General features: G+C 52.4%; 60 protein-coding genes, 1 pseudogene and 1 other annotated feature (2 of these 62 running past the window's edge). Of the genes and pseudogenes, 47 read left to right on the forward strand and 14 right to left on the reverse strand.

Translation table 11 applies throughout. The features are described 5' to 3' along the window. The 21 genes from AC1MKH_RS11035 to AC1MKH_RS11135 form a co-directional block, all read left to right on the forward strand. Positions 1–996, forward strand: partial view of a phage terminase large subunit family protein gene (locus tag AC1MKH_RS11035; RefSeq protein ID WP_327621943.1) — the 3' portion only. It extends 483 nt beyond the left edge of the window; only the last 996 of its 1,479 coding nucleotides appear in the window; the start codon falls outside the window, past its left edge; its stop codon occupies positions 994–996. Positions 997–1,011: 15 nt separating this feature from the next. Then, positions 1,012–2,364, forward strand: a complete 1,353-nt coding sequence (locus AC1MKH_RS11040) for an anti-CBASS protein Acb1 family protein (protein ID WP_327621942.1) — start codon at positions 1,012–1,014, stop codon at positions 2,362–2,364. After that, positions 2,318–3,247: a phage minor head protein gene (locus tag AC1MKH_RS11045; RefSeq protein WP_276224454.1), complete on the forward strand. Its 930-nt coding sequence runs from the start codon at positions 2,318–2,320 to the stop codon at positions 3,245–3,247. The genes AC1MKH_RS11040 and AC1MKH_RS11045 overlap by 47 nt, the downstream gene beginning before the upstream one ends. A gap of 3 nt (positions 3,248–3,250) precedes the next feature. Then, entirely contained in the window at positions 3,251–4,522 is a 1,272-nt protein-coding gene (locus tag AC1MKH_RS11050; RefSeq protein ID WP_276224418.1) for a hypothetical protein, read from the forward strand. After that, positions 4,522–4,977 carry a gp53 minor capsid family protein gene (locus AC1MKH_RS11055; protein WP_276224420.1) on the forward strand — a complete coding sequence of 152 codons (456 nt, stop codon included), beginning with the start codon at positions 4,522–4,524 and terminating at the stop codon, positions 4,975–4,977. Before AC1MKH_RS11050 ends, AC1MKH_RS11055 begins: the two co-directional genes overlap by 1 nt. Positions 4,978–4,991: 14 nt before the next feature. Beyond that, entirely contained in the window at positions 4,992–6,089 is a 1,098-nt protein-coding gene (locus AC1MKH_RS11060) for a major capsid protein (protein WP_100148700.1), read from the forward strand. A 10-nt stretch (positions 6,090–6,099) separates the two neighbouring features. After that, positions 6,100–6,384: a hypothetical protein gene (locus AC1MKH_RS11065; protein WP_327621941.1), complete on the forward strand. Its 285-nt coding sequence runs from the start codon at positions 6,100–6,102 to the stop codon at positions 6,382–6,384. A gap of 58 nt (positions 6,385–6,442) precedes the next feature. Continuing rightward, positions 6,443–6,649, forward strand: a complete 207-nt coding sequence (locus AC1MKH_RS11070; protein WP_198447781.1) for a hypothetical protein — start codon at positions 6,443–6,445, stop codon at positions 6,647–6,649. Positions 6,650–6,651: 2 nt separating this feature from the next. After that, the gene (locus AC1MKH_RS11075; RefSeq protein ID WP_198447782.1) at positions 6,652–7,050 is read left to right on the forward strand and encodes a DUF7370 family protein; all 399 of its coding nucleotides are present in this window, start codon (positions 6,652–6,654) and stop codon (positions 7,048–7,050) included. Beyond that, entirely contained in the window at positions 7,050–7,229 is a 180-nt protein-coding gene (locus tag AC1MKH_RS11080) for a hypothetical protein (protein WP_063850913.1), read from the forward strand. The genes AC1MKH_RS11075 and AC1MKH_RS11080 overlap by 1 nt, the downstream gene beginning before the upstream one ends. Then, the gene (locus AC1MKH_RS11085; protein WP_246978538.1) at positions 7,222–7,584 is read left to right on the forward strand and encodes a hypothetical protein; all 363 of its coding nucleotides are present in this window, start codon (positions 7,222–7,224) and stop codon (positions 7,582–7,584) included. The genes AC1MKH_RS11080 and AC1MKH_RS11085 overlap by 8 nt, the downstream gene beginning before the upstream one ends. Positions 7,585–7,671: 87 nt before the next feature. After that, the gene (locus tag AC1MKH_RS11090; RefSeq protein ID WP_058679056.1) at positions 7,672–8,109 is read left to right on the forward strand and encodes a hypothetical protein; all 438 of its coding nucleotides are present in this window, start codon (positions 7,672–7,674) and stop codon (positions 8,107–8,109) included. Then, complete coding sequence (locus tag AC1MKH_RS11095) at positions 8,106–8,492, forward strand: phage tail termination protein (RefSeq protein ID WP_042889546.1); 387 nt, start codon at positions 8,106–8,108, stop codon at positions 8,490–8,492. The genes AC1MKH_RS11090 and AC1MKH_RS11095 overlap by 4 nt, the downstream gene beginning before the upstream one ends. Positions 8,493–8,509: 17 nt before the next feature. Next, the gene (locus AC1MKH_RS11100; protein ID WP_022651017.1) at positions 8,510–9,244 is read left to right on the forward strand and encodes a phage tail tube protein; all 735 of its coding nucleotides are present in this window, start codon (positions 8,510–8,512) and stop codon (positions 9,242–9,244) included. Between the two features lie 38 nt (positions 9,245–9,282). Further along, positions 9,283–9,936 carry a DUF6246 family protein gene (locus AC1MKH_RS11105; protein ID WP_049126362.1) on the forward strand — a complete coding sequence of 218 codons (654 nt, stop codon included), beginning with the start codon at positions 9,283–9,285 and terminating at the stop codon, positions 9,934–9,936. Between the two features lie 183 nt (positions 9,937–10,119). Beyond that, positions 10,120–10,632, forward strand: a complete 513-nt coding sequence (locus AC1MKH_RS11110) for a KilA-N domain-containing protein (protein WP_022651118.1) — start codon at positions 10,120–10,122, stop codon at positions 10,630–10,632. Between the two features lie 166 nt (positions 10,633–10,798). Then, positions 10,799–11,074, forward strand: coding sequence for a phage exclusion lipoprotein Cor (gene cor, locus AC1MKH_RS11115; protein ID WP_047359531.1), 276 nt, complete (start codon positions 10,799–10,801; stop codon positions 11,072–11,074). 117 nt (positions 11,075–11,191) lie between these two features. Next, on the forward strand, positions 11,192–11,605 hold the full coding sequence (locus tag AC1MKH_RS11120) for a hypothetical protein (RefSeq protein WP_049126368.1): 414 nt from the start codon (positions 11,192–11,194) through the stop codon (positions 11,603–11,605). A 62-nt stretch (positions 11,606–11,667) separates the two neighbouring features. Further along, positions 11,668–14,850: a tape measure protein gene (locus AC1MKH_RS11125; RefSeq protein ID WP_160859255.1), complete on the forward strand. Its 3,183-nt coding sequence runs from the start codon at positions 11,668–11,670 to the stop codon at positions 14,848–14,850. Further along, positions 14,850–15,197 carry a phage tail protein gene (locus AC1MKH_RS11130; RefSeq protein ID WP_126497182.1) on the forward strand — a complete coding sequence of 116 codons (348 nt, stop codon included), beginning with the start codon at positions 14,850–14,852 and terminating at the stop codon, positions 15,195–15,197. Before AC1MKH_RS11125 ends, AC1MKH_RS11130 begins: the two co-directional genes overlap by 1 nt. Before the next feature lie 21 nt (positions 15,198–15,218). Then, positions 15,219–15,374, forward strand: coding sequence for a hypothetical protein (locus AC1MKH_RS11135; protein ID WP_022651023.1), 156 nt, complete (start codon positions 15,219–15,221; stop codon positions 15,372–15,374). Here AC1MKH_RS11135 and AC1MKH_RS11140 read toward each other — a convergent pair. Further along, the gene (locus tag AC1MKH_RS11140) at positions 15,353–15,550 is read right to left on the reverse strand and encodes a hypothetical protein (RefSeq protein WP_126497183.1); all 198 of its coding nucleotides are present in this window, start codon (positions 15,548–15,550) and stop codon (positions 15,353–15,355) included. The two genes, AC1MKH_RS11135 and AC1MKH_RS11140, sit on opposite strands and share 22 nt — an antisense overlap. A gap of 165 nt (positions 15,551–15,715) precedes the next feature. Here AC1MKH_RS11140 and AC1MKH_RS11145 point away from each other — a divergent pair, with 165 nt between their 5' ends. The 8 genes from AC1MKH_RS11145 (at position 15,716) to AC1MKH_RS11180 (ending at position 23,873) form a co-directional block, all read left to right on the forward strand. Beyond that, positions 15,716–16,420, forward strand: a complete 705-nt coding sequence (locus AC1MKH_RS11145; RefSeq protein WP_031608852.1) for a phage minor tail protein L — start codon at positions 15,716–15,718, stop codon at positions 16,418–16,420. Then, entirely contained in the window at positions 16,420–17,139 is a 720-nt protein-coding gene (locus tag AC1MKH_RS11150) for a C40 family peptidase (RefSeq protein WP_276224456.1), read from the forward strand. The genes AC1MKH_RS11145 and AC1MKH_RS11150 overlap by 1 nt, the downstream gene beginning before the upstream one ends. After that, positions 17,082–17,615 (forward strand): tail assembly protein, encoded by a 534-nt coding sequence (locus AC1MKH_RS11155; RefSeq protein ID WP_017385011.1) that lies wholly within the window; start codon positions 17,082–17,084, stop codon positions 17,613–17,615. Before AC1MKH_RS11150 ends, AC1MKH_RS11155 begins: the two co-directional genes overlap by 58 nt. A gap of 9 nt (positions 17,616–17,624) precedes the next feature. Further along, positions 17,625–21,026: a TipJ family phage tail tip protein gene (locus AC1MKH_RS11160; protein WP_327621940.1), complete on the forward strand. Its 3,402-nt coding sequence runs from the start codon at positions 17,625–17,627 to the stop codon at positions 21,024–21,026. After that, on the forward strand, positions 21,026–21,340 hold the full coding sequence (locus tag AC1MKH_RS11165; protein WP_327621939.1) for a hypothetical protein: 315 nt from the start codon (positions 21,026–21,028) through the stop codon (positions 21,338–21,340). Before AC1MKH_RS11160 ends, AC1MKH_RS11165 begins: the two co-directional genes overlap by 1 nt. Then, entirely contained in the window at positions 21,340–22,011 is a 672-nt protein-coding gene (locus AC1MKH_RS11170) for a hypothetical protein (protein WP_327621938.1), read from the forward strand. Before AC1MKH_RS11165 ends, AC1MKH_RS11170 begins: the two co-directional genes overlap by 1 nt. Before the next feature lie 107 nt (positions 22,012–22,118). After that, a complete protein-coding gene (cor, locus tag AC1MKH_RS11175) occupies positions 22,119–22,364 on the forward strand; it encodes a phage exclusion lipoprotein Cor (RefSeq protein WP_253897089.1) in 246 nt (81 codons plus the stop codon). Between the two features lie 189 nt (positions 22,365–22,553). Beyond that, positions 22,554–23,873, forward strand: a complete 1,320-nt coding sequence (locus tag AC1MKH_RS11180) for a phage tail fiber protein (protein WP_488452116.1) — start codon at positions 22,554–22,556, stop codon at positions 23,871–23,873. Positions 23,874–23,918: 45 nt separating this feature from the next. Here AC1MKH_RS11180 and AC1MKH_RS11185 read toward each other — a convergent pair. The 4 genes and pseudogenes from AC1MKH_RS11185 to AC1MKH_RS11200 all read right to left on the reverse strand — a co-directional run. After that, positions 23,919–24,023, reverse strand: a pseudogene (locus tag AC1MKH_RS11185) (SOS response-associated peptidase); the annotation flags it as partial. A 164-nt stretch (positions 24,024–24,187) separates the two neighbouring features. Continuing rightward, positions 24,188–24,724, reverse strand: a complete 537-nt coding sequence (locus AC1MKH_RS11190; protein WP_015964669.1) for a septation protein A — start codon at positions 24,722–24,724, stop codon at positions 24,188–24,190. A gap of 54 nt (positions 24,725–24,778) precedes the next feature. Then, positions 24,779–25,522 (reverse strand): YciC family protein, encoded by a 744-nt coding sequence (locus tag AC1MKH_RS11195; RefSeq protein ID WP_276224296.1) that lies wholly within the window; start codon positions 25,520–25,522, stop codon positions 24,779–24,781. A 24-nt stretch (positions 25,523–25,546) separates the two neighbouring features. Further along, positions 25,547–25,951, reverse strand: a complete 405-nt coding sequence (locus AC1MKH_RS11200; RefSeq protein WP_276224294.1) for a YkgJ family cysteine cluster protein — start codon at positions 25,949–25,951, stop codon at positions 25,547–25,549. Between the two features lie 276 nt (positions 25,952–26,227). Here AC1MKH_RS11200 and ompW point away from each other — a divergent pair, with 276 nt between their 5' ends. Further along, on the forward strand, positions 26,228–26,863 hold the full coding sequence (ompW, locus tag AC1MKH_RS11205) for an outer membrane protein OmpW (RefSeq protein WP_108475630.1): 636 nt from the start codon (positions 26,228–26,230) through the stop codon (positions 26,861–26,863). An 82-nt stretch (positions 26,864–26,945) separates the two neighbouring features. Here the strand turns inward: ompW and AC1MKH_RS11210 are convergent, their stop codons facing one another. Beyond that, positions 26,946–27,104 (reverse strand): hypothetical protein, encoded by a 159-nt coding sequence (locus AC1MKH_RS11210; protein ID WP_276224290.1) that lies wholly within the window; start codon positions 27,102–27,104, stop codon positions 26,946–26,948. A 239-nt stretch (positions 27,105–27,343) separates the two neighbouring features. Between AC1MKH_RS11210 and AC1MKH_RS11215 the strand changes: the two genes are divergently transcribed. Both AC1MKH_RS11215 and AC1MKH_RS11220 read left to right on the forward strand, forming a co-directional pair. Further along, positions 27,344–28,186: a GGDEF domain-containing protein gene (locus tag AC1MKH_RS11215; RefSeq protein ID WP_276224298.1), complete on the forward strand. Its 843-nt coding sequence runs from the start codon at positions 27,344–27,346 to the stop codon at positions 28,184–28,186. 276 nt (positions 28,187–28,462) lie between these two features. Then, the gene (locus AC1MKH_RS11220) at positions 28,463–29,359 is read left to right on the forward strand and encodes a diguanylate cyclase (protein WP_276224288.1); all 897 of its coding nucleotides are present in this window, start codon (positions 28,463–28,465) and stop codon (positions 29,357–29,359) included. Between the two features lie 268 nt (positions 29,360–29,627). On the opposite strand, the gene trpA is transcribed toward AC1MKH_RS11220, so the two are convergent. From trpA to AC1MKH_RS11245, 5 genes are read right to left on the reverse strand one after another with little or no spacing between them, the layout of a single operon-like run. Then, the gene (gene trpA, locus AC1MKH_RS11225; protein ID WP_276224286.1) at positions 29,628–30,437 is read right to left on the reverse strand and encodes a tryptophan synthase subunit alpha; all 810 of its coding nucleotides are present in this window, start codon (positions 30,435–30,437) and stop codon (positions 29,628–29,630) included. After that, positions 30,437–31,630, reverse strand: a complete 1,194-nt coding sequence (gene trpB, locus AC1MKH_RS11230; protein WP_276224284.1) for a tryptophan synthase subunit beta — start codon at positions 31,628–31,630, stop codon at positions 30,437–30,439. Before trpB ends, trpA begins: the two co-directional genes overlap by 1 nt. Before the next feature lie 18 nt (positions 31,631–31,648). Further along, positions 31,649–33,007: a bifunctional indole-3-glycerol-phosphate synthase TrpC/phosphoribosylanthranilate isomerase TrpF gene (trpCF, locus tag AC1MKH_RS11235; RefSeq protein WP_276224282.1), complete on the reverse strand. Its 1,359-nt coding sequence runs from the start codon at positions 33,005–33,007 to the stop codon at positions 31,649–31,651. A gap of 3 nt (positions 33,008–33,010) precedes the next feature. Continuing rightward, entirely contained in the window at positions 33,011–34,606 is a 1,596-nt protein-coding gene (gene trpD / locus AC1MKH_RS11240; protein ID WP_015964659.1) for a bifunctional anthranilate synthase glutamate amidotransferase component TrpG/anthranilate phosphoribosyltransferase TrpD, read from the reverse strand. Continuing rightward, complete coding sequence (locus AC1MKH_RS11245; RefSeq protein ID WP_276224280.1) at positions 34,606–36,168, reverse strand: anthranilate synthase component 1; 1,563 nt, start codon at positions 36,166–36,168, stop codon at positions 34,606–34,608. The genes trpD and AC1MKH_RS11245 overlap by 1 nt, the downstream gene beginning before the upstream one ends. A gap of 34 nt (positions 36,169–36,202) precedes the next feature. Beyond that, positions 36,203–36,297: a sequence feature (Trp leader region), on the reverse strand. A gap of 184 nt (positions 36,298–36,481) precedes the next feature. On the opposite strand from AC1MKH_RS11245, the gene AC1MKH_RS11250 reads away from it, so the two are divergent. The 5 genes from AC1MKH_RS11250 to AC1MKH_RS11270 all read left to right on the forward strand — a co-directional run bounded on the left by AC1MKH_RS11250 (position 36,482) and on the right by AC1MKH_RS11270 (position 42,414). Further along, positions 36,482–37,372 (forward strand): hypothetical protein, encoded by an 891-nt coding sequence (locus AC1MKH_RS11250; RefSeq protein WP_327621884.1) that lies wholly within the window; start codon positions 36,482–36,484, stop codon positions 37,370–37,372. Positions 37,373–37,430: 58 nt separating this feature from the next. Further along, positions 37,431–38,312: an RNase RNM gene (rnm, locus tag AC1MKH_RS11255; RefSeq protein WP_015964657.1), complete on the forward strand. Its 882-nt coding sequence runs from the start codon at positions 37,431–37,433 to the stop codon at positions 38,310–38,312. Next, positions 38,309–38,929 (forward strand): L-threonylcarbamoyladenylate synthase, encoded by a 621-nt coding sequence (locus AC1MKH_RS11260; protein ID WP_015964656.1) that lies wholly within the window; start codon positions 38,309–38,311, stop codon positions 38,927–38,929. Before rnm ends, AC1MKH_RS11260 begins: the two co-directional genes overlap by 4 nt. A gap of 198 nt (positions 38,930–39,127) precedes the next feature. Beyond that, positions 39,128–40,012: a 23S rRNA pseudouridine(2605) synthase RluB gene (gene rluB / locus AC1MKH_RS11265; RefSeq protein ID WP_015964655.1), complete on the forward strand. Its 885-nt coding sequence runs from the start codon at positions 39,128–39,130 to the stop codon at positions 40,010–40,012. A gap of 209 nt (positions 40,013–40,221) precedes the next feature. Then, positions 40,222–42,414, forward strand: coding sequence for a TonB-dependent siderophore receptor (locus AC1MKH_RS11270; RefSeq protein WP_276224274.1), 2,193 nt, complete (start codon positions 40,222–40,224; stop codon positions 42,412–42,414). A gap of 42 nt (positions 42,415–42,456) precedes the next feature. On the opposite strand, the gene cobO is transcribed toward AC1MKH_RS11270, so the two are convergent. Then, a complete protein-coding gene (gene cobO, locus AC1MKH_RS11275) occupies positions 42,457–43,047 on the reverse strand; it encodes a cob(I)yrinic acid a,c-diamide adenosyltransferase (RefSeq protein ID WP_276224272.1) in 591 nt (196 codons plus the stop codon). After that, positions 43,044–43,802, reverse strand: coding sequence for a YciK family oxidoreductase (locus tag AC1MKH_RS11280; RefSeq protein WP_276224270.1), 759 nt, complete (start codon positions 43,800–43,802; stop codon positions 43,044–43,046). Before AC1MKH_RS11280 ends, cobO begins: the two co-directional genes overlap by 4 nt. Positions 43,803–44,054: 252 nt before the next feature. Here AC1MKH_RS11280 and sohB point away from each other — a divergent pair, with 252 nt between their 5' ends. After that, positions 44,055–45,101, forward strand: a complete 1,047-nt coding sequence (gene sohB, locus AC1MKH_RS11285) for a protease SohB (RefSeq protein WP_276224268.1) — start codon at positions 44,055–44,057, stop codon at positions 45,099–45,101. Positions 45,102–45,161: 60 nt separating this feature from the next. Here sohB and AC1MKH_RS11290 read toward each other — a convergent pair whose 3' ends face one another. Then, positions 45,162–45,413 carry a YciN family protein gene (locus AC1MKH_RS11290; RefSeq protein WP_015964650.1) on the reverse strand — a complete coding sequence of 84 codons (252 nt, stop codon included), beginning with the start codon at positions 45,411–45,413 and terminating at the stop codon, positions 45,162–45,164. A 407-nt stretch (positions 45,414–45,820) separates the two neighbouring features. On the opposite strand from AC1MKH_RS11290, the gene topA reads away from it, so the two are divergent. The 9 genes from topA to AC1MKH_RS11335 all read left to right on the forward strand — a co-directional run. Further along, a complete protein-coding gene (topA, locus tag AC1MKH_RS11295; protein WP_149464605.1) occupies positions 45,821–48,418 on the forward strand; it encodes a type I DNA topoisomerase in 2,598 nt (865 codons plus the stop codon). 177 nt (positions 48,419–48,595) lie between these two features. Then, the gene (gene cysB, locus AC1MKH_RS11300) at positions 48,596–49,570 is read left to right on the forward strand and encodes an HTH-type transcriptional regulator CysB (protein ID WP_015964648.1); all 975 of its coding nucleotides are present in this window, start codon (positions 48,596–48,598) and stop codon (positions 49,568–49,570) included. Between the two features lie 324 nt (positions 49,571–49,894). Then, positions 49,895–50,056, forward strand: coding sequence for a YmiA family putative membrane protein (locus tag AC1MKH_RS11305; protein WP_083867130.1), 162 nt, complete (start codon positions 49,895–49,897; stop codon positions 50,054–50,056). Next, positions 50,056–50,208 (forward strand): hypothetical protein, encoded by a 153-nt coding sequence (locus AC1MKH_RS11310; protein ID WP_276224264.1) that lies wholly within the window; start codon positions 50,056–50,058, stop codon positions 50,206–50,208. The genes AC1MKH_RS11305 and AC1MKH_RS11310 overlap by 1 nt, the downstream gene beginning before the upstream one ends. 120 nt (positions 50,209–50,328) lie before the next feature. Next, a complete protein-coding gene (gene ymiC / locus AC1MKH_RS11315) occupies positions 50,329–50,427 on the forward strand; it encodes a small membrane protein YmiC (RefSeq protein ID WP_229837649.1) in 99 nt (32 codons plus the stop codon). 202 nt (positions 50,428–50,629) lie between these two features. Next, positions 50,630–53,305: an aconitate hydratase AcnA gene (acnA, locus tag AC1MKH_RS11320; protein ID WP_276224261.1), complete on the forward strand. Its 2,676-nt coding sequence runs from the start codon at positions 50,630–50,632 to the stop codon at positions 53,303–53,305. Positions 53,306–53,618: 313 nt separating this feature from the next. Next, on the forward strand, positions 53,619–54,509 hold the full coding sequence (locus AC1MKH_RS11325; RefSeq protein ID WP_276224260.1) for a carbohydrate ABC transporter permease: 891 nt from the start codon (positions 53,619–53,621) through the stop codon (positions 54,507–54,509). Next, positions 54,502–55,404 (forward strand): carbohydrate ABC transporter permease, encoded by a 903-nt coding sequence (locus AC1MKH_RS11330; protein WP_276224259.1) that lies wholly within the window; start codon positions 54,502–54,504, stop codon positions 55,402–55,404. Before AC1MKH_RS11325 ends, AC1MKH_RS11330 begins: the two co-directional genes overlap by 8 nt. A gap of 11 nt (positions 55,405–55,415) precedes the next feature. After that, a protein-coding gene (locus AC1MKH_RS11335; protein WP_276224257.1) for an ABC transporter ATP-binding protein crosses the window boundary here: on the forward strand, positions 55,416–56,192 show its 5' portion. Its footprint extends 351 nt past the window's final position; the window shows 777 of its 1,128 coding nt (coding positions 1–777); the start codon lies at positions 55,416–55,418; its stop codon lies beyond the right edge, outside the window.

A 56,192-nucleotide genomic window follows, 5' to 3' on the forward strand; every position in this document is an offset into this window, starting at 1 on the left:
GGCTGGCAGGGCGCGTTGATTATCGATGACCCGGTTAAACCGGATGATGCTTATTCCGATACTGTGCGAAACGGCGTCAACAATCGTTTCAACGAGACAATCAAATCACGACTGGCGATCGAGACGACGCCGATGATTGTCATCATGCAGCGGATCCACTACCACGACCTCAGCGGATACCTGCTGCGAGGCGGGAGTGGTGAGAAGTGGCATCATCTGAATCTGCCGGTGATTATCGACAATAGTCAGCCATACGCTGCGCAGTATCCTGAAAACACCCACGCCATACCGATTGACCATGGTCTGCCTGATGGCTGGCTGTGGCCGTTTAAGCACAATGAATCGCATCGCGTATCTCTGTTCTCTCACCGACGGACTGCTGAAGCGCAGTACATGCAGAAGCCTCGAAGGTTTAATGCTGAAGGCGCTCTGTGGACAGAAGTGATGATCAGCGCAGCACGCGAGCTGCAAATTCATTACGACAAAGTTCGCACCGTCGTAGCGATCGACCCACAGGCGACCAACAGTGATGAAAGCGATGAAACCGGGATTGTTGTTGCCAGTTCATATGGCGCTGGTGACAAAAAGCAATTTTCTGTGGATGGCGATTACAGTGGCAAATATTCTCCTGCAGGATGGGCCAAGAAAGCCATATCGGCTTATGAGCAACACGAAGCTGACGCGATAGTTATTGAGACTAACCAGGGCGGCGATATGGCGGAGGAGACACTCCGCAACGCCGGGTTCAAAGGTCGCATCATTCGTGTCCATGCCAGCAAAGGGAAGTATGCACGAGCTGAACCGATATCCGCGTTATACGAGCAGGGCCGGGTGGCAAATCACGGAAATCTCTACGTGTTGGAGAACCAGTTGATGGAATACATCCCCGCCACCGCGAAGAAATCACCTGACCGCCTCGACGCGATGGTTTACGCACTGACTGAACTGAATGGATCGCAACCTGTGGGGATGATGATTCCGAAACGCCTTCGCTAACCAAACGGACAAACCATGACTGACAAATTAACTCTCGCCGTCAACCATGCGTTGAACGATGCGCGGATGGCGCGCGCCCGTATGGGGCTGCTTAACCCTTCGATGGGGCTGGACGCCAAGCGTAATTCTGCGTGGTGCGAATATGGATTCCCTGAGCAGGTCACATACGAAAACCTCTACGCCCTGTACCGGCGCGGTGGTATTGCTCACGGTGCCGTTGAGAAGCTGGTGGGCAAGTGCTGGCAGACTAACCCGGAAATCATTGAGGGTGACGATGCCGACGAGAGTGAAAACGAAACCGCCTGGGAGAAAAAGTCCAAACAGGTATTCACCAACCGGTTTTGGCGCTCATTCTCTGAGGCGGACCGTCGCCGTCTTGTCGGTCGTTATGCAGGCATCCTTCTGCACGTCAATGACTCCCTCGCCTGGGATCAGCCTGTAACGAAAGGCAAGATGCTCCAGAAGGTTACTGTCGCATGGGAAGGCTCTCTGACAGTTGGTGATTGGGACACTGGCCTGAACTCGAAAACCTACGGACAGCCGAAGATGTGGCAGTACGCCGAACGCTTGCCGAATGGTTCAAGTCGCCGCGTCAATATCCACCCCGATCGCGTTTTCATCCTTGGTGATTACTCGGAAGATGCCATTGGCTTCCTGGAGCCAGCTTATAACGCATTTGTCAGTCTGGAGAAGGTGGAGGGCGGTTCAGGCGAGTCATTCCTTAAGAATGCCGCGCGCCAGTTGAACATCAATTTCGATAAAGAAGCAAGGCTGGATGAAATAGCCAGGGCTCACGGCGTCGACTACAGCGAACTTAGCGAAATATATGACAAGGTGGCCCGAGAGATGAATATCGGGAATGACACGGTACTCATAACGCAGGGGGCTTCAGTTGCTCCGATTGTGGCCGCCGTGTCCGATCCTGCACCAACATATAACGTCAACCTGCAAACCGCTGCCGCCGGAGTTGATATCCCGACGCGCATTCTGGTTGGCAATCAGCAGGCCGAGCGCTCAAGCACTGAGGACCAGAAATACTTCAATACTCGCTGCCAGTCTCGCCGTGGCGACCTGTCATTCGAGGTTGAGGACTTCTGCGACAAGCTGATCGAATTAAGTATCCTCGATCCGGTCAGTCAGAAGACCGTTATCTGGGACGACCTCAACGCGCAAAGCGACAGTGAAAAACTGGATGCCGCTCAGAAGATGTCGCAAATCAACAGCGCTTCCATCGGCACGGGTGAGCAGGTGTTTACTGGTGAAGAAATTCGCGTGGCCGCCGGGTATGAGGGTTCGCCCGAACCGCTTCCAGAGGTAGATGATGACGAAGAAGAAAGCGAAGTCACCGATACTTCCGGGAAACCTTAAAGACCCGACGGGTGCCGACCGACTTGAGCGCGGGGCGATGAGAGAGTTCGCCAGGCGAATGAAGCGAATTGGCAAGGCGTACAAGGGCATTCTCGACCGCATTCCTGCATCGCCATCAGTAAACCAGCGTTACACCTTCGACCTCGATTCCACCCAGCTATCAATGCTCCTCAGCAATGCCTCATTGCTGGTTGATGAGATTTTAGGTGCAGATAACGAGACAGGATTCTGGTTCTGGGCTGATTACGTCAACCCGGCGTATCAGCGCGGCACGGCGCAGGAGTTTGCCAATCTGGCGCAGCAATCAGCCGTGTACGCTGCCGGACAGGAAAGCGTATCGACAATCCTTCTCAGCGAACCGTACCGACGTAGGCTGATTCTTGTTCGCGCTCGTACCTTCGAGGAAATGAAGAACCTCAGCGCCAGTGTGAAAGCGGATATGGCGCGGATACTGACCGATGGACTTGGGCGCGGACAAAATCCACTGGAGATAGCTAAGCGCCTTACTGAGCAGACGGGGATTGAGTCTCGCCGGGCTAATCGTATTGCCAGGACGGAGATTACCACCGCGCTGCGCCGTGCGCGCCTGGACGAAGACGACGAAGCCAGAGAACGATATGGCATCCGTACAAAGCAGATGCACATATCAGCGCTCAGCCCGACGACCCGAAGCACCCATGCCGCGCGTCACGCCCATCTGTATACCGCAGAAGAGCAGCGGGAGTGGTGGGCTAAGGATGCAAACGGCGTGAACTGCAAATGCTCCACGATCGCGGTTATGGTCGATGAAAGCGGCAAGCCGTTAAGTGACACCATCATCGATAAAGCTCAGAAAACATTTAACACAATGAAAGCCCGTGGCTACCAATGGGCTAAGGGTTAACTCATGCCAATGCAAGTTAATGTCACCTCGAAGGTGAACAGTAAGGCCATCCGGCGCGAACAGCACAACGGACGCGAGCACTGGGTTGTTCCTTCCTACACCCTTCCGGCGAACGTGGTCATGAACGGCGGTCTGTATCCGGCCAGTGAGATTGACCAGCACTACAGTGGCCTGGAGGGGACACTGGCACCGCTTGGACATCCACAGGTCAACGGTCAGTTTGTTTCTGCTTTTAGTCCTGAGGGGCTGAATGTGGGTTATGTAGGGGCATGGAACAAAAACGTCAAGAAGTCCGGCAACCGCGTCTACGTCGAGAAGTGGATCGATACAGAAGTGGCAAAGCGCACGGATGACGGAAAGCGCCTCCTTGAGCGTCTTGAAGCGCTGGATAAAGGCGAGGATGTTCCACCAATCCATACCAGCGTTGCCGTATTCCTGGAGGAGCTTGAAGCGAACGATGAGCAGAAAGCTCAGGGGGCTTCATGGGTTGCGAAAATTCACGCGATGGACCATGACGCCATCCTTCTGGATGAGGTTGGCGCAGCTACGCCAGAACAGGGGGTAGGGATGATGGTAAATGCTGATCTTGCCACTCCACTGAAAGCTAATTCCGGCGCTCTGGTGGGGGAAACCTATCGCGAGCGTGAGCGGAGGCTGGAGAAGGCAGCGAAAGATAAATTCGCTCCTGGCGAGAAAGAATACGCCTGGGTGGCTGACTTCACTGACTCGCAAGCGGTAATCATCCTCAACAATGGCGAGCCGAAGGTTTACGGATACAAGTCTGAAGGCGGAAAGATTGTCTTTGATGATACCGGGACAGAGGTTCAGCGCCAGAGTTCATGGGTTGCTGTCGTCAACAAACTCAAATCTTTTTTCACACCGCAGGAACAGCCTGCACCAAACCACAAAACGGAGGGCGACATGCCTTTAACCACTGAAGAGAAACAAGAGCTGATCAGCGAAATCGGTAAAGGCCTGGCCGCAAACTTCGCCGAAGCCCTGAACCCGATTAAGGATGCGATCACCGGCCTACAGGCCAATCAGGACAAGCTCACTGAAACGCTAACTGCAAACTCCCGCGCTGAAGAGAAAGCAAAGCGTGATGCTGTAGCAAAGGTCCATGGCGATATCGTGGCTAACGCACTGTCAGGCGAAGCGCTGGACGCAATGTTTAAAACCATCGGTGAATCGGCACCGCTGGGTACTAATTCCGCGCAGCAGCAGAATGAATCTGGCGCGCCGGACCCTAAAACCTATTTCGGAGGTGCTGCGTAATGGCTCGCTATCGCCGCGTTAATATCGACGGTCAGTCTCTGTACAAGACCGAAACCCGCGCCACTGCAGCAGACTTGCTGCCAGGTACCGCTGCTGTCATCAACGACGATAACGAGTTTGCGCAGGCAACTGAACTCGCCGGACGTCTCTACATCATCGACGTTGCCTATCATCAGGGTCTGAAAATCACTGAAGCAGTGCCCGCTGGCGACTCCGCCGTGGGTAACTACGTAGAAGAGGGTCGCGAGTTGGCGCTGCTATGCGTGGCGGGAACTTATGCCAAAGACGATCCAATCAAGTTGGGTAGTAATGGGCAATTTACCAAAGCTACTGCAGACACCGATTCGGTGATTGGCTATAGCCAAGACGATGCGACCATTGCAGCCAGCACTACCGATTTCATCAGTGTGCGTATGCGCGTCGGTACCGTAGCCGCTGCAGATGCTGGCGCTTAATCAGGAGAATAAGAATGTATTTTACCGCTGAAACACTGGCTACGAATGGCCGCCTGCGCGGTCACTGGAATGAGCTTTGGGCCAACCGTGACATCTATAACGCCCAGCACGACATGATGGTCAACGCGTATCGCACGCGCATGACACATGAGATGTTGGCGGCGAACGCTATCGGTGGCTTTACTCGCGAGTTCTGGGCCGAAATTGACCGTCAGATTATCCAGATGCGCGATCAGGAAATTGGCATGGAAATCGTCAATGACCTGATGGGTGTGCAGACCATTCTGCCAATCGGCAAAACTGCAAAGCTGTATAACGTCTCCGGCGATATCGCTGATGATGTCTCTATCAGCATTGACGGTCAGGCGCCTTACTCTTTCGACCATACCGAGTTTGGCTCTGATGGCGACCCTGTTCCGGTATTCACTGCTGGTTATGGCGTTAACTGGCGTCATGCTGCAGGGCTCAGCACCGTCGGTATCGATCTGGCTCTGGAATCGCAGTCGGCCAAGATGCGTAAATTCCACAAAAAACGCGTCAACTTCTACCTGAATGGCGATGCCAGCATCGTTGTAGATGGCATGCCGGCTCAGGGCATGAAAAACCACCGCAACACTCAGAAAATCAACCTTGGTAGCGGTGCTGGCGGTGCCAACATCGACCTCACCACTGCAACCCCGGCGCAGTTGCTGGCCTTCTTCGGCCCGACCGGTCCGTTTGGGCTGACGGCTCGCACCAACAAAGTAACTGCTTACGACAAGCTGTGGGTTAGCCCGGAAGTGTGGGCCAACATGGCGAAGCCATACCTGGTAGACATTAACACCGGCACCAATGCGTTACTGAGCGGCACGGTTTTGGATGCGATCAGCAAGTTCATTCCTGCGAAGTCTATCCAGATGACCTACGCGCTTTCCGGTAATGAATTCCTCGCTTATGAGCGTCGTCAGGACGTGATTTCTCCGCTGGTCGGTATGGCTGTCGGCGTTGTCCCTCTGCCGCGCCCAATGCCTCAGTCGAATTATAATTTCCAGATTATGAGCGCTGAGGGTCTGCAAATTAAGAAAGACGGCGAAGGCCTGTCCGGCGTGGTCTACGCCGCCAATCTGGCATAAGGAGATCAGCATGGCTAAATACCAGGTAACCAGAGCATGGCATGGAGTGAACGTCGGTGATGTGGTTGAAATTGAGAAACTGCATCCTGCGCTAAAGCCTCATGTTATGAAACTCTCTGATGCGGCATTAACACCGGCGACGCCAGAGGCTGGCACGGATGTGAAATCCCGAAAAGAGATTATCGCAGCGCGCATGACGGAGCTGGGTATCGAGTTTAAAGGCAATCTCGGGGCTGAAAAGCTCGGTGAATTGTTGCCTGATGGTGAACTCGAAAAACTGTTCCCTGCTGAATAACCGCCGCGAAAGCGGTTTTTTTATGCCCCGCTCCGGCGGGGCTAATAAGGTGCATAACATGATCCCAGAAGATATGAAGCAACCATTGCCGCACACGCAGTTTGCTGAGATTTCATCGTTGAGCGTCACCAATGAGATCAGTTTGGCAATATCCAGTACCACCGAACTGGTTAAAGACTCGTCGAGCGTGGAACGACTGATTCTCCTGAAGCATCTTCGCGCGCTTTGCGATCTGCAACTCAATAAATTATCAGGGCTGGAATAGCTATGGTAACGCTGGAGAAGGCCAAAGAGTATTTGCAGAGCCAGGGAATAAATCTTCCTGACTTCATGCTTCAGTCGTTAGTGGATGATGTTAACAGCATTCAGGAATGCCTTGATTCTCACTATCCGGCATCAAAGGCGTTGGCAATCCAGATGTATTTGCTTGCACTGATGGGTCTGGGGCAAGGCGATAAGTACATCAGCTCCCAGACCGCACCCAATGGTGCATCGCGTTCATTCCGATACCAGTCGTTTTCCGACCGATGGAAAGGGGCGCTGGCACTGTTGCGTGGCGCTGACAAACACGGCTGTGCTAATGACCTCATCCCTCCTGACCCGACCAATACAGCGTTTGCTGGTATCTGGATTGGCCGAGGTGGATGTATGTGTGGGAGTAAGTAATGGCATGGGTATCGGTTAAGCAGCGATTGCCTGAGCCGTTCGTTAAGGTCTGGGTGATGACCGACAGTGGTAAGCGCGTTACCGGCTATGTGAAAAGTAACGGTGACTGGTATCTGCTGTGCCGGAAGGTTGCGTCGGAGAATCCGGAGGTGATCCGGTGGGAGGATAACGGTGTCTGAAACAGCCGCATGGAGTTATACCAATGTTGCCACTGTTTACCCGCGCGTCTACGACGACTGGAACAGCACCTGGACAAACGGAACTCCCTACCTGATTGACTGCACCTGGACAGCAAACAATGAAGTTGCTGTAGATGCCAGCGGGAAAGAGTTCACCACGAACCTGATTTTCTTCACTGAACTGAAGCGTAATGGCATCGATGCGACCATGCCGAAGCGCGACTGGTATATCGCCAGAGGTGACACAACATCTCAGGCCGATCCGCTGAAAGCTGGTGCAAACGTCATCAAGGCGGTGACGGAATGGGATATGTCGCCATTCGGCGAGGAGCCGGATTATAAGGTTATGACGTGAGGTGATTTATGTTCTCGCTTGGATTAGCTTGTTTTGCCCTGGGTTTTTCTTGCTGCGCTGCATTTATTCAAATAATCAGGTGGTGGTATGCCCGTTAAAGGTATCAAGCGTGTTCAGATGAACACCCGCAAGGTGCTGGCAGAAATTGCCGGGCCACGCACAGAAAGAGTGCTGACCGAGGTCATGATTGTAGGATCGTCTCATGCAGCACTACTTACTCCCATTGACACCTCCACGCTCATCAACAGCCAGTACAGAAAGCTTGAACCTATATCTGGAGGGATGCAGGGAAAGGTTGGGTACACGGCTGCATACGCTGCCGCCGTTCATGGCATGTCAGGGAAGCTAAAAGGTCAGCCACGTGAACATTTTGGCAGAACTCGCGCCGGAAAAGAATTCGGTGGTGGAACGGGGAAAGGCAATTATTGGGATCCTGATGCTGAACCGGGGTTCCTGACCAAAGGCTTCGAGCGTGACGGCCTCAACGAGATTAAGGCCATCATCAAGCAAGGATACAAAGTATGACGCGTAGCGAAGTGTATGACGCGCTGAGAGCGTGGTTGCAGTCGCATGGCTTTGATGTTGGTTATCGCGTCCAGAAGCGATTCTGGAATGAGTTGGAGAATACCGAGGGGGAAAGATACCTTGTCATCCAGCAGAACGGTGGCGGCAAGCCAGAAGAAGCGATAACCCGCGATTATTTCCGCATCCTCCTCCTGTCAGGTCAGAACGACAGCGATATTAACCATGTTGAAGACCGCGCCGACGCCATCCGCCAGGCGATGATCGACGACTACAAAACCGAATGCATCATTTCGATGCAGCCAATAGGCGGCATCACCGCCATCCAGACCGAAGAAGGGCGTTACCTCTTCGATATTTCCTTTCAAACCATCATTTCCAGATAACACGGAGATAAATCACTATGGCGTGTGAATCGGGCGCTTTTACCGGGCGCGACGTCGTCGTTTATTACGCGATTGGATGCCCTGAAGTACAACCCACCGCCAGCGCTTACCGCCGACTCGGCATGATGCGCGGCAAAACAGTAAATGCAGAGTGGGAAACCGCAGATGCGACCGGCGACATGAGCGCTGCATTTACTCAGGAGAGCCTCGTTACCTACAAGAACATTTCGTTCTCAGGTGACGGTGTGACCCGCAAAGAGGATGTTTATGCGCAGAACGCGCTTAAGCGTCACGTCTACAACCCGCCAGCAGAGACCAGCAACCAGCCGTATGTGTGGTTCAAAATCATCTCTCCGAACGATATCACCGAAGGGCCGTTCATGGTGACATCATGGGGCGATGAGGCGCCGCACGACGACGTTGCCACCTGGTCTGTCGAAGCGTCCAGTGCCGGTCAGGTTGACGTGCGTGATGTTGGCGCGGTAATCACCATTACCACTCAGCCGCAAAACCGCACACTGACCGTAGGTGACGCGCTGAACCTGTCAGTTGCCGCGACGGTTTCTGATGGTTCTACGCTGGCTTACCAGTGGCAGAAAAACGGCAGTGATATCTCAGGTGCAACATCCGCAACGTACACCAAAGCGAGTGTGATTGCTGGTGATGCTGGCTCATACACCTGCCAGGTGTCATCCACCACGGCGGGTACCGTCACATCCGGTACTGCGACGGTTGTTGTCAACGCAGCCTGACACCAGGGGCTTCGGCCCCATTTTTTTTGAGAGGTTTCATGAAAGCAATAACCGATATCGGCCAGGCCATTGTCCGCTCTGGGGGCAAAGAGATATTCCTCAACCCGTCATTCCTCGCCATGTCTCGTATTGGGTCGCCGGAACAGATTGTTGATGCTTTCGTGAAGGTTCATGCCGGGCATTACCCGAAACACCGAATCTCCGATACTCAAATCCTGAAGGCGGCCAATGCCCGATGCTTTGCTGAAATGGCAGCATCTGCGGCAAACGTAGTACGGAATTGCTCTGAGGGTGATATTGCAGAGGTGATTGGTTCGTACTCGGTGAACGCAGAAGGACGGCTGCTGTTCAAGCCTGGGGTTATCCCAATCGAGGATGTTATCCAGCTTGCCCGCCACCTGATTCTGCATGGCGTAATGGGCGATCAGCCGCCGGAGGATTTCGAAGGAAAAAAAGGCGAATACAGTGACAAATTCGATGTACGGTCATTCGTCTACACCGCTGTTGCTCACCTCGGCATGAGCGAGTCTGATGCCTGGAACATGACAATGACCAGCTTCCGCGCCGCCATGAATGCCAAGTTCCCGCAGAAAGAGAAAGCCAGAGTGCCGACTCAGGAGAAATACGACGAGGTTATGGACTGGGCCGAGCAAATGCTGGCTATCGACGCGCAACGGAACGGCCCGCATTAATCTCCTTCGAAGCAACACAACCAGCCTCGCAATAGCGGGGCTTTTTTGTATCCGCAATAAAACCAACGCGCTTCACACGCGCACGTTATAATCCTAGAGCCTACAGAAAGCGAGCCTGAGAGTTAGTTGTACTCTGGGGCGGCTATCTCTGTGTGACAGGCTCACTTTCTATAGGTAAACCTCATGCACTATCCTACCGTATCTGTAAACGGCGTATCCGTTCGTGTCGACAATGAAGGGCGCTACAACCTCAATGACCTCCATGCAGCGGCTGTGGCTGAAGGTAAAGCCACTGAATCACAGCGACCAGGTGAGTTTCTCAAAACCAAGCAAGTAAGGCGGTTCGTGCAAGCCCTGAGCGATGCGAAGAAAATCGCATCGGTTATGACCATTAAGGGTGGCCCACTTCAGGGTTCCTGGGGGCTTGAGCTTATCGCTATACGCTATGCAGCCTGGCTCAATCCACTTTTTGAAATCAAAGTCTATGAGACATTTCAAATGCTGATGCGTCGCGGGTTCGATGCCATGTCCCGTCTCAACAAAATCGACCACGTTATTAACACCGAAACCAAAGCGATCAGTCAGTGCGCCAGCCAGATGGCCCGGTGGGGAGTTGGCGGACGCAAAAAGCTACTCCATGCAGCGCGTGATCGCGTTGCTGATGAGGTGCAAATGTATTTGCCGGGTATTTACTGAGAAAAAGAAGCCGCCAGAAAACTGACGGCCATCAGAGATCCGCAATGGCGCGGAAAATCGGTGATAGAGCATTTGAAAACCACAAAGATTGAGGGGGTGGTTGTCGTTTACTCATTTAGTCTATGGCTATAGGATAATGCCTAAAATGGCGTAGAGGGATAAAGGAATGAAAAAACTACCAATTATTGCGATCTGCGTTGCACTCCTCGCTGGTTGCGCAGGAATCATGGAGAAACAGGAACCGATCTGTGAGGCTGTGGCAATGCTCGGCGGGCAAGATACCACCGTGCAGATTTACGGAGTTCGCAAAGTAGCCAACCAGACCCAGTATCGCGCCGGCTATCCGTTCAACTGGCAGTGGGTATCAAAGAACAATTTCTCCAGCACTACCTGCGACAAGAAGCCAGAGATTCGTAACGACCTTCCAACCAAATCTGCCTGATTGAAGCGCACATCCGAACCCGCTTAACTGCGGGTTTTGTCGTTGCGCCGATCCCTGCTGATTATTCCGTCAACTGGTGGTAGGATTTGACCATCTTTTACTGATGGGGATAGGGATATGAGTTTCGCCAGTCAATCTACACAGCAGATATTTCCATTTCCGGCTGATATTGCTTACGAAAAACTGATTGAGGCAATTCCAGAGGTCGGGATGTCTATAAAGCAAAAAGACGACATTTTGCGTAGAGTTTCCGTTAGTGCGGGCATCTCACTTTTTTCATGGGGTGAAAATGTCTCTATCGTGGTTAATGCCGATGGAGATAAGTCGTGTACTGTTGGTATCGACTCTTCACTTAAGCTTGGAGTAAACGTGACTGGAGCGCATAGGCATCAGAAGAATTTTGATAAAATCATCTACGCGCTTAGCAACAAGCTGAAGGAATGGCAAAGACAGCAACCATTGGATCTCGGCCCAGAAAAAACTGATGAAGAATACTTGGAAGAGGCAAGAAGAAAAGCCGGCCTACTCTAAGGTAAAAATTAACTAACAAGACCTCGCTCCGGCGGGGTTTTTTATTGCCTGGAGAAAAGAGAATGACCCAGAACGTCGGCGATATTGAATATGTGATTAAGGCCGATACGGCACAGTTGCTGCGTGCTGATAAACAGGTTCGTGACGTAACCGACGGCATGGAAGGTGGTTTCAAGCGGGCTGATAAGGCCGCTTCATCGCTAACATCATCCTTTGGTAGCCTGAGTCGTGTAGCCACTTCTCTGATGGCTATCCTGTCGGTTCAACAGGTATCTCAATACGCCGACGCATGGACTACGCTCAACAACAAACTGGCTAACGCTATTCGTCCGAACGAGCAATTGCTGGATGTGACGGAGAGGGTATTCAATATTACGCAGCAAACAAGATCCAGCCTTGATGCTACGGCAACTTTGTATGCAAGACTTGAGCGAGGAACCAGGCAATATAATACCTCAGCAGAGGATTTGGCTAAGCTAACAACTATTATCAACCAGGGCTTTGTTGTATCTGGCGCTACAGCTCAAGAGGCTGAGAACGCAATCATTCAGCTATCGCAAGGTATCGCCTCGGGAGTTTTGAGAGGGGAGGAGTTTAACTCTGTTGCTGAACAGGGTTCCAGGTTGATGGTTGCCCTTGCTGACTCTATGGGCGTTGGTATTGGAGAGTTACGCCAGATGGCCGCCGCCGGGAAGTTGACTACTGATGTTGTGGTTAACGGATTACTTTCACAAGGGGTGACGATCGGCAATGAGTTTGCCAACACCACGACAATTATCAGTCAGGCATTGCAGGTTGCCGGGAACAACATCACCAAGTTCTTTGGTGAAAACTCCACAGTAAAAACCGGTACAGCAATTTTCAACGATGCCGTGATCAGCGTCAGTGAGAACATCGGCGCTCTAAGTGCCATCCTTACCGCCACTGCCGCTGTTATGGGTAGCCGTTATGTTGGCGCACTGACAATGGCTACTGCTGCGAAGGTAAAGGCCGCAGTTGCTGCAAGAAATCAGTCGGCAGCAGAGATGCAGGCGGCGCAAGCCGTTGCAAATAAAACCGCCGCAGATCTCCGCGCAGCTGCTATCGCAAAAGAACGGGCGCTGGACGAGATCCGCCTTGCGGAGATGATGAAGCAGACAGCGGTTAGCGCGGCGAATGCTGCTGCTGCCGAGCAACGCTTATCTGCCGCGCGCGTAGCCGCAACTGGTGCTGTTGATAATTACAATCGCGCTCTGGCGGCAAATAAAGCGGCACAGGCTGGGTTAGCTACTGGAGCTGGGATTCTTCGTGGGGCGTTATCACTTATTGGCGGGCCAGCAGGTGTTGCCATGCTCGCAGCCAGCGCCGTCGTATACTGGTCGCAGGTAACAAAAGAAGCCAGAGATGATGCCAACAATCTGGCTGATAGCGTCAATGATTTGAGTGCTAAATTTCAATCGATGGCTCATACCGAACTGGCAGCAACCATTGGAAAGTTGAGCCAGAATCTGCCAGAACTAAGCGATGCGGTAGCCGACGCACAGAAAGAATTTAACGACGCTGAATATGCGGTAAAAAACTATAACCGCGAAATAGGACGATATGGCAACACCACAAGAGGGAGAGAGGCAGCAGAAGCATTGTCTGGTGCTCAAAATAGGCTTGCAATAGCTACTTTCGAACTTGAAAAAGCGCAAAACAGATTAAGCCAGACCCAGAACGCCATTAATATTGGACAGGCAACACTCAATGGCACCATGCGACAAGGCCTGCCGCTTCTCCAGAGAGAAGGTGAAGAGGCAAGTATCACCGCCGGAATGATGGGCAAGCTCGGCGATATGATTAACTTCGCAGCAAAAGCGAAGGAGAAATATAACTCTTCCAGTCTGATGGTTATGCGTAGCGAGGATGGAGATAAGCTCCTGTCCAACCTTGAAAAGCAAAACAGTCTGCTGTCTATTACCGACAAAAAAGAAAGGGCTGTAGCCGAGGCAAGGCAGGCAGCCCTTGATGCAGGGGTGGATGCGCATTCAAATCAGATGAGGCAGATTGAAGAAGCAGCAGCAAAACGATATGACCTCCAGCAGGCTGACTCAGCAGTAACCAAGTCTACAAAAGAGGGAACTAAAGCTGCTGATGAGGCTATGGAGTCACTTTCAAGACAACAGGCCGCACTAGATCGTCTCAACACCGGTTATGCCGATGGCTCTCTCGAATTGGCGAAATACGACGCTGTAGTTGCTCTTGGAAACAAAGCATCAGCAGAGCAGATCGCAAAAGCTGAACAGCAAGCGGAATCCATATGGAAAATACAGCAGGCAACCAAAGCCGCAGCAGAAGAGGAAAGGAAACGCACTCAGGCGGGGCAAAACTTTACCGGGCTACAGGGGCAGGTATCACCAGTCGCCGCAGTGGATAACACCTACGCACAGCAGATGGCCCAGCTAGATGAATATGTTGCGCTTTACCCGCAAAAAATTGCAGAGGCCGAAGCTGTCCGCGCAGGAATTGAAGACCAGTATCACCAGAAGCGTATGGCTGCCATGTGGGAAGAATGGCAGCAGCAGAGCGAGATCAACAACATGCTTGGCTCTGCAATCGACTCCTTGCATGGGGGGGCAACCAGCGCGATTACGGGGCTAATTAACGGCACGCAAAGCCTGCAAGAATCCTTCGCCAACATCGGCACGACAATCCTCAACAGCGTTGTCGGTAGTCTGGTGCAAATGGGGATTGAGTGGGTCAAGAGCCAGTTAATGGGGCAGGCCGCTGCTGCTGCATCACTGGCATCGACAATGGCTCAGGCTACTGCAGCCGCTTCTGCGTGGGCGCCTGCCGCAATGAGCGCTTCTATCGCAACGATGGGGAGCGCCACTGCTATAGGGCAAACGGCTTATGCTGGCTCACTACTTGCAGCCAAAGGAATGGCCGTTGCTGGTGCGCGTTATAACGGTGGTCCGGTCGATGCCGGATCTCTGTATCGGGTCGGCGAGAAGGGTAAGCCAGAGATATTCCAGGCCAGCAATGGTAGCCAGTACATGATACCGGGTGATAATGGTCGGGTGATCAGCAACAAAGATGCGCTGGGGGGCGGAGGTGGTGGTGCTTCATTCAACCCCGTAATGAACCTGACGATAAATACCACTGGAGGAATTGGCGGTGAGGATATCGCAAGGCTGCGCAAAGCGTGGAGTAACGACATGCTGAAGATGATGGTAGACCAGAGCACTCGTCCCGGTGGTTTATTGCAAGGGAGGCGTAAGTAATGCCAGAAACATTCACATGGACACCGCAAAAGGGCTACAGCGTTGAACGCACACCCAACGTAGCCGTCGTTAAGCTCGGCGACAGTTACGAACAGCGACAGGTGAAGGGTATCAATCCACTGATGGATAAATACTCGCTCACCTTTCGCGGCGTCAGCGGCTCGTGCAGCAGCAACCCCGCGAAGGATGCAGAGGCATTCCTCAAGGCTAGAGGTGCGGTTGAATCGTTCTACTGGACGCCATCCGATACGGGAGTGCGGAAGCTGTTTGTCTGCCGCTCCTGGAATATGACAAAGACCGGGCCGCTGTTTGAACTGACGGCCACTTTTGAACAAGTACCACGATAAGCCGAAAGGCGGGAGACAGTTATGACTTTAGAACAACGTGTTGAAGAGTTAGAGGCTATGGTTGATTCAATGAAAGCACAGATGGAAGAAGTTATTAGCGCTCACACCTGTGCTTATAATCAAATCACTGCGAAATTAGATCAAATTGCCGTAATTCAAGCTGAACGCAAGGCTTGAATGGCAAGTTTTTCAATCTCACCGATGGTTTTATTCTTTATCTCATCTGGCGCTATATCTAGGTTTACCGAATGAAATTGGTCATTAGGGCCAATCAAATTAGCTTTTAATTTAAATGTATTTCCAGCGACCGCAAAAGAAATAAAGTCAATAGCGTTTAATTTAAATTCTGACATTATTTTTCCTTTATCAGAGGTAATCAGCCATCCCCCTTCGATGGTTACGCCAGTGTCCCACCACTGACGGGCTGAGCTTACACGTTAACCAGGGTTATCAGTAAGCAACATCCTGATATTCAGACAGTAGCCACCACTTGGTGGCTTTTTTTATGGGAGTTTGCCGTGCGCGACATACCAGCAAATTTAATTATCGACAGCGTAGACGCCGGAGTAGGCGCGTTTATCGACCTGTTCGAAGCCGACCTGCAACCCTTTGGCGGAGACCTTATCCGGTTTCATTCCGGCACCAATGGATATTACGGAAATGTGATCTGGAAGGGGAATCAGTATCAGGCGTACCCGATAGCAGTGGAAGGATTCGAGTCAAAGAACGAAGGCACATATGCCCGCCCGTCAATGGCGGTGGCGAACGTTACGGGTTTACTGACGGGCATAAACCATGACTTCGACGACATGCTTGGGGTGGTGATCACCCGCCGTCAGGTTCCGGTGAAATACCTGGACGCGGTGAACTTCCCCAATGGCAACCCTGACGCAGATCCGACGCAGGAAGCGGTTTCCCGTTACGTTGTTGAGGAGATGACGGAAGAGACGTTCGAGCAGGTGACCTACACGCTGGCGACACCGATTGACTGCGACAACGCTATCATCCCGGCGCGAACCATCCTTGCCGACGTCTGCCAGTGGCAGTATCGCGGCGTCGGGTGCGGATATGACGGGCCGCCGGTTGCAGATGAGCGCGACAATCCAACCACTGACCCGGCGAAAGATAAGTGCTCTCACCGCCGTAGCGGCTGCCGCTTCCGTTATCCACGACCGGAACCAATGCCAATCAGCAGCTTCCCCGGCTCTCAGAAGGTTTCATGATGCAGGAATTACTCGATTATGCGGCATCGTCGCAGGATGAGGTGTGCGGCTTAATCCTGGATGGCGGGCAGTTGTTCCGCTGTCGGAATGTTCACCCGGAGCCGGGAAATCACTTCCGAATCAGTGATGATGACTGGCTGGCGGCCGAGGAGGCTGGAGAGGTGACTGCGGTATTCCACTCTCACCCAATGAACAGCCCGGTCCTGTCCGGTGCCGACCGTAAATGCCAGGTTGCATCGGGCCTTCCATGGGTGCTGGCCTGTAACGGAACAATCAGAACGCTCAGGCCGGTGGATTACCTTTTGGGGAGGCGGTTCGAGCACGGAGTGACTGATTGTTACACGCTATTCCGTGATGCGTATCACCTGTGTGGCATCGACCTCCCTGACTTCGAAAGGACGAATGGCTGGTGGTTGAGAGGGGAGAACCTTTATCTGAACAACATGTCGCGCAATGGCTTCAATCAGGTATCGCCGGGAGAAGCGCTGCCAGGTGACGTAATAATCAGGCAGCCATTCCCTGGAGCTGACCCTGGCCACGCAATGATTCTGCTCGATGACAACATGGTTCTTCACCACGATTGCTCAGGGCATTTAAGCCGGAGAGAGCAAATGCGCCCCGCATACGTTAAGCAGATGCATTCCATATGGAGACATGAACAGTGCTCATCTTTAAATTTGCAGGGCATTTACGCCGACATTTCCGCAAAGTCGAGCTGAACGTTGATACCCCTGCCCAGGGCATTCGTCTTTTGCTTGCTCAGAATCATGAGTTCAAAAAAGCATTCCTGAACGCCAGAGTAAGAATGCGAGTGGCGGGTGAGGATGTTGAAACGTCTTCGGTGCAGTGGCACATGGATCGGCGCCTGAAGGATGGCTCTGTAGTGCTGTTTGTCCCGGTGGTTGAGGGGGCGGGACTTGAGACCAGTACGATAGTTCTCATTGCTTCACTGGTGCTGTCTGCCGCCTCGGTTGCTTACTCCATCTACATGTCCCGGAACATGAAAAGCAAAACTTCAGCGGAAGCGGCCGAAACAAACACCCTCACGAATAACTCGTTTACCAGTGCAGAAAACAGGGTCGGACAGGGGCATCCTGTCCCCATACTCCTCGGCGAGATGGAGGTCGGCAGCAACGTAATAAGTCTCGGGATCGACACATCTAATAATTCCGACTGGGAAGAATCAATCAGCTAAGGTGGCGCTATGTCTTCAGGTGGCGGTAAAGCATCAACCCCAAAATTACTCGACGATAACCTCAAATCAAAACAATTCTATCGGGTACTGGATCTGATATCTGAGGGGCCAATCGCGGGCCCGGTGGATCAGGAGCACCTGTCTTCATTCAAGCTGAATAAGACGCCTATCACTGACTCGAACGGTAACGTCAACGTGAACGGCATTAGTGTTGCCTGGCGACCTGGATCGGAGACTCAGGAGCCAATCAACGGCTTCTCTGCAATCGAAGCGACGACCATTGTTAACACTGAGGTCACTTACGACACCCCGCTGGTTAGAACCGTGACAGATCAGGACGTGACCCGCGTTCGTTTTAACATCGGCGTCACCGGGCTCATGGAGCAGGACCCCAAGGGTAACCAGAAAAACACCTCTGTAACGATGGTTATCGAGACCAGAACTGGCTCGTCGGGCTGGGTCATGGAGAAGACGGTGACGATTACAGGGAAAATCTCTGGCGAGTACCTTGAGGCGCACGTCATTGATGCCCCCGACACCAAACCGTTTGATATCCGCGTTCGCCGCATTACGCCTGACAGCAGCAGCGATTTGCTGTCAAACGGGACTGTTTGGAACAGCTACAGCGAGATCACCGACGACAACCTGAGCTATCCGTTCTCTGCTGTTGCCGGCTCAGTCATCGACCGTGACCAGTACACCGACACGCCGAGCCGCACATATCATCTTCGCGGGCTGATCGTTGACGTACCGGATAACTACGATCCAATTGCCAGAACTTACTCAGGGCTGTGGACGGGTGGCTTCAAAAAGGCATGGACTAACAATCCGGCGTGGCTGTTCCGTGAGCTGGCGAAAAACACCCGATTTGGCCTGGCGAAACGCGCCGGATACATCGATGTTGACGATGGCGCACTCTACATTCTGTCGCAATATTGCGATCAGCTTGTAGATGATGGGTATGGCGGAAAAGAGCCACGCATGACGCTCAACGCCTACATCACAGAGCAGGCGAGTGCGCGAGACATTCTCGACAAGATAGCGAGCATGTTCCGTGGCATTGCGCTGTGGGACGGCCTGCGCCTGTCCGTAATGCTGGACGCGCCACAGGATCCGATTGCGACAATCACGAACGCCAACGTTGTGAATGGCGAGTTCAAACGAAGCTCTGTAAAGCGTTCAGAGAAATACAATGCCGTTGTAGTGTCCTGGACCGATCCGGATAATGGCTGGGAGCAGGTTAAGGAGTACGTCTCTGACGACGAGATGATTGCTCGTGGCAATTACAACGAAACTACCCTTGAAGCGTTTGGGTGTACGTCCAGGGGGCAGGCATGGCGAGCCGGGAAGTGGTTACTGGAAACCGCGAAACGCGAGAGCAGTCGTCTGTCGTTTCAAATGGCCCGTGACGCGATTCGCTTCACTCCGGGCGATATTGTCGAAATTATGGACAATGACTATGCCGGTGCGCGGCTTGGTGGGCGCATCATGTCGCACTCAGGCGCAAATATTACTGTTGATGCTGTCGACTCTTCGCTGATTGCTGATGGTGACGCAATGTCGGTAATGGGTAGTGATGGTAAGTTTGTAAAATACGAAATAGCACGCGTCTCAGGTAACGTTGTAACGCTGAAAACGGCACCGGTATGGGTTCGCGACGGAACCGTGTTTGCTATATCTACCAGTAATGTAGCCACCAGACTATTCCGCATATTGAGTGTTGCAGAGACGGATAACAACTCTACATACAGCATCACAGCTTCTCAGCATGATCCCAACAAGCAGGCCATTGTTGATGAGGGAGCTGTGTTTGAAATTCCCAGTGATACTCTTAACGGCTACCGCGTACCGAATATTGAAAATCTGCGCATCATTAACACCAACTCTGAGACTGTTCAGGTCACTGCAACCTGGGAAACAGCTACAACTACCAAAAAGCTGATGTTTGAACTGTACGTGTACAGTGCTGATGGGAAGGTGGTGGCTCAGTATGAGACTGATCAGTTCCGATATGAGTTTTACGGCCTGAATGCAGGAAGCTATACGCTGGGTGTGCGTGGCCGAAATGAAAACGGGATGAAAGGTTCCGAAACTCAGGTAAGTCTGATTATAGGTGCTCCAAAGGCTCCTAACTCCGTTCAGTGGATACCCGGACCATTACAGGCCACTCTGGTGCCAGTTATGTCTGTAACGGCAACATCAGATACCTCTTTTGAGTTCTGGTACGCTGGCGAGACGCCAATCCCATTAACCGATGATATTGAGAACAAAACTCAATTCCTCGGAAGGGGGAACCAGTGGACCATTCAAAAGCTCAAGTTTGACCACGTCTATTACGTTTATGTCCGGACACGCAACGCGTTCGGGGTTTCTGATTTTGTTGAGGCTTCTGGAAAGCCAACGGATGACTTTAGTGATATCACGGATTCCATCCTGGAGGATATGAAAGACTCCGAGGTATTTAAGGACATGATGGAAAATGCCGTAGATACCAGCGAGAAAGTCGCTGGCATGGCTGATGATATTAAACAGGCCGTTGATGACCTTGAGCAGCAGGCCAAAGATATTCAGGAGAACGTTGACGGGCTGGCGCAGGCTGGAGTAAAAATCGATGAAATCGCGCTAAGTATGGACGGCGTGACCGGGCAGGTGAAGAACTCCGCCATTGCGATTATTCAAAGCAACCTGGCGCAGGTCGCCACGCGGAAAACGCTATCAGCCACGGTTGCCGGAAACAGCGCGCAACTGGACCGCATCGACCAGGTTATCGTCGATGAGAAGGAGGCCACTGCTCAATCTCTGTTAAGTATGCAAACAGACGTAGCCGGTAATAAATCCTCGATTAACAGCCTGAGCCAGACGGTATCGACTTACCAGCAGGCAACGGCGACACAAATCAACTCCATCACTGCAACAGTAGGGGGACATACCTCATCCATCACGACGAACGCTAATGCGATTGCAGATGTGAACGGAAAAATATCTGCAATGTACTCAATCAAAGTTGGCCTGGCCAGCAACGGGCAATACTACGCGGCGGGCATGGGGTTCGGCGTTGAGAACACGCCCAGCGGCATGCAGTCGCAGGTTGTATTCCTGGCTGACCGCTTTGCCGTGACAACGGCTGTAGGCGGCGTGACGACGCTACCGTTCGTCATTCAGAACGGACAGACGTTTATCAATGATGCCTACTTCAGGGATGCAAGTATCCAGTTCGGTAAAATTACTGACTCTCTCCAATCGTCTAATTATGTCTCTGGTAGCGCTGGCTGGCGGTGGGGCAAAGATGGAACCATGCAGAACTACGGTAGTGATAGCTCTGGGGCGATGAAGCAAACGAACGTCACTATTAGCATCAAAGATGCAACGCGGTTGCGAGTGCAAATTGGTAAAATCACGGGGACCTTCTAATGAGTTGGGGAATACAAACATGGGACGCAAACGGCAAAGTTAATAACTATGGGTTGGTTCCCATTAGCGTTTTGGGATTCTTTTCTGTAACTAACGGGCAGCAATCGGGGAGTGCGACTTATACGATTCCGACGGGCTTTGTAATGGAAGTTCTTCAGGTCTGTGCAGACTCTAATTACACAACAAAACGCAGAAAAATTACTGTATCAGGAGGAACGGTAACAATCGCTGCTGCTTTAGCGGATACTGATTTTGGCGCGAATACATTTCCGGCTGTAGCGGGGTTTATTATCGCTTATCTGAGGGCGTCCTGATGGCTGATATCTGGGGCGCATTATTAACGACCGACAACGGTGCGCCGTTCATTACCCCACAATCAATTCCCCTGGCACTTATTGCGAAGAAAACAGTTTCGTTGCCAGCAGGAATGACCACAACGGTGACACAGTCCTTTACCTCAGGACGTCCAATTATTCCGTTCGTTTGTACAACGGTTAAATGTGTCAGCAGTTATTCAATAAGCGGCACTACTTGTACCGTGACATTCCAATACCCCGAGGGAAGCAATGGGAGTGCGGATGTCTATTTCTTCACTATTTTTGCGCAATCCCTGCCAGATTGGGGGATCGCAATATGGGATGAAAAAGGAGTTTGTATTCTGACAAACGAAACGCGTGTTTTAACGGATGTGGAATCGCTTGGAACCAGCGGGAGTGATACAGCCGGCGGATATAATATAAACGCGACGAAAACAGGGAAGTGGGGAATTCTTCCGTCAATGTGTGGGTTGATCACTGGGGTAATTATTGCCGGGGGAACGAGACCATTTCAATCCCAGCTATTTTTTACAACGCTTTATAACGGCTCGTCTACCCAGGTAACGATTGCATCAACAGGTGGTTCGCCGGGAGGCGGCGTTACTAACATCCAGTATCACAACATGCGAAATCAGGTATATGCGCTCAACCTTGCCAACTACGATTGATCGTTTTCAGCGATCAATATCAGGTAATTGATCTATAGAATCAATTATCCCCCTTTGATTCATGTTGTTATTGTTTAACTTCATGAATTTCCAGGAATACCTCTGATATGAAAAAGCTACTTCTATGTGTGGCCGGTGCTGCTTTACTCGCTGGTTGCTCCGGCGTGCTTGAGAAGCAGCAGCCGGTATGTTCCGGAATTGCGCTCGTTGGCGGTCAGGAAAACACCGTTCAGATTTATGGTGTCCGTAAGCAAAACAACCAGACGCAGTACCGCGCGGGCCATCCATTTGGCTGGCACTGGGTAAATAAAAACAACTTTATATCGACCACGTGCGGCAGCCCCGACAAATAAGCACACGAAAGTCGTCACGAATTTGCTGTGAATCCACCTATGCGGATGGGCGTGAAGCCACAATATCTCTGATGAGACAGTAAACGAGCACGCGGACTTTATGGCTTAGAAGTTCACCGGGAGGCACCCGGCACAGCAACCACAACAAAAACCTCGCTTCGGCGGGGTTTTTTTATGCCTGGAGAAAATATGATTTATAACACCGGAACCATCAGCATCAACGGGAATACCGCAACCGGCACCGGAACGAACTGGACGGCAGCGGCGAGCCAGATTCGCGTGAGCCAGACCATTATTGTGCTCTCTAACCCGGTTCAGATGTTCCAGATTACAGCTATCAACAGCGGCACATCGTTAACCGTTACCCCAGCTGCGTCACCGGCACTGAGCGGACAGAAGTACGGCATCCTCGTTACCGACAGTCTCTCAGTCGATGGCCTGGCGCAGAGTATGTCGCAGTTCATTAACGAGTACGACGAGAATATCGGAGCATGGGAGACGTTCGCCAGCACCTCAGCGAACCAACTGGTCACTGTGACAATCAACGGCACCAGCCTCAGCATTCCAGCCATCGGTGGCCTCGCCCGGAAAGGAGCAAACAACGATATCACAGAGCTGAAAGGGTTAACTACAGCACTGAGTATTGCCCAGGGGGGAACCGGCGCAAAGACAGCCGCAGATGCTCGCACAAACCTCAGTTTAGGAAGTAGCTCTACTGCTGACACCCAAACCAGTTCGACAGATACATCATCGGGGCGGGTATTGAAAGTCGGCGCATTTGGATTGGGTGCTAATACCATAACTCCACCTGCTGATACCTATACTGGATTTTTCAGTCAGGGAATTGGCGGGAATGTTAACCCTGATTCTGTTTACGGCTATGCACATCTTGTAATGTCAGTATCCGGAACATACCGAACGAGAATGGCTCAAACTTATTTTGGAACACCAAGATTATGGTTACAGAATATCGACGGCTCCACATATTCTACGTGGGCACAGGTATACACAACCGCAAATACCACGAAAGCCTCCGATGGAACGCTGAAAGCGGCGTCTCCGATAGTACAAATATTTGCTGATGGCTCATATGAATTAAATGATGAATCAGAAGGTTGTATCGTTACACGCCTGGGAACTGGAGAATATTTGATTGAGGGATGCACCGGGCTGAATTCTGACGCCGCATGGGGCGGTATCGATGGTGGCTTTGATGTACCTACAGACCGTAACAAGCAACCACTGGTTTGGCTCGATTATGAAGTAAATGCGGACGGTTCCATTTTGGTGAGAACTTATCATCGCACATATCCAACCGCCCCAGTATTCGCCAGAAATGAACGAGACGGAATCGAAGAGGGGGAGCCGGTAGATATCCCTGCCGATCAGTTCGTTTCCGTGCGCGTAGAAATGCCATCGGACAGTATCTGGAATCAAAAGCAGGAAGAGGCAATTGATGTGATGAGTAAGTTTGAGGCTGAAGAGTCGAATGCTACTCAGCAGGACTAACTAAGAGTGCCGCAGCTGCGCTGATTATCGTAACGGAGTGCGGCAGCGGCCAATGGGTTCCGGGTCGAACGGGATGTCACGCTCAGTATCTTCAGCGATTAACGCCAGGTAATCTTCACGGGTCATTGATTGAGAGAAACGTCCGCACATGGAAACCTCCAGTAGTCGAACTGAAAGTATAGAAAATGCGCAGAAAGATGAAGGAGGGGGGACACACAATGAAAAATGTGTACATCATTGTGTGTCTAAAGCGTAAAAGCAACGCCTGTATATCACTTAACTACATGATATATAGGGTTTGCGTGGTTTGCTTGTTATTTCTCTTCCTGCGGCATATGGCGATAGATGTAGACGCCGCTCAGCACAGTGAACAGAAGCGTCATCGCCGTCAGGCCAAACACCTTGAAGTTGACCCAAATGTTTTGCGGTAACCAGAACGCAATATAGATATTGGCCAGGCCGCAGAGAATAAAGAACACGGCCCAGGCGATATTCAGATTGGACCACACCGACGCAGGCAGCGTTAGCTCTTTCCCCAGCATGCGCTGAATCAGCGGCTTTTTCATCACCCACTGGCTAACCAGCAGCGCACCGGCAAACAGCGCGTAAATCACGGTGACTTTCCACTTGATGAATTCATCGTTGTGGAAGAAGAGCGTTAAGCCACCGAAAACCGCGACCAGAACAAAGGTGATTAGCGCCATTTTTTCGACTTTGCGGTAGCGTACCCAGCTGTAGATCAGCACGATAGCGGTTGCGACAATCAGCGCAGAGGTTGCGGCATAAATGTCGTAAATCTTATAAAACGCGAAGAAGACGACCAGCGGTAAAAAATCCAGAAACTGCTTCATACTTCGATTCCGTACTCCAGTTGCGGCCCGACGACAATCGGGCCTGCAGGAAAATTAGTTGCGAATAAGCATATACAAGCGGAATAAATAAATCAGCAACACGGCAGAGATAAGGTTGCTGATAGTATTCACCACTACCGCACCAACGTTTGGCGTCAGCACGGCAAAGTTCGGTGCGAACACCAGTAACAGCGTTTTCGCCAGCAGCCAGCCAATCACCGCCGGTGCCACCAGGCGCATATTTGCCCACGCCAGTTTCATGCTGCTGCGCATCGATACGAAGATACCCATTTTATCCTGCACTAACATGACAGGCGCGAAAGCCAGCACAATGGCCAACAACACGCCCGGCACGACGATCAGCATCACGCCCATCTGTACCATAAAGGTGGTGAGGAAGATCAGTATAAACAGTTTAGGCAGGATAGGCGCGCTTGCGCCAATGGCGCGCAGGGCGCTGACGCGATGACCGGCAGAAACCAGTTGAATCATCAGCATGACGCCGCCGGCCAGAATGGCGTTGCCAATCAGCCCAGAAAACGTTGATGCCGCTGAAGCACGCAGCAGGATTTGCTGCTGCTCTGGCGTCATGTTTTGTACCAGATCAAACAAACCGACGCTTCCGGTGAGGTTGTCACCCTGACGTAAGAGAGCAAGCTGTTCATCGCTGGGTGTAAAGGCGTGACCAATCACCACGGTGATAAATGCGCACAGCAGCGCAATCAGCAAAATGGTTAAAAACTGATTACGGAAAAAATTGCCCGTGTCACGGTATACGGACTGCGCCGTGATAGACATGCACTCTCCTTGATTATACAGGTGTTAATTAGCCGCTGATTGTACCGCAGTTAATACACTCGTTGCAGCCTCAAGACTCGTATGGAAAAGCATATCTTTGTAAAGAGGAGGTAAGCCGTAGCGCGCCCGGGCGCGATTACAGGCTTCATTCTCTTCGTCATTTTCACCCGACATGGCAAATTCACGACAGGGCGAAGGGCGATTAGGGTAGATAGCACAGCTGACCCTGCGGCCAATTTCTCCCTCAAGTGACCCACAGCGCGGATGTTTGCTGTTGGTACCCATCATACAACGTAAAAAAGGCGTAAGGGGCTCGGTAAGCTGCGCAGGCACCAGGCCACCGCCATCGTTGGCTTCAGCCCAGTAAAAAGAGACGCGGAAATACGCACAACAGGCCCCGCACGTCATGCACGGATTCAAATCGCTCATAGCACACCTGAAAAAAACGCATCAACAAAAGTTGTCGCGTCTAAATTATCCAGACGTTTGCAAGAGAGCAAGTGGGGATCCGGACATTCCCGTTTCAGAAAAATACCAATGAAATTGATGTGGATACGTATCTTTCATCTCAACTAAATAAGCAAAAATTAATCCAGATCAACAAATGTTAAAATTTAACATTTGGTGTGATCTGTGTTGCGATCTGATTAACCATTTGTAGGTATATTTGCCACGACTAATAAAACCCCTAAAAAAGGAGTGGGTATGAAAAAATTAGCAGTGGCAGCCTTAGCACTTTCAACGCTTTCTGGTGGCGCATGGGCCCATGACGCGGGCGAATTTTTCATTCGTGCGGGTTCCGCAACGGTGCGTCCATCTGAAGGATCAGACAACGTCCTCGGTGCTCTTGGTGGATTTAATGTCAGCAATAACACACAGTTAGGTCTGACATTTACCTATATGGCAACCGAGAATATCGGTATTGAACTGCTGGCGGCTACGCCGTTCCGTCATAAAGTGGGTACTGGCCCAACGGGTGATATCGCCACCGTTCACCACTTACCGCCAACCTTAATGGCACAATGGTACTTTGGTGATTCCAGTAGCAAACTGCGTCCGTACATTGGTGCGGGTATCAACTACACCACATTCTTTGACAACGATTTTAACAAAACGGGTAAAGAAGCCGGGCTCTCAGACCTTAGCCTTGATGATTCCTGGGGTGCCGCAGGGCAGGTGGGGATGGACTACTTAATTAACCGTGACTGGCTGGTGAATATGTCCGTCTGGTATATGGATATCGACACCAACGTGAAATTCAAACATAACGGTGAGCGTCAAAGCGTCAGTACGCGTCTCGACCCATGGGTGTTTATGTTCTCAGCAGGCTATCGGTTCTAACGGATTGCAAGGCTGGTCTTCTGCGGCCAGCCTTGCCCGGTTTCAGCACCATGAGGATCTCATCCCGATAATCCCTTCAGCATCATCCTTTCAGCATGAACAGGTTATTATACCTCGCCCATACACGCAGCGCGTCCAGCCACGGATCAAACCATTGCATGATAGTGTGTACATCAATGTCCATCTCAAGAATAAAGCTGGTCACGGCTGCGGCGACAATCACTAAATAATTCGTACACATAAGAACATCCTTATTCTTATTAAGGTATTAAGCAAATTTACAATAATTGAATAATTGTCGGCGGGCAATATCAGCTCTGATACATTTCACTATGTTCCAGGGTGAATGACCGCTAGAATTAACGTCAGATTACCTATAATTGCGATAACCATTTTGCCGTAAAGCCAGCAGGCGATATCAGGAGTACGTTAATGCCGACTGAAAACAGGATGGAAAAAACGGGCGTTCAGCCAGGACGAATGGGGTGGGTGGCGATCGTTTTCGTGTTGGTTGTAGTGGCAACCGTGTTGACGGGAAAGCCGCTGGGTAATGCGCAGCAAATCCTGCGTAACCCTGGGCTCTATATTGATGGTATTGGCCTGATATTCCTTATCTTTATGTACTGGAGCGCAACGCGGGTTCGTCTTGCCCATGACGTATTGCGTTGGGTGCGCTATGGTTTTCTACTGTGGATTGCGGGCATGACGTTCGATGTGATGGACGAAATTGTTCAGCAACCCCGCTGGATGGGATTCTATTGTGAAGACATGTTGCGCCTGGCCGGAATGCTGGCGACGGCGGTCGGTGTCTATAAAATCATTCAGCGTATAAATATGTTGTATGTCGATGCGCGCTTTAAATCCCTGCGCGATGAATTGACCCAATTACCGAATCGCCGCTTTTTTATCGATACTATTCGGGAAAAGGAGGGGCGTCAGGTCTCACTGATTATTCTGGATATTGATTTTTTCAAACGCATCAACGATACCTGGGGCCATCTGATCGGCGATGAAGTGTTGTTTGCGCTGGGCAAACAATTGCTGAATTTAAGTAGCGATAGCGTGATGCCTGCTCGCATCGGCGGGGAAGAGTTCGCCATTATTGTTGAGGGGCGTTCGGCGAGTGACATGCATCTCTTTGCGCAATCGGTGCTCGAAAATGCGAGAACGATTCTGGTCAACGGCGATCAGCCGCTCTCCATCAGTATTGGGGTGGGTTCACGCGATTTGGGCGAGGCGCAGGATTCGTTTATTCGTAAGGTGGACGAGGCACTCTATCGGGCGAAGAACAATGGACGTGGCCGCATCGAGTGGGCAGAGTAAGCGCCTAATCACTCAGATTTAGATTTTTGTCGTAGAAAGACTTCCTAACCAGGAAGTCTTCATTTATTCTCGAACAGTATTGTTGTAGTTTTCCTAATATTACGAGAGTATTCGTAAGAGTTATTAATTAGATTGTATTGTAATCAGGGCCAGCTCTCCCTGTAATTAATTAAATATTGAGTGATGAATGCTATTTTTTTGTCTTTCTTGACAAAGTTTTAATTAATTATTGTTAATGTTTCACGTCACACGCTTAACGTTATTGTCGGAGGCCAGATGAACAGGAAGTTGAAAGAGATAGATGAACTCCTTACGGGGTTGAATCGTTCTGTCGGGGGGCACTATCGCTGGCTGGTGCAGGCGTTCCGCCTTATCGCAAAACGCGACGGTAGTCCGGATGACATTACCAGCCTCGAGGCACATAACTGCTGCCAGTTTGGCGGCTGGTTGAATCAATATCTGGTCACTCATACCGAAGATAAAGGTTTTTTATTAACCATTAATGATAAACATATTCGGGTGCATGAAGTTTGTCGTCAATTAGTCGATTCAGTTTTACAGAATAATATACAAGAGACACTGTTTAATGATTTTGAACATGCCCTTCAGGAATTTGTCGCGGCCATAACTGTTTATCAGACACATTTATTACAGCTACGTATAAGTTATGATGCATTAACCAGTTTACCGTTGAGAAGAATCCTGGATGAATCATTCGAAAGCCAGGTTATGGATCGCAGCAACGGCGATCTGTACGTGATGATTCTGGATATCGATCACTTTAAACGCATCAATGATAGCTACGGACATATTATTGGTGATGAAGTTTTGCGCGCCTTTGCGCAAAAATTGCAAAGCTGCACGCGCAATTATGAGCCGGTGTACCGTTTTGGCGGCGAAGAATTTATCGTGATCCTGAAGGCGAAGGGCGAGGCGGAAGCGATGGCGGCTGGCCTGCGTATCACGCGTGCAATTGAGCATCATCAGATCAGGGTTGGGCAATATGATATTCCGGTTACCGTCACCTCAGGCTTAACACGGGCAATTCCGGGGGAATTGCTGCGTATCGTGCTTGAACGTGCCGACGGCGCGATGTACGTGGGTAAACAGTCAGGCAGAAATCGCTGCATGTATATCAATGACCAGGGCTCGATTGAGCGGGTGGTGGAATAAAAAAAAAGCCCGCTGGAAGGCGGGCAAGTCATACTGGAAGCAATGTGAGCAATGTCGTAACGAATACTTGAGTGATTTGCTCAACTATTCGTTAATGAGAAAGATAATGGTTCTCATCTAAGATATCAACCCTACAGTTTGTGTTAATTGCATTTTTTCCGCATCCAAAAGAAAAAGCTGCCGGTTGGCAGCTTTTACATAGAGATAACGCTTTAAAAATGTGCCTGTATCTTGCCGGGGGCGCTACGCTTGCCCGGCCCTGGCACGATCACTTCTGACGTGTTGCCGCCTTCATAGCCTGCGCAAAGGCTTTCAACTCGGCCAGCATAACGTCGGGCTTATCAAGATTCTTCTCGATAATTTTCACCGTGGCGGAACCGGAAATCGCCCCGGCGGCACCGGCTTCAATTGAGGCATGCACCTGCTCTGGTGTAGAAATACCAAAGCCCTGTAACGGAGGCGCGGCGTGATATTCCGCCAGTTTTTCAACGAGGTGATGCAGGGGAAGCGCCGCGCGGCTGTCGGCTCCGGTCACACCCGCACGGGAAAGCAGGTAGGTATAACCGCGACCGTGTGAAGCAATCTGACGCAGCAGTTCGTCGTCGGCGTTTGGCGGGCAGATGAAGATAGGCGCCACATTATGGCGCATTGCAGCCTGGCGGAACGGGGCAGTCTCTTCAATCGGCACATCGGCGACCAGGACTGAATCAACACCCACTCGCGCACATTCCGCGTAAAATTCATCAATCCCGCGGTTAAATACCAGGTTCGCATACATCAACAGGCCGATAGGCATGGTCGGATGTTTTTGGCGAATCGTCGCCAGCATCTCAAAGCACTGCGTCGGCGTGACGTGAGAGGCGAACGCACGCAGCGTCGCACTCTGAATGGTCGGGCCGTCCGCCAGCGGGTCGGAGAAGGGAATACCCAGCTCCAGCGCATCCGCGCCGCCTTCAATCAGCGCATCGATAATCTTCAGCGATTGCTCCGGGTTCGGATCGCCGAGGGTGACAAAGGGAACAAATGCGCCTTCCTTGCGGGCGGTGAGTTCTGCAAACAGGTTGTCATAACGTTCCATCAGATTTCCCCTCGAGCTTTCAGAATATCGTGTACGGTGAAGATGTCTTTGTCGCCGCGACCGGAGAGGTTAACCACCAGAAGCTGCTCTTTCTCCGGATTTTCACGCATCATTTTCAGCGCGTGCGCCAGGGCGTGTGACGACTCCAGCGCCGGGATAATCCCTTCGTGGCGGCTGAGTTCTTTAAAGGCGTCGAGCGCTTCGTTATCGGTAATAGAGACATACTCCGCGCGGCCAATGCTGTTCAGATACGCATGCTGTGGCCCGACAGACGGGAAGTCGAGGCCCGCAGAGATGGAGTAAGATTCTTCAATCTGCCCCTCATCGGTCTGCATCATCGGCGATTTCATACCGAAGTAGATACCGACGCGACCATGTTTCAGCGGCGCGCCGTGCTCGCCGGTTTCGATACCATGCCCCGCAGGTTCAACACCAATCAAACCGACGCTGGTTTCAGTAATAAAATCGGCAAACATACCGATGGCGTTGGAGCCGCCTCCGACACAGGCGATGACGGCGTCTGGCAGACGACCTTCTTTTTCCAGCACCTGAACTTTGGTTTCTTCGCCAATCATGCGCTGGAATTCACGCACAATGGTCGGGAACGGGTGTGGGCCTGCCGCCGTGCCGAGCATATAGTGCGCGGTTTCGTAGCTGCCAGACCAGTCGCGCAGCGCTTCGTTACAGGCATCTTTCAGCGTGGCGGAACCACTGTGCACTGCAATCACTTCCGCGCCCATCAAACGCATACGGAATACGTTCGGTGACTGGCGTTCAATATCTTTCGCACCCATATAGATGCGGCACTTCAGACCCAACAGGGCACAGGCGAGCGCCGATGCCACACCATGCTGACCCGCGCCGGTCTCGGCGATGATTTCGGCTTTACCCATGCGTTTAGCCAGTAATGCCTGGCCCAGCACCTGGTTGGTTTTGTGCGCGCCACCGTGCAACAGATCTTCACGCTTCAGGTACAACGTGGTTTTGGTACCCGCTGTTAAGTTACGGCATTTGGTCAGCGCAGTCGGACGACCCGCGTAGTTTTTCAGCAGGTCGGTAAATTCCGCCTGAAATTCCGGATCTTTTTGCGCGCTGACGAAGGCTTCTTCCAGTTGACGCAGCGCAGGCATCAGGATTTGCGGAACGTACATTCCGCCAAACTCGCCGAAATAGGGGTTAAGTAACGTGCTCATTGTTGCTCCTTTCATACCTTAATATGCGCGCAGTGTCTGGAAAACCGAGGCCAGTTTGCTGGCATCTTTTACACCCGGTTGCGACTCTACACCTGAATTAAAATCCAGCCCGGCACAGCCGCTTTTGGCTGCGTCTACGCAGTTATCTGCGCCTAATCCACCTGCCAGAATCACGTTGCTGAGATCCTGTCCCTGCAACAGCGACCAGTCGAAACGTTGACCGGTACCGCCCTGACCGTTATCGAAAACGTATTTATCCACGTGATTCATATTACGCGCGGGCAGGGTTTCGCCCACGCTGAGGGCTTTCCAGATTTGCACTGTTGCCGGCAACTGAACGCGCAGGGTGTCGATATACGCCTGATCTTCATTACCGTGCAGTTGTACGGCGGCGAGCGACAGTTCACTTGCACGTGCAACGACATCGTGAACAGGAGCATTGCGGAAGACGCCCACGTAATTCAATGGTGCGGCGGCCATCACCTCACGGGCCTGTTCAGGCGTTACGGCACGAGGTGAGGTGGCAACAAAAATCAGTCCCCCGAAAATTGCGCCAGCGTCATATGCCGCCTGTGCATCCTGTGGACGCGTCAGCCCGCAGACTTTATTTTCGCCCAGCAGCACGCGGCGGACTGCCGTATTCAGATCGTCGTGCGACATCAGCGCAGAGCCAATCAGAAAACCGTTAGCAAAGTGGCTTAACTCGCGTACCTGGGCATAGGTGTTAATCCCCGATTCGCTGATCACCGTAACGTCATGGCCCAAACGCGGCGCCAGCTGGCGGGTACGGTTCAGGTCGATAGAGAGGTCGCGCAGGTCGCGGTTGTTGATTCCGACCACTTTTGCGCCCAGCGCAATCGCGCGTTCCAGCTCTTCTTCATTACTCACTTCCGTCAGCACGCCCATTTTCAGGCTGTGGGCGACGGCGGCGAGCTGACGATACTGTTCATCATCAAGGACCGAGAGCATCAGTAGACAGGCATCGGCCTGGTAAAAACGCGCCAGGTAAATCTGGTAAGGATCGATAATAAAGTCCTTACACAGAATCGGCTGGTGCGCGATTTTGCTGACGATAGGTAAAAACTCAAAATTACCCTGGAAATATTTCTCATCGGTTAACACGGAAATAGCCGATGCATAATGCTTATAGACACCTGCAATACGCGCCGGGTCGAAATCATCACGGATGACGCCTTTCGACGGAGAGGCTTTTTTACACTCCAGAATAAAGGCGGTGCGTGTGCCGCGCAGCGCATCGTAGAAACTACGCTGCGTAGGCTGAACATCATTCTGGAACGTGGCTAACGGTTGTTGTTGTTTACGGGCTTCTACCCAAATCGCTTTATCGGCTACGATTTTTGCTAACACGGTCTGCATTTTTTACCCTCTTGCCGCTAATGCGGTGACGCAATCATAGGCTGCACCGCTGCGCAGAACATCCAGTACTTTTTGTGCGTTGGCTTTTAAATCTTCATGGCCATAAAGGCGCATTAACATGGCGACGTTGGCAGCGACGGCGGACTCATGCGCTGTCTCACCTTTACCTTGTAACAAGCGCGTGAGAATGTCACGGTTTTCTTCCGGCGTGCCGCCAGCCAGCTCTTCCTGGTGGTAAGGCTTAAGGCCAAAGTCGGCGGCGGTTAGCTGATAGCTCTTGATTTCGCCCTGATTAAGCTCGGCCACGACGGTTGGCGCATGCAGTGACACTTCATCCATCCCGCCGCTATGCACCACGGCGGCGCGCTGATAACCGAGCACGCGCAGGGTTTCGGCAATCGGCAGCACCAGTTCCGGGCTGTAGACACCAATCAGCGCCAGCGGCGGATGCGCCGGGTTAATCAGCGGCCCCAGCACGTTAAACAGCGTACGGGTTTTCAACTGCTGACGAACCGGCATCGCGTAACGGAACCCGGTGTGGTATTTCGGTGCGAACAGGAAACAGACGCCCAGTTCATCCAGCGCTTTACGCGACTTATCAGCATTCATATCCAGATTGATGCCGAATGCTGCCAGTAAGTCCGATGATCCGGATTTGCTGGAGACGCTACGGTTGCCGTGTTTCGCCACTTTCAACCCACAGGCCGCCGCGACAAAGGCGCTGGCGGTGGAGATATTGATGCTATTGCTACCGTCGCCACCGGTGCCGACGATATCGGCAAACGGATAGTCCGGTCGTGGGAACGGTGCGGCGTTTTCCAGTAATGCGGTGGCCGCCCCGGCAATTTCAATCGGGCTCTCACCGCGAATTTTCATGCTGACCAGCGCGGCAGCCAGCTGCTCCGGTTTCACTTCGCCGCGAACCACGGCAGAAAAAAGCTGGTGGCTTTCCTGTTGCGTCAGGGTTTGCGCCTGATACAGTTTTTCCAGAATCGGTTGCAGGGTGTTGGTCTGCTCCAGTTTTTGCAGCGCCCATGCCAGGGTTTGTTCCAGCAGGCGTGCGCCCTGCGTGGTCAAAATCGATTCCGGGTGGAACTGGAAACCACACACGCGATCCGCATCGTGGCGAACCGCCATCACCATGCCGTTAAAGTGCGCGTTAATGGTTAAGCCCGCGGGAATATTGCTGCCAACCAGCGAGTGGTAGCGGGCGACTGGCAGCGGATTGCTCAGCCCGGCAAACATTGCCTGGCCGTCGTGTTCAATGCTTGACGCTTTCCCGTGCAGGATTTCACCAGCCTGACCAACGTAGCCGCCATAGGCTTCGACAATCGCCTGATGTCCGAGGCAGATACCGATAATCGGCAACTTGCCACGCATGCGGGTCAACAGTTCCGGCATACAACCGGCTTCGGACGGCGCGCCAGGGCCTGGCGAGAGCATCAGCACCGGGTTTTTCATGGTGCCCAGACGTTCAATTAACGTTTGAGCGGGCACATGGTTGCGATAAATCACCACGTTGTGACCGTTGGCGCGTAGCTGATCTGCAAGGTTATAGGTGAATGAGTCGATATTATCGAGCAGCAGAATGTCAGCCATCAGAAAATCTCCTGTGCGTGGTGTGCGGTCGCGATAGCGCGCAGTACCGCGCGTGCTTTATTACGTGTTTCATCGGCTTCGGACTGGGGAACAGAATCCAGTACCACGCCTGCGCCAGCCTGAACGGTGGCAACGCCGTTTTCAACGAAGGCGGAGCGGATCACAATGCAGGTATCCAGATCGCCGTGAGCGGTGAAGTAGCCAACCGCGCCGCCGTAGCTGCCGCGACGCTTGCCTTCTGCGCCAGCGATAAGTTGCATTGCGCGAACCTTCGGTGCGCCGCTCAGGGTGCCCATGTTCATGCAGGCGCGATAGGCGTGTAGCACGTCGAGATCTTTACGCAGCTCGCCGACAACGCGAGAAACCAGATGCATGACGAAGGAGTAACGGTCAACTTTGGTGAGGTCCGCCACATAGCGGCTGCCCGGTGTACAAATGCGCGCCAGGTCATTACGCGCGAGGTCAACCAGCATCAGATGCTCCGACAGCTCTTTATGGTCGGTGCGCATTTCCAGCTCAATGCGGCTATCAAGGTCGCGGTCCAGAGAACCGTCTGCGCGACGACCGCGTGGGCGGGTACCGGCAATCGGGTAGATCTCAATCTGGCGGCTGGTGGCTTCATATTTCAGCGAGCTTTCCGGTGAAGCGCCGAACAGGGTGAAGTCGTTATCCTGCATGAAGAACATATACGGGCTTGGGTTGCTCTTTTTCAGAACATCATAAGCGGCCAGCGGCGACGGGCAGGGCAGTGAGAAGCGACGAGACGGCACCACCTGGAAAATTTCCCCGGCGCGAATCGCTTTTTGCATTTTGCGCACCACATCACCGTACTCTTCATCACTTTGATTGGTCTCGCAGCGCATCTGTTCAACAGTTTCCACCGGCAGAGCCGCAGGTGGCTCGTTCAGTTGTTGACGCAGCTCCGCAATGCGTTGCAGCAGACGGTCTTTTTCGCTTAATGATGGGGTGAACAGGCTGGCCTGAATGCGCGTGTTTTTGGTCTGGTGGTCAATCACCAGCAGGGTTTCCGCCAGGTAGAAGCAGTAGTCCGGGCAGGAGGTGTCGCTCTCAAGCGTTGGCAGGTCTTCAAAACCGGCCACCAGGTCATAAGCGAACAGCCCGCCAAAGAACATTGCATCGCGTTCGTCTTCTGGCAGCGTCACCAGCGTTTGCAGCAGGCGGAACGCGTCAAATACAGAAAGTGAACACAGACGCGCATCTTCATCCAGCAATTGACTGACTGCCGGGAAAGTCAGCACGCGGCCGCTGGCCTGATGCTGGTTGTCAACACCCGCTGGCAGCGCCGCATCCAGCAGCGGCAGCAGTGACGCGCCGTTTTCGGTTAGCGCCTGAATGGTGACAGTGTCACCGAGTGCGGTAATACGCAGCGCACTGTCGACCAGTAGCAGGCTTTTTAAATCGTTTTTACTGTCGATATCCGCAGATTCCAGCAGCAATGTCGCCGGGCGTGAACCGCATAACTGATGAAACAGCGCGGTGGGGTTTTCACGATAAATCGCGTCACTGGTCAGAAGCTCAAGCGTTGGTTTTGGTGTTTGCATTGTTTGTTTCGCCTGTTCTGTAAAATAAGTGTTCAATAAAAAGCCCGCTCAGTGGCGGGCCGGGTATCTGTTTGCATAATGCAGACGTGATGACACTGCCCGTTATCTGGGAGTGCGCCACCAACCATGCAGTACATTGATTTTCGTCTTCATTTGCCGATACCTTGCTTAAGTGAACTTGCGTACTAGTTAACTAGTTCGAGCTGGGCTTGTCAACGCTTTTTCACGCTTAAAGCGAGATTGAGAGTAAAATAGCGGTAGACATTACAATTGATAGGGAACATCAATGTCTGCCTCACTGAAAATCAAGCATATGCTGTTCATTATCCTGCTGGCGGGTGCCAGCGGTGGGTTATGTCTGCGCTATGCCGATCGAACGGTGGATGCCATTTACATTTCTCCTGATGATGTGAAGTTGACGCTGCGCGGAGAGATTCCGGCACAGACAGCGTTGCAGATCACTGCGGAGTACGGCTCTGCATCGTGTAGCGGGGAAGAATTATTGCGTGAAGCGGGGCCGGACAACGACTACCGTTCAACGTCCACGCTTTCTCGCACCTTTCGCGTAGAAGAAACGGCCCATACTTATCAGGTCGATTTACCGCTCGATGACTTTGGCAAATGCGCCTGGCATTTACAGTCGATAACAACGCAGTTTAGCTGGCAGTTCGCACCGCCCCGAATGATGCTGGTGAACGCTCAATTTGATATTGAACGCTGTACCAATGATAGCCAAATAAATCTGCCGCCGTGCAGGCCTAATGACCCTTTCCGCCCCGTTATTTACACACTTCGCCACGAATCGGACGCCGGTTCATGGGATGAACTCATCACCATCGATCCGTCCGGTGCGTTGGCGTTAAAGCCTGCCGAAACGGCACGTTGGTTGCCTGCGCAGCCCAGAACTCTATTCGTCGATGTGGATCAAAAAACGGCGGTGAATTTAACGCTGGTACTCAAACCGGAATACGTGGTGCGTCTCATCGAAAATGCGCATGGCAACGAGAACACGGTGATTTATCCCGATGGCACGACCTGGTTTTATGCCACGTCGCTGAACACGTCGCCGCCTGCAGGAGCACATACAGGCGATCAAATGACATTGTATAGCCCGTATCGAAATGAAGCGTGCCTCAACACTCTTCAACAACCTGCGAAAGGTGTACAAAAAGGCCCTTTGCGGGAAAATGATTATTGTCGTTAATGCTTCCTGTGGTGTAATTGCCCGCTGAATTGAGCCATTAAGATGTACGGGAGCCGTTTTGAGCGACACAACATACGCAGTGATTTACGATCTTCACAGCCATACCACCGCCTCTGATGGTCGACTGACGCCGGAAGCGCTGGTGCATCGCGCCGGAGAAATGCGCGTAGGTACGCTGGCGATCACCGATCACGACACTGTCGATGGCATCCCTCTGGCGCAGGCAGAGATCGCGCGTGCCGGGCTGGCGCTGAACTTAATTACCGGCGTTGAGATTTCGACGCTGTGGGAAAATCATGAAATTCATATTGTCGGCCTGAATATTGATATTGCGCATCCGGCCTTAACCGCCTTTCTGAATCAGCAAAAAGCGCGCCGCAACGAGCGGGCGGCGATGATAGCCGAGCGTCTTGAGAAAGCGCATATTCCCGGCGCGCTGGAAGGCGCACAGCGACTGGCCGACGGCGGTGCGGTAACGCGCGGGCATTTCGCCCGTTTCCTGGTGGAGCAGGGGAAAGCGAACACCATTGGTGATGTGTTTAAAAAATATCTCGCGCGCGGGAAAACGGGATACGTTCCGCCACAGTGGTGTACAATAAGGGAAGCTATTGATGTCATTCATCATTCAGGCGGCGTGGCGGTAATGGCCCATCCGGCTCGTTACAACCTGTCTGCCAAGTGGCTGAAAAGATTGCTGGCCCACTTCAGTGAACAGGGTGGCGATGCGATGGAAGTCGCGCAGTGCCAGCAGGCGCCACACGAGCGCGCTCAGCTTGCAACCTATGCCCGAGAATACGCGTTACTGGCCTCGCAGGGTTCTGATTTTCATCAACCCTGCCCATGGATAGAACTGGGCCGTAAGCTGTGGCTACCCGCCGGGGTAGAGGGCATCTGGCAACGCTTCGAGACGCCACAGAATTCTACTGAGAGGGAAGTATGAGTCAGTTTTTTTACATCCACCCGGATAACCCGCAGGCGCGACTGATTAACCAGGCGGTTGAGATCGTGCGCAAAGGTGGGGTGATTGTCTACCCAACCGATTCCGGCTACGCGCTGGGCTGCAAAATTGAAGATAAAGGCGCGATGGAACGCATCTGTCGTATTCGTCATCTGCCAGATGGCCACAACTTTACGCTGATGTGCCGCGACTTGTCCGAACTGTCGACCTATTCTTACGTCGATAACGTGGCGTTTCGCCTGATGAAAAACAACACGCCGGGCAATTACACCTTCATCCTGAAAGGGACGAAAGAGGTGCCGCGCCGTCTGTTGCAGGAAAAGCGTAAAACCATCGGCATGCGCGTGCCGTCTAACCCCATCGCCCAGGCATTGCTGGAAGCATTAGGCGAGCCAATGCTTTCGACCTCCCTGATGCTACCGGGCAGCGAATTTACCGAATCCGATCCGGAAGAGATTAAAGACCGTCTGGAAAAAGTGGTCGATTTGATTATTCATGGTGGTTATCTGGGCCAACAGCCGACCACGGTCATTGATTTAACTGACGACGCGCCAGTGGTGCTGCGTGAAGGCGTGGGCGATGTGAAGCCGTTCCTGTAAACGTGAATAAACCAGATGAATCTTTTCATCAGAAATTCATGTAAGATACGCGGCCACGAATTATTGTTATGGCGCACGTGGTGCGCCATTTGACGTGTAAAAGATACCTTTCAATGAGTTAGGGTTTAACTGAACTTAACGCATTGTTTTTGAAAGTATACCCAGACGCCTGTGAAGGCGACACCGGAAGGAAGCTCTATGAGCGATAAAAGCGAAAAACTGCAAAAAGTGCTGGCGCGTGCCGGCCACGGCTCCCGTCGTGAAATCGAAGCGATTATTGAAGCGGGGCGCGTGAGCGTCGACGGCAAAATCGCCAAACTCGGCGATCGCGTTGAAGTGATCCCTGGCCTTAAAATTCGTATTGATGGCCATCTGATTTCCGTTAAAGAATCCGTAGAACAAATTTGTCGCGTTCTGGCTTATTACAAGCCGGAAGGTGAACTCTGTACGCGTAACGACCCTGAAGGTCGCCCAACCGTATTCGATCGTCTGCCAAAACTGCGCGGCGCGCGCTGGATTGCCGTCGGTCGTCTGGACGTCAACACCTGCGGCCTGCTGCTGTTCACCACCGATGGTGAACTGGCAAACCGCCTGATGCACCCAAGCCGTGAAGTTGAACGTGAATACGCGGTGCGCGTGTTCGGCCAGATTGATGACAGCAAAGTGCGCGAGCTTTCTCGTGGCGTACAGCTCGAAGATGGCCCGGCGGCGTTTAAAACCATCAAGTTTACCGGTGGGGAAGGCATCAACCAGTGGTACAACGTGACACTGACGGAAGGCCGTAACCGCGAAGTGCGTCGTCTTTGGGAAGCCGTTGGCGTGCAGGTTAGCCGCCTTATCCGCGTTCGCTACGGCGATATCCCGCTGCCAAAAGGCCTGCCGCGCGGTGGCTATACCGAACTCGATCTGGCGCAGACCAACTACCTGCGTGAGCTGGTTGAACTGCCACCTGAAACGGCTTCAAAAGTGGCTGTTGAGAAAGACAGACGTCGCATGAAGGCGAATCAGATTCGCCGCGCGGTGAAACGCCATAGCCAGGTGAGCAACCCGCGTCGTGGTGGGGGAAGCCGCAGTAACGGTTAATCACTCTTCTGATTATCAAACCGGGCAAACAGTAATGTTTGCCCGGTTTTTTTGTGCCTGACATCCCGCCTTCACAAAATCTATCGATTTGATTGTTTCTTACGCAAAAAAGGAGATGTGAAGGAGATTCCATGAATCATATGTGAAATGCGAATAATTATCATTAGTATGCGCACTTGATTTTATGATTCATGACAGGGAATGATGGAATGTATACTTCTGTAACAACACGAAAAAAACCAATTGCTCTCTTTTTAGCCAGCCTGCTGAGTACCAGCGCGTGGGCCGCCAACGAGGAGCCGACAGAATCGCTTGCCGATAACGAAACCATGATTGTTACCGCTGAGCAGGAGCTCAAGCAGCAGCCAGGCGTCTCTACCATCACCGCTGAAGATATCCAGAAAAGCCCGCCGGTGAACGACCTCTCCGACATCATCCGCAAAATGCCTGGCGTTAACCTGACGGGAAACAGTGCCAGTGGTAGCCGTGGCAACAACCGCCAGATCGATATCCGTGGCATGGGGCCGGAAAACACCCTGATTATGGTTGATGGCGTACCGGTGACATCGCGTAACTCTGTGCGTTACAGCTGGCGCGGGGAACGTGATACGCGCGGTGACACCAACTGGGTTCCGGCGGAAATGGTTGAGCGCATCGAAGTGATTCGTGGCCCGGCGGCGGCGCGCTATGGCTCCGGTGCGGCGGGCGGGGTGGTGAATATCATTACCAAACGTCCGACCAACGACTGGCACGGCTCGCTCTCTCTGTTCACCAATCAGCCGGAAGACAGCAAAGAAGGCGCGACCAAACGCGCTAACTTTAACCTGAGCGGACCGCTGGCCGGAGATGCGCTGACCATGCGTCTGTACGGCAATCTGAACAAAACGGACGCTGATGCCTATGACATCAATACCGCCCAGAACGGTTCCGCTGCTGCGGGGCGTGAAGGCGTGCGTAATAAAGATATCAACGCAGTCGTATCGTGGAAAATTACCCCGTTGCAGATTGTCGACTTCAGCTATGGCTATAGTCGCCAGGGGAATATCTACGCGGGCGATACTCAGTACAGCAACAGCAACGTCAGCCCAGGCGGGTTAGTGCAGACGCTGTATGGTGACGAAACCAACCGCATGTACCGCCAGAACTACGGCATCACCTACAACGGCATCTGGGACTGGGGAACGTCGAAACTCAATTTCAACTACGAAAAGACCAACAACACGCGTCTGGATGAAGGCTCCACCGGTAAAGTGGAAGGGATGATCAACAGTGATGATTATTCAACCAGCCGTCTCGAAAGCTATCGTGCCGGTGGCGAAGTGAACTTCCCGCTCCAGTTGCTGGTGGATCAAACCGTCACGCTGGGCGCGGAGTGGAACCGTGATGAACTGAACGATCCTGCCTCGATGACGGCGACAGATAGCACGGGCGTAACGGTGGGTAATGTCTCGGGCAGCGCCAGCGACCGCAGCAGCAAAAACAGTTCAACCATCAGCTCTCTCTATTTTGAAGATAACATTGCCGCGACGGACAGCACCCAGGTTCTGCCCGGTTTGCGTTTTGATTATCACGACACTTTTGGAGCCAACTGGAGCCCGAGCCTGAATATTTCGCAGGGCTTAGGCGATATGTTCACCCTGAAAGCGGGGATCGCGCGGGCGTTTAAAGCGCCAAACCTCTATCAGTCTACTGAGGGATATCTGCTCTCTACGCGTGGCAATGGTTGCCCGGTCGGGGTTAGTACCGGTAGTTGCTTCCTGTTAGGTAATGAAGACCTCGATCCGGAAATCAGCGTCAACAAAGAAGTGGGGATTGAGTTCCATGACAACGGCTATGCGGCAGGGGTGACCTGGTTCCGCAACGATTATAAAAACAAAATCGTGGCAGGGGATGATGTGGTGGGTTACGCCTCAAATGGTGCCAATATCCTGCGTTGGGAAAACGGCGGTAAAGCGATCGTTGAGGGTCTGGAAGGCAACCTGACCATTCCTGTGCTGCGCGATGTCCTCGAGTGGCGCACCAACGCAACCTATATGTTCCGCTCCGAAAGCAAAAAAACCGGTAACCCACTCTCGGTTATTCCGGAATTTACCATTAACTCGCAGCTCGACTGGCAGGTCACCGACAAACTGGATACCACATTAAGCTGGACACAGTATGGTCGTCAGAAGCCGCGCCAGAATGCGGAGATCCGCAACGAAGCGGGTGAGATGTCGAACCGTGAAATCAGCCCGTACTCCATTTTTGGCCTGAACGTCAATTACGACATCACCAAAAACCTGCGCGCCAATGCCGGGATCAACAATCTGTTTGATAAACGGGTTTATCGCGAAAACGACGGTGCATCAACGTATAACGAACCAGGCCGCGCGTACTACGCAGGCGTAACCGTCTCGTTCTAAGCCGTACCGCCGGAAAGGTTCACCTTTCCGGCATTTCTTTGTTTAATAATCGATGCCAATCTGCGCTTTGATACCCGCGTCAAACGCATGTTTCACCGGACGCAGTTCACTGACGGTGTCGGCCATCTCGGTGATATCGCGGTGACAGCCGCGACCGGTAATGATCACCGACTGGTGCGTCGGGCGCTGGCGTAACGCGCTCAGCACCTCTTCCAGCGGCAGATAGTCATAGGCCACCATATAGGTCAGCTCATCCAGCACAACTAAGTCCAGCGATGCATCGGCCAGCATGCGTTTGGCGTGTTGCCAGACGGCCATACAGGCGGCCGTATCGCTCTCGCGGTCCTGCGTATTCCAGGTAAAACCGGTCGCCATTACCTGAAACTCGACTCCGTGGGGCTCCAGCAAATTACGCTCACCATTGGGCCAGGTGCCTTTAATAAACTGGATGACACCGACTTTTTTGCCGTGTCCGACGGCGCGCGTCGCCGTCCCAAAGGCAGCGGTGGTTTTGCCTTTCCCGTTGCCGGTAAAGACCATGATAATGCCACGCTCTTCCTGAGCGGCCGCCACCCGGGCATCGACTTTATCTTTCACGCGCTGCTGGCGCTCGCGGTAACGTTCATCACTCATTGGGCAATCCCCGGTTTACGGCCTGGTTGGGCATCGAAAGTCATCCCTGTTTTGCGGCGACTATCGTCGCCCATCAGCCACAAATAGAGCGGCATGATATCGGCAGGTGTTTTCAGTTTTAACGGATCTTCCGTCGGAAACGCGCTGGCACGCATGCTGGTTCGCGTACCGCCGGGGTTAATGCAGTTGACGCGCAGGCGGTTTTGATACTCCTCGGCCAGCACCTGCATCATGCCTTCGGTGGCGAATTTGGAAACGGAATAGGCCCCCCAGTTGGCGCGCCCCTGGCGGCCTACGCTTGAGGAGGTAAAGACCAGTGAGCCTGCTTCAGACTGCAACAACAGCGGCAGTAACGCCTGGGTCAACATAAAGGTACCGTTGACGTTAACCTGCATCACCTGTTGCCAGATGTCGGGATTCTGTTCAGACATCGGCACCACCTCGCCGAGCAGCCCGGCGTTATGCAGCACGCCGTCAAGGCGCGGGTAATGCATGCTGATTTGCTGAGCAACCTGCTGGCAATCCTGTGGTGTACAGGTGAGCAGGTCGAGGGTGAACCAGCGTACGGGCAATCCGCCGTGGTTTTCAATTTCTTGCGCGACGGCGCGTAATTTTTCTTCATTACGACCAAGTAAAACTACGCTAGCGCTATAGCGTGCGTAGGTGATGGCTGCTTCCCGACCAATACCATCACTGGCACCGGTGACCAGAATTATACGGTTTTGCAACAAATCGCGTTTGGGCTGGTAGTGCACGACGACTCCTTTGTGGCTTTTCGCTACCACAATCTGTGTTCTTTTCATGGCTTTTGGGCTTTATGCCCTAATCGCGCCACTATTTCAATCAGCCAGGAGGAGAGTCAACGTAAAATTAACAATTTGCAATGATTTCATCAGCCAATTTGAATTACGGAAAGCGCCTCGCAGGCTTTAATCGTGGTCGAGACGTAGCGAAAACGGTGTTGTACACTGGTCCACAGATTCAGTGGATTTGTACAAGGTGAAAGCGTGGAAATTCTTTTTCAATATGGTCTGTTTTTGGCGAAGATCGTGACGGTTGTCGTCGCAATCATTGTAATCGCAGCACTTATTATCAATTTGTCACAGCGCAAGCGGCAACGTGGAGAGCTGCGGGTAACCAATCTCAGCGAACAACATAAAGAGATGCAGGAGGATTTAGCGGTGGCGCTGCTCGACGGCCCACAGCAAAAACTCTGGCATAAAGAACAAAAGAAAAAAGCCAAACTTGAGGCAAAGGCGGCAAAAGCAAAGGCCAAACAGGGCAACGCAACGCCTTCAGGCAAACCGCGCGTGTGGGTGATTGATTTTAAAGGCAGTATGGATGCACATGAAGTTGCCTCGCTGCGTGAAGAGGTCACTGCGGTGCTGACGGTCGCCACGCCGCAAGATGAAGTGGTGGTGCGTCTGGAAAGCCCTGGTGGTGTGGTGCACGGTTACGGCCTGGCGTCGTCTCAGCTACAACGCATCCGCGATAAGCAGATCCCGTTGACGGTGGCGGTCGATAAAGTGGCGGCAAGCGGCGGCTATATGATGGCCTGCGTGGCGAATAAAATCGTCGCTGCGCCGTTTGCCATTCTTGGCTCCATTGGCGTGGTCGCGCAAATTCCGAACCTGCATCGTTTTCTGAAAAATAAAGATATTGATATCGAGTTGCACACGGCGGGCCAGTACAAACGTACCCTGACGCTGCTGGGGGAAAATACGGAAGAGGGGCGGCAGAAATTCCGCGAAGATCTTAACGAAACCCATCATCTGTTTAAGGCTTTCGTTAAAGAGATGCGGCCAACGCTTGATATCGACGCGGTGGCGACCGGTGAGCACTGGTACGGCGTGCAGGCGCAGGAGAAAGGGCTGGTGGATGTAGTGGGTACCAGCGATGAACTGCTGCTGAACCTGATGAAAGATCGCGAAGTGATGAGCGTGAGTTATAAACAGCGCAAGAAAATGATGGACCGTTTCACCGGGAGTGCGGCAGAAAGTGCGGATCGTCTGCTGCTGCGCTGGTGGCAGCGGGGGCAAAAGCCGTTGATGTAAGTCTCAGGACAGCCCGGTAGGCTCACTGCCGGGCTGTGAGATCGCCTGACTCAACGTGTGTTAGTCGACCAGGTGATATTTCTCGGAAAGCTGATGGGCAAGGTATTTAAACATGTTAAATACTGCCGTGCTTTTCGGCGTGGGCAGGCCTTGTTCATCCAGGAAATACTCGCCGCTGAATATCAATACGCCATTGCGCTGTTCTACGCCCGTGGCTTCGATGCCAGCTAAGGTATCTTCATGTTCACGGATGAGTCGGTTTGCTTCAATAAGCAGAGTTTGACGATCGATGGGTTGTGTATTACCAGACATTTTCTACTCCTCGAAAAACTTCCCCTAGTTTACGCCGGGCACGCGCTCGGGGCAAATACTCCCTTGAAACTTCAGGGCTATAGTTAAGGTTAAGCCTGTACCTGCCTTTCTGGCGCGTTTAACAAATGCGTGCTAATAAAGTTGCGTAACGAATTTTATCAGGTACAGTGTGACGCTTTCGGCAATCTGGCAACAGATTTGCTTGACATTCGACCGAAAATTCTTCGTGCTATAGCACCTGGCGGTAAAACGTCAGTGAACTCAACCGCCTGGCTTCAGGATGTGAAGTGGGTGGCTAAAGGGTTGATATCCATTGAGACCGCCGCAACATACAAGGCTTGTCGCCAGTGGACAGGTGACTCAATGTGCGATGTATTCTGGAAGAATCAAATTAGGTAAAGGTGAATATGGGTAAAGCTCTCGTTATCGTTGAGTCCCCGGCAAAAGCCAAAACGATCAATAAGTATCTGGGTAATGACTACGTGGTTAAGTCCAGCGTCGGTCATATCCGCGATTTGCCGACAAGTGGCTCAGCCGCCAAAAAGAGCGCTGACTCTGCCTCCACCAAAACGGCCAAAAAGCCTAAAAAGGATGAACGTGGCGCGCTGGTTAATCGCATGGGCGTTGACCCATGGCATGACTGGAAAGCGCACTACGAAGTGCTCCCGGGTAAAGAAAAGGTAGTTTCAGAACTTAAGCAACTGGCGGAAAAAGCCGACCACATCTATCTCGCAACCGACCTTGACCGCGAAGGGGAAGCCATTGCATGGCACCTGCGGGAAGTGATTGGTGGAGATGATTCGCGCTATAGCCGCGTGGTGTTCAACGAAATTACAAAAAATGCGATTCGTCAGGCGTTTGAAAAGCCGGGCGAACTGAATATCGATCGTGTTAACGCGCAGCAGGCGCGTCGCTTTATGGACCGCGTTGTGGGCTATATGGTGTCGCCGTTGCTGTGGAAAAAAATCGCCCGTGGTTTGTCCGCAGGCCGCGTGCAATCCGTTGCCGTGCGTCTGGTGGTTGAGCGCGAACGCGAAATCAAAGCCTTCGTACCGGAAGAGTTCTGGGACGTGGTTGCCAGCACCACTACGCCGGGTGGCGATGCGTTGCCGCTGGAAGTGACGCATCAGAAAGATAAAGCCTTCCGTCCGGTAAGCCGCGACGAGACAATGGCCGCCGTTAGCCTGCTTGAAAAAGCGAGCTACAGCGTCCTTGAGCGTGAAGATAAACCGACCAGCAGCAAGCCTGGCGCGCCGTTTATCACTTCCACGTTGCAGCAAGCCGCCAGCACCCGTCTGGGCTTTGGCGTGAAAAAAACCATGATGATGGCGCAGCGTCTGTATGAAGCGGGCCACATTACTTATATGCGTACCGACTCTACCAACCTGAGCCAGGACGCAGTAAGCATGGTGCGTGGTTATATCGGCGATAACTTTGGCGATAAATATCTGCCGAAGAACCCGAACCAGTACGCCAGCAAAGAGAATTCTCAGGAAGCGCACGAAGCGATTCGTCCTTCCGATGTCTCGGTGGTGGCTGAATCGCTGAAAGATATGGAAGCCGATGCGCAGAAACTGTATCAGCTGATCTGGCGTCAGTTTGTTGCCTGTCAGATGACACCGGCACAGTACGACTCCACGACGCTGACGGTGCAGGCGGGTGATTTCAAACTCAAGGCGCGCGGTCGTACCCTGCGTTTTGATGGTTGGACGAAGGTTATGCCTGCGCTGCGCAAAGGCGATGAAGACCGCACGCTGCCGATGGTTAATCAGGGAGACAAACTCTCTCTGGTTGAACTGACGCCTGCTCAGCACTTCACCAAACCGCCGGCGCGCTTTAGCGAAGCCTCGCTGGTTAAAGAGCTGGAAAAACGCGGTATTGGCCGTCCGTCCACCTACGCGTCGATCATTTCGACCATTCAGGATCGCGGCTATGTGCGCACCGAAAACCGCCGTTTCTACGCTGAAAAAATGGGTGAGATCGTTACCGATCGTCTGGAAGCGAACTTCCGCGAACTGATGAACTACGATTTTACCGCACAGATGGAAGACCATCTCGACCGCGTGGCAAACCACGAAGCCGAGTGGAAGCAGGTGCTGGATCTCTTCTTCGGTGATTTCACCAAACAGCTCGAAACGGCTGAGAAACCGCCAGAAGAGGGCGGCATGCAGCCGAACGAGATGGTGCTGACCAGCATCGATTGCCCGACCTGCGGTCGCAAGATGGGCATTCGTACTGCCAGTACGGGGGTATTCCTGGGCTGCTCCGGTTATGCGCTGTCGCCGAAAGAGCGCTGCAAAACCACCATCAACCTGGTGCCGGAAAACGAAGTGCTGAACGTACTGGAAGGCGATGACGCTGAAACCAACGCGCTGCGCGCAAAACGTCGCTGCCAGAAATGCGGCACGGCAATGGACAGCTATCTCATCGATCCGAAACGCAAGCTGCACGTTTGCGGTAATAACCCGACCTGTGACGGTTACGAGATCGAAGAGGGTGAATTCCGCATTAAGGGTTATGACGGCCCGATCGTCGAGTGTGAGAAATGTGGTTCTGAAATGCACCTGAAAATGGGGCGTTTTGGTAAGTACATGGCCTGCACTAACGAAGAGTGTAAGAACACCCGTAAGATCCTGCGCAACGGTGAAGTCGCACCGCCGAAAGAAGATCCGGTTCCGTTACCGGAGTTGCCGTGCGAGAAATCGGACGCCTACTTCGTACTGCGTGACGGTGCTGCCGGGGTCTTCCTGGCGGCGAACACCTTCCCGAAATCGCGTGAAACCCGCGCGCCGTTGGTCGAAGAGCTGTTCCGATTCCGCGATCGTCTGCCGGAAAAACTGCGTTATCTGGCCGATGCGCCGCAGGAAGATCCGCAAGGTAACAAGACGATGGTGCGCTTCAGCCGTAAGACGAAGCAGCAGTATGTTTCTTCTGAGAAAGATGGCAAAGCGACCGGTTGGTCTGCCTTCTTTGTCGACGGTAAATGGGTCGAAGCGAAGAAATAATTGTCACCTGACAAACCGCACAAAGGGCCGATCATCGGCCCTTTTTTATAACCGCGTTATTATTTTTTGTTCCCATCTATACACACTTGCTATAAATGATATAGTGGTTATAGCAAACACTTTTTTTATTATTAAATCGCATTAACAGCGTATCACTACGCAACCGGATACCGCGCCATGAAACTACAGCAGCTCCGCTATATTGTTGAAGTTGTAAACCATAACCTCAACGTCTCCTCTACCGCTGAAGGCTTGTACACCTCACAGCCAGGCATCAGCAAGCAGGTCAGAATGCTGGAAGATGAGCTGGGTATCCAGATTTTTGCGCGCAGTGGTAAGCACCTGACGCAGGTTACGCCAGCCGGGCAGGAAATTATTCGCATTGCCCGTGAAGTGCTTTCGAAAGTGGATGCCATCAAATCTGTGGCGGGTGAACACACCTGGCCGGACAAAGGCTCGCTGTACGTCGCCACAACGCATACCCAGGCGCGCTACGCGCTTCCCGGCGTGATTAAGGGCTTTATCGAGCGTTATCCGCGCGTTTCTCTGCACATGCATCAGGGCTCGCCAACGCAGATTGCCGAAGCGGTTTCGAAGGGGAATGCGGATTTTGCCATCGCCACCGAAGCGCTGCACTTGTATGACGATCTGGTTATGCTGCCGTGTTACCACTGGAACCGTTCCATTGTGGTGACGCCGGAGCATCCGCTGGCGTCGAAAACGTCGGTAACAATCGAAGAACTGGCCCAGTATCCACTGGTCACTTATACCTTTGGTTTTACCGGACGTTCAGAGCTCGATACCGCGTTTAACCGCGCCGGGCTGACGCCACGTATTGTTTTCACCGCCACCGATGCCGACGTTATCAAAACTTACGTCCGCCTGGGGTTGGGGGTTGGGGTCATTGCCAGCATGGCGGTTGATCCGGTTTCCGATCCTGATCTGGTCAAACTGGATGCTGACGGTATTTTCAGCCACAGCACCACTAAAATCGGCTTCCGCCGTAGTACTTTCCTGCGCAGCTATATGTATGATTTTATTCAACGCTTTGCGCCGCATTTAACGCGCGACGTTGTTGATACCGCGGTAGCGCTGCGCTCTAATGAAGATATCGAAGCGATGTTCAAAGATATTAAATTGCCAGAGAAGTAATCCCCTGAATTTCCGAACGGTATCTCCTGTCGGGAGATACCGCCTGAATCGTAATAATACCTCTCCTCATTCTCATCCTCTAAATCATCTTGCTCTCGATATGCCCTTATATTTTTCATTAATTTGGCTAATGTATTGCCAGTGAGCGCACAAAAGTAGAAACGAATTCCCCTTAAGGCAAATTTTGCAGTTCAATTATTTATTTTTGGTCAAAAGATTAAATAAATGCGTCCGTTTAGCTGGCGAAAGCACTGGATTTTTGACTAGATTTTATTTAGGATTTGTCTCAGTGATGATTAATCGTACCGATTGTTTGGTGCCAAAATGATAAGTAATATCGATTGTAAGAGGTTGTCGATGCCGTCAGGAACCAAAGGTCCACAGCGCGATCCGCACGTGAAGCGTAAAGCCTGGGCGTCGGTGTTTCTGGGGTCTGCGCTGTTTTGGGTGGTTGTTGCACTGCTTGTCTGGAAGTACTGGGGCTGATGATGTTCATCTCCAGTCGTCCCCGGCCAGCACAGCCCAAGCCGCAGCCGGAGAAACAGGACAAGGTCAAAATTCCTGAATCATGGGAATTGACCCCCGAACAACGTGAATTTATTGAGTCGTTTAATCCTGGTGAGCACAAAAAAAAATAATAGCAGGGTGGCTCGCCCAACATACCTTCCGCATTCGCACTGGCTTTTAAATACACCACAGCAACGGTCTGCCGACACAATGTCGGCTGAATACACTCATGCATAAAAGGTGTAAGCAAAATGAATACGCATCACAATTTGAAATACTGGTCATGGATGGGCGCGCTGTCGGCTTCACTCCTGTTTTGGGGGCAAATTATCTGGCTGCTGTGCCGGTAAATCCGCTGCGCCATAATCACCGTCTTCCTTCCTTCTAACGCCTGGCCTCTGCGCCGGGCGTTTTAATTTCACGGAATAGTCTCAACAATTTTATCAATTAGAGTTGTTATCAAAACGTTACGACATCTTTGTGTTATCTTTAATGCGTACCCTGAGGAGTGTCAGGGGGATTGCAAGTCCCGTTACACATAAAGGAGGAGCTATGTCGTCAACACTACGAGAAGCCAGTAAGGACGCGCTGCACACGCAAGATAAAACCTATCACTACTACAGCTTACCGCTGGCAGCCAACACACTGGGTGACATTTCCCGTCTACCCAAATCACTCAAAGTCCTGCTGGAAAACCTACTGCGCTGGCAGGATGGGGATTCTGTTACTGAAGAAGATATCAAAGCCCTGGCCGGGTGGGTGAAAACTGCCCATGTCGATCGGGAGATAGCCTACCGCCCGGCGAGGGTCTTGATGCAGGATTTCACCGGCGTACCCGCGGTAGTGGATTTAGCCGCCATGCGCGAAGCGGTGAAGCGTCTGGGCGGCGACACCGCGAAGGTTAACCCGCTTTCGCCGGTTGACCTGGTGATTGACCACTCGGTTACCGTGGATCACTTCGGCGATGATGATGCCTTCGCGGAAAACGTGCGCCTGGAGATGGAGCGCAACCATGAACGCTATGTGTTCCTGCGTTGGGGCCAGCAGGCGTTCAGCCGGTTCAGCGTCGTGCCGCCGGGTACCGGGATTTGCCACCAGGTTAACCTTGAGTATCTTGGTAAAGCGGTCTGGAGCGAGTTGCAAAACGATGAATGGATTGCTTATCCGGACACGCTGGTCGGCACCGATTCGCACACCACGATGATTAATGGTCTGGGCGTGCTGGGCTGGGGCGTCGGGGGGATCGAGGCAGAGGCCGCGATGCTCGGTCAACCGGTTTCAATGTTGATTCCGGATGTGGTGGGCTTCAAGTTAACCGGCAAACTCAGCGAAGGGATTACTGCTACCGACCTGGTGTTGACCGTCACCCAAATGCTGCGTAAACACGGCGTGGTGGGAAAATTTGTTGAATTCTATGGCGACGGTCTGGACTCTCTGCCGCTGGCGGACCGTGCAACCATCGCTAACATGTCGCCGGAATATGGCGCAACCTGCGGCTTCTTCCCGATTGATGGCGTTACGCTCGATTATATGCGCCTGAGCGGGCGCAGCGATGAGCAGGTCGCACTGGTTGAAGCCTATGCTAAAGCACAGGGGATGTGGCGCAACACCGGTGATGAACCGATTTTCACCAGCAGCCTCGAGCTGGATATGGGCACGGTGGAAGCGAGCCTCGCCGGGCCGAAACGCCCGCAGGATCGCGTTGCGCTGGGCGATGTGCCTAAAGCCTTTGCCGCCGCGACAGAGCTGGAAGTGAACACCGCGCAGAAAGATAAGCAGCCGGTAGAATACACGCTTAAAGGTGAAACCGTACCGCTACCGGACGGCGCGGTGGTGATTGCCGCCATTACCTCCTGTACCAATACGTCCAACCCGAGCGTTCTGATGGCAGCGGGCCTGCTGGCGAAAAAAGCCGCTGAGCTGGGCCTGAAGCCGAAACCGTGGGTGAAAGCCTCGCTGGCGCCGGGGTCGAAGGTGGTTTCTGATTATCTCGCCCACGCACGTCTCACGCCATACCTGGATAAACTTGGCTTTAACCTCGTGGGCTATGGCTGTACCACCTGTATCGGTAACTCCGGTCCACTGCCAGAGCCCATCGAAACGGCGATTAAGAAGGGCGACCTGACCGTTGGGGCCGTGCTTTCCGGTAACCGTAACTTCGAAGGGCGTATCCATCCGCTGGTGAAAACCAACTGGCTGGCCTCACCGCCGCTGGTGGTTGCCTATGCGCTGGCCGGAAACATGAACGTCAACCTGGCAAGCGACCCGCTCGGTCACGATCAAAAAGGCGACCCGGTTTACCTGAAAGATATCTGGCCGAGCAGCCAGGAGATCGCCAAAGCCGTGCAGCAGGTTTCCACCGAGATGTTCCGCAAAGAGTATGCGGAAGTCTTCGAAGGCACACCGGAATGGAAAGCCATTACCGTCGCGGAATCGGATACCTACAACTGGCAGGATGACTCTACCTATATCCGCCTGTCACCGTTCTTTGACGATATGGAAGCCCAGCCGAAGCCGGTAGAGGATATCCATGGTGCGCGTATTCTGGCGATGCTGGGTGATTCCGTCACCACCGACCATATTTCACCGGCAGGCAGCATTAAACCGGACAGCCCGGCGGGCCGCTTCCTGCAGGCGCGTGGGGTGGAACGTCGCGACTTCAACTCCTATGGTTCTCGTCGCGGTAACCACGAAGTGATGATGCGCGGTACCTTTGCCAATATTCGTATCCGCAACGAAATGGTGCCGGGTGTGGAAGGGGGCATGACGCGCCTGTTGCCGGGTTCAGAAGTGATGTCGATTTACGACGCGGCCATGGCGTATCAGAAGCAGGGCACGCCGCTGGCGGTGATCGCCGGGAAAGAGTATGGCTCTGGCTCCAGCCGCGACTGGGCGGCGAAAGGGCCACGTCTGCTGGGCGTGCGTGTGGTGATTGCGGAATCCTTTGAGCGTATTCACCGCTCCAACCTGATTGGTATGGGGATTCTGCCGCTGGAATTCCCGCAGGGTGAATCGCGTCAGTCGCTGGCGTTGACCGGGGAAGAGCAGCTGGATATTCCTGATTTACAGCAGCTTAAACCGGGTGCCACGATCCCGGTTACCGTAACGCGCGCCGACGGTACCACAGAGACGCTAGCCTGCCGTTGCCGTATCGACACCCAGACTGAGCTGACTTACTACCAGAACGACGGCATCCTGCATTATGTAATACGTAATATGCTGGATTGATCCTGCCCGCTAACCAGCCCGATACACGAAAGTGGTCGGGCTTTTTTTTCATATATTGCTAATATTATTAGCTTTTGTAATAAAATAATATATCTATTTATTAGTTTTATTAGCATGTATTTTGTATTGATACGTTAAAGGCGGGTTTTGATTTAATTCATTCACTATGATTATGTGTGATGTCAGTGGTGGTAAGGCTTTGATGGCGATCACAGCTTGTAAGTCTTGAATTATTTTGAGTGTGATAGCGATCGCGATGTTGGTAGGGATTTTACGGGATGATACGGCATTATTTATTTGTCTCGAGGCTGTTATGAATGAAAATAAGTGGTTGGGGTTAGCATGGATCTCACCCTATATTATTGGATTGTTAGTGTTTACCGCCTTTCCCTTTGTCTCTTCCTTTCTGTTGAGTTTTACCCAATATGATTTGATGAGTCCGCCTGAGTTCAACGGTATTGAAAACTACCGTTACATGGTGTCGGAAGACCCGCTGTTCTGGAAATCCCTTGCGGTCACGTTTGTGTATGTCTTTATCACCATTCCGCTGAAGCTGATGTTTTCATTGTTCATCGCGTTCGTGCTGAATTTCAAACTGCGCGGTATCGGTTTTTTCCGCACGGCATACTACATTCCCTCCATTCTCGGCAGTTCTGTCGCCATCGCGGTCCTGTGGCGCGCACTATTTGCTATCGATGGTCTGTTGAACAGCTTTACTGGCGTATTCGGCCTTGATCCTATCAACTGGCTTGGTGAACCCCCGCTGGCGCTGTTTTCAGTAACGCTGCTCAGCGTTTGGCAGTTTGGTTCTTCAATGGTTATCTTCCTTGCCGCACTGCAAAACGTGCCGCAGTCGCAGTACGAAGCGGCGATGATCGATGGCGCCACCAAGTGGCAAATGTTCCTGAAAATTACTGTGCCACTGATTACGCCGGTCATTTTCTTCAACTTCATTATGCAAACCAGCGGCGCATTCCAGGAATTTACCGCGCCGTTTGTTATCACCGGCGGTGGCCCAACCTACTACACCTATTTGTTCTCGCTCTACATCTACGATACTGCCTTCAAGTATTTCGACATGGGATACGGTGCCGCGCTGGCATGGGTGCTGTTCCTGGTTGTGGCCATCTTCGCGTTGCTGGCCTTTAAGTCATCGAAATATTGGGTCTTCTACTCAGCAGACAAGGGAGGTAAAAATGAGTGATCAACATGTCATGACGACAACCGCAAAGGAAGCCGCGAATGAAGTGGCCCGCACGCTGCGTCGCGAAAAAATCAGCCGTAATATTCGCTATGTGATTTTACTGTTGGTCGGCCTGCTGATGCTGTACCCACTGGCATGGATGTTTTCTGCCGCATTCAAACCAAACAGTGAAATTTTCACTACCCTGAATCTCTGGCCGACACACGCCACCTGGGATGGGTTTATCAACGGCTGGAAAACGGGCACGGAGTATCACTTTGGTCATTACATGATTAACACCTTTAAATATGTGATCCCGAAAGTGATTCTGACCATTATCTCATCCACCATTGTGGCTTACGGTTTTGCCCGCTTTGAGATCCCATGGAAGAAATTCTGGTTTGCCACGCTCATCGCCACCATGCTGCTGCCGAGCACCGTGTTGCTGATCCCGCAATATCTGATGTTCCGCGAAATGGGCATGCTGAACAGCTATCTGCCGCTTTACCTGCCAACGGCGTTCGCCACGCAGGGGTTCTTCGTCTTTATGCTGGTGCAGTTCCTGCGCGGCGTGCCGCGCGATATGGAAGAGGCCGCGCAAATCGACGGCTGTAACTCCTGGCAAGTGCTGTGGTATGTGCTGGTGCCCATTCTGAAACCGGCGATTATCTCGGTCGCGCTGTTCCAGTTTATGTGGTCGATGAACGACTTTATCGGTCCGCTGATTTACGTCTACAGCGTGGATAAATATCCGATTGCCCTGGCGCTGAAAATGTCTATCGACGTCACGGAAGGGGCGCCGTGGAACGAAATTCTGGCAATGGCGAGCATCTCCATTCTGCCATCTATCATTGTGTTCTTCCTGGCGCAGCGTTACTTCGTCCAGGGCGTATCCAGCAGCGGAATTAAAGGCTAAGAGGGAATATCATGGCTGAAGTGATTTTTAATAAACTGGAAAAGGTGTACTCCAACGGCTTCAAAGCGGTACATGGTATCGACCTGAACATTGCCGATGGCGAATTCATGGTGATTGTTGGCCCTTCCGGCTGTGCGAAATCCACGACCCTGCGTATGCTCGCCGGGCTGGAAACCATCAGCGGCGGTGAAATCCGTATCGGCGAAAAAGTGGTGAACAACCTGCCGCCGAAAGCGCGCGGCATTGCGATGGTGTTCCAGAACTACGCGCTCTATCCGCACATGACCGTGCGGGAAAATCTGGCGTTTGGTTTGAAACTGAGCAAACTGCCGAAAGAACAAATTAATCAACAGGTTGAAGACGCTGCCAAACTGCTGGAGCTGGAAGATCTACTGGATCGCTTACCACGTCAGCTCTCCGGCGGTCAGGCGCAGCGCGTGGCGGTAGGACGCGCGATTGTCAAAAAGCCGGATGTGTTCCTGTTCGATGAACCGCTTTCCAACCTGGATGCCAAGCTGCGCGCATCCATGCGGATTCGTATTTCGGATCTGCATAAACAGCTCAAGAAATCGGGCAAACCGGCGACTACCGTTTACGTGACCCACGATCAAACCGAAGCGATGACCATGGGCGACCGCATCTGCGTGATGAAGCTCGGCCACATCATGCAGGTGGATACGCCGGATAACCTGTACCACAAACCGAAAAACATGTTTGTCGCGGGCTTTATTGGCGCGCCGGAAATGAACATCAAACCGGCAAAAATTGTGCGTCGTGATGACGGCCTG

This window comes from Pseudocitrobacter sp. CD920760 (assembly GCF_057782505.1).

Bases quoted from the DNA above. Each gene is read 5' to 3' on its own strand.
- AC1MKH_RS11040 (WP_327621942.1), top strand. From the start codon at position 1,012: ATGACTGACAAATTAACTCTCGCCGTCAACCATGCGTTGAACGATGCG.
- AC1MKH_RS11045 (WP_276224454.1), top strand. From the start codon at position 2,318: ATGACGAAGAAGAAAGCGAAGTCACCGATACTTCCGGGAAACCTTAAA.
- AC1MKH_RS11050 (WP_276224418.1), top strand. From the start codon at position 3,251: ATGCCAATGCAAGTTAATGTCACCTCGAAGGTGAACAGTAAGGCCATC.
- AC1MKH_RS11055 (WP_276224420.1), top strand. From the start codon at position 4,522: ATGGCTCGCTATCGCCGCGTTAATATCGACGGTCAGTCTCTGTACAAG.
- AC1MKH_RS11060 (WP_100148700.1), top strand. From the start codon at position 4,992: ATGTATTTTACCGCTGAAACACTGGCTACGAATGGCCGCCTGCGCGGT.
- AC1MKH_RS11065 (WP_327621941.1), top strand. From the start codon at position 6,100: ATGGCTAAATACCAGGTAACCAGAGCATGGCATGGAGTGAACGTCGGT.
- AC1MKH_RS11070 (WP_198447781.1), top strand. From the start codon at position 6,443: ATGATCCCAGAAGATATGAAGCAACCATTGCCGCACACGCAGTTTGCT.
- AC1MKH_RS11075 (WP_198447782.1), top strand. From the start codon at position 6,652: ATGGTAACGCTGGAGAAGGCCAAAGAGTATTTGCAGAGCCAGGGAATA.
- AC1MKH_RS11080 (WP_063850913.1), top strand. From the start codon at position 7,050: ATGGCATGGGTATCGGTTAAGCAGCGATTGCCTGAGCCGTTCGTTAAG.
- AC1MKH_RS11090 (WP_058679056.1), top strand. From the start codon at position 7,672: ATGCCCGTTAAAGGTATCAAGCGTGTTCAGATGAACACCCGCAAGGTG.
- AC1MKH_RS11095 (WP_042889546.1), top strand. From the start codon at position 8,106: ATGACGCGTAGCGAAGTGTATGACGCGCTGAGAGCGTGGTTGCAGTCG.
- AC1MKH_RS11100 (WP_022651017.1), top strand. From the start codon at position 8,510: ATGGCGTGTGAATCGGGCGCTTTTACCGGGCGCGACGTCGTCGTTTAT.
- AC1MKH_RS11105 (WP_049126362.1), top strand. From the start codon at position 9,283: ATGAAAGCAATAACCGATATCGGCCAGGCCATTGTCCGCTCTGGGGGC.
- AC1MKH_RS11110 (WP_022651118.1), top strand. From the start codon at position 10,120: ATGCACTATCCTACCGTATCTGTAAACGGCGTATCCGTTCGTGTCGAC.
- cor (WP_047359531.1), top strand. From the start codon at position 10,799: ATGAAAAAACTACCAATTATTGCGATCTGCGTTGCACTCCTCGCTGGT.
- AC1MKH_RS11120 (WP_049126368.1), top strand. From the start codon at position 11,192: ATGAGTTTCGCCAGTCAATCTACACAGCAGATATTTCCATTTCCGGCT.
- AC1MKH_RS11125 (WP_160859255.1), top strand. From the start codon at position 11,668: ATGACCCAGAACGTCGGCGATATTGAATATGTGATTAAGGCCGATACG.
- AC1MKH_RS11130 (WP_126497182.1), top strand. From the start codon at position 14,850: ATGCCAGAAACATTCACATGGACACCGCAAAAGGGCTACAGCGTTGAA.
- AC1MKH_RS11135 (WP_022651023.1), top strand. From the start codon at position 15,219: ATGACTTTAGAACAACGTGTTGAAGAGTTAGAGGCTATGGTTGATTCA.
- AC1MKH_RS11140 (WP_126497183.1), bottom strand. From the start codon at position 15,550: ATGTCAGAATTTAAATTAAACGCTATTGACTTTATTTCTTTTGCGGTC.
- AC1MKH_RS11150 (WP_276224456.1), top strand. From the start codon at position 16,420: ATGCAGGAATTACTCGATTATGCGGCATCGTCGCAGGATGAGGTGTGC.
- AC1MKH_RS11160 (WP_327621940.1), top strand. From the start codon at position 17,625: ATGTCTTCAGGTGGCGGTAAAGCATCAACCCCAAAATTACTCGACGAT.
- AC1MKH_RS11165 (WP_327621939.1), top strand. From the start codon at position 21,026: ATGAGTTGGGGAATACAAACATGGGACGCAAACGGCAAAGTTAATAAC.
- AC1MKH_RS11170 (WP_327621938.1), top strand. From the start codon at position 21,340: ATGGCTGATATCTGGGGCGCATTATTAACGACCGACAACGGTGCGCCG.
- cor (WP_253897089.1), top strand. From the start codon at position 22,119: ATGAAAAAGCTACTTCTATGTGTGGCCGGTGCTGCTTTACTCGCTGGT.
- AC1MKH_RS11180 (WP_488452116.1), top strand. From the start codon at position 22,554: ATGATTTATAACACCGGAACCATCAGCATCAACGGGAATACCGCAACC.
- AC1MKH_RS11190 (WP_015964669.1), bottom strand. From the start codon at position 24,724: ATGAAGCAGTTTCTGGATTTTTTACCGCTGGTCGTCTTCTTCGCGTTT.
- AC1MKH_RS11195 (WP_276224296.1), bottom strand. From the start codon at position 25,522: ATGTCTATCACGGCGCAGTCCGTATACCGTGACACGGGCAATTTTTTC.
- AC1MKH_RS11200 (WP_276224294.1), bottom strand. From the start codon at position 25,951: ATGAGCGATTTGAATCCGTGCATGACGTGCGGGGCCTGTTGTGCGTAT.
- ompW (WP_108475630.1), top strand. From the start codon at position 26,228: ATGAAAAAATTAGCAGTGGCAGCCTTAGCACTTTCAACGCTTTCTGGT.
- AC1MKH_RS11210 (WP_276224290.1), bottom strand. From the start codon at position 27,104: ATGTGTACGAATTATTTAGTGATTGTCGCCGCAGCCGTGACCAGCTTT.
- AC1MKH_RS11215 (WP_276224298.1), top strand. From the start codon at position 27,344: ATGGGGTGGGTGGCGATCGTTTTCGTGTTGGTTGTAGTGGCAACCGTG.
- AC1MKH_RS11220 (WP_276224288.1), top strand. From the start codon at position 28,463: ATGAACAGGAAGTTGAAAGAGATAGATGAACTCCTTACGGGGTTGAAT.
- trpA (WP_276224286.1), bottom strand. From the start codon at position 30,437: ATGGAACGTTATGACAACCTGTTTGCAGAACTCACCGCCCGCAAGGAA.
- trpB (WP_276224284.1), bottom strand. From the start codon at position 31,630: ATGAGCACGTTACTTAACCCCTATTTCGGCGAGTTTGGCGGAATGTAC.
- trpCF (WP_276224282.1), bottom strand. From the start codon at position 33,007: ATGCAGACCGTGTTAGCAAAAATCGTAGCCGATAAAGCGATTTGGGTA.
- trpD (WP_015964659.1), bottom strand. From the start codon at position 34,606: ATGGCTGACATTCTGCTGCTCGATAATATCGACTCATTCACCTATAAC.
- AC1MKH_RS11245 (WP_276224280.1), bottom strand. From the start codon at position 36,168: ATGCAAACACCAAAACCAACGCTTGAGCTTCTGACCAGTGACGCGATT.
- AC1MKH_RS11250 (WP_327621884.1), top strand. From the start codon at position 36,482: ATGCTGTTCATTATCCTGCTGGCGGGTGCCAGCGGTGGGTTATGTCTG.
- AC1MKH_RS11260 (WP_015964656.1), top strand. From the start codon at position 38,309: ATGAGTCAGTTTTTTTACATCCACCCGGATAACCCGCAGGCGCGACTG.
- rluB (WP_015964655.1), top strand. From the start codon at position 39,128: ATGAGCGATAAAAGCGAAAAACTGCAAAAAGTGCTGGCGCGTGCCGGC.
- AC1MKH_RS11270 (WP_276224274.1), top strand. From the start codon at position 40,222: ATGTATACTTCTGTAACAACACGAAAAAAACCAATTGCTCTCTTTTTA.
- cobO (WP_276224272.1), bottom strand. From the start codon at position 43,047: ATGAGTGATGAACGTTACCGCGAGCGCCAGCAGCGCGTGAAAGATAAA.
- AC1MKH_RS11290 (WP_015964650.1), bottom strand. From the start codon at position 45,413: ATGTCTGGTAATACACAACCCATCGATCGTCAAACTCTGCTTATTGAA.
- topA (WP_149464605.1), top strand. From the start codon at position 45,821: ATGGGTAAAGCTCTCGTTATCGTTGAGTCCCCGGCAAAAGCCAAAACG.
- cysB (WP_015964648.1), top strand. From the start codon at position 48,596: ATGAAACTACAGCAGCTCCGCTATATTGTTGAAGTTGTAAACCATAAC.
- AC1MKH_RS11305 (WP_083867130.1), top strand. From the start codon at position 49,895: ATGATAAGTAATATCGATTGTAAGAGGTTGTCGATGCCGTCAGGAACC.
- AC1MKH_RS11310 (WP_276224264.1), top strand. From the start codon at position 50,056: ATGATGTTCATCTCCAGTCGTCCCCGGCCAGCACAGCCCAAGCCGCAG.
- ymiC (WP_229837649.1), top strand. From the start codon at position 50,329: ATGAATACGCATCACAATTTGAAATACTGGTCATGGATGGGCGCGCTG.
- acnA (WP_276224261.1), top strand. From the start codon at position 50,630: ATGTCGTCAACACTACGAGAAGCCAGTAAGGACGCGCTGCACACGCAA.
- AC1MKH_RS11325 (WP_276224260.1), top strand. From the start codon at position 53,619: ATGAATGAAAATAAGTGGTTGGGGTTAGCATGGATCTCACCCTATATT.
- AC1MKH_RS11330 (WP_276224259.1), top strand. From the start codon at position 54,502: ATGAGTGATCAACATGTCATGACGACAACCGCAAAGGAAGCCGCGAAT.